The organism is Oceanobacillus sp. CF4.6, assembly GCF_051262635.1.
Lineage (GTDB): Bacteria > Bacillota > Bacilli > Bacillales > Amphibacillaceae > Oceanobacillus.
Window position 1 is genome coordinate 115,343 of the sequence record NZ_JBIMEX010000001.1, and the last position, 57,671, is coordinate 173,013.

Here is a 57,671-nt window from a genome sequence, read left to right on the forward strand (position 1 = left end):
TACGATTAATGATATATTCTTCGATTGTTTTTTCTGCCATCGTAATCCCATCGATTTCGATAGCTTCTATTTGTTCTTTAATTAAATCGATCAGACCATCGTCAGCTATATCCTGTAAATAACTGATGCAAACGTCAGTCTTTGAACGTTCTCCTACTTTCATCATTTCATTGCGCAGCCTTTCATCACGTAATCTTCTGCGCGTTAAAGCAGTATTTTCAATAATATTTTCAGTGAATCCATCTCTTGATCCTCGAATGACTTTTTCTGTATCGGGTTCTTCTGGGCTTCTCCCTGGATAGTTTCTGACATCAACGATTTGTGCATATTTTTCGCCATCGATAAAAACTCCGATTAAACCAGAAAGAATTTCATCTGCTGCTTCATCCATTGTTTTTACGGCCTTTACTTGCTGATGTACCAAACGGTTTTCGATTATTTCTGGCAGTTTTCGTGTATTGGTTTCTACATCGTTAATTTCAACAAGCTTTTTTAGCAATTCTTGTATTACAGAAGTATCACATAATCCGGTAACATAATAAATCTGAACTTTTTGCTTCAGAATAATTAGTTCACGGAAGCCAATATCAAACGAACTTCCCATTCCAAGTTTTTCTTCCATGTATGCTTGATTATCCTGTATACTGGCGGAGATGATGTGGTTACTTTTTGTTTTTGGCATTCTCTTACCCCCATCGTTTTACCTTACAAAATAAGTCCATTGAAATAAAGAACCGAAAATTTTCCCGAATACGATTGCCATTAATAAGAGTAATAAATAATTTTCCATACGGATTCTTCTGGATAAAATTGGAAATACATTCAGTACTTCAGTAAGAGCAGCTGCCAACATCCCATTGAAGATTCCATGCAATATTCCCCAGATCATTAATGCAAAAACAGGCTGCTGAAGAGAAACATCTGCAAAAGAAAAGTAAGTCCCAATCATAAGTCCCAGAATAACACTTGCACTATATACCTTTATAAGTGGTTCTGTCCTACTTAATTGAATCAACCTTGGAATGATACCCAATACAGTAATAAACGCAACAAACCCAGCCCCAACAGCAAGACCTCCGCTAAATCCAATGAGAACTTGAACGAGGTTAATCAGAAAAGTTTGTATCATTTCAGCTTGTTTTCATGTTGATTTAAGTAATTGTTAAGATCCTGCTGGTAATTGTATATTTCGACTTCTAATGGACTGGGTTCTTCATTAAATCTTCTATTGAACCAATGGTTGAAAAACAGCAGTGTTCCGATGCCTAAACCAAAGGAGTATGGTATTTGAATCCATAATGGAAATTCATTTTCTTGACCAGTGAGTATAAAATGCAGTTTTTGTTGTACCTCCTGCATACTGACATCGTAATGAAAATTCATAATCGTCATGGCTGTCCCAATGAAAAGCAATAACCAAACAAAAGCTGCAATCCAGACATTAACCGGCTTTTTTTTCTCCATGATTTGAATGATTGTCTGTTCGGGACCTAAAAGTTGGATATCTATACCCTGATTCAGAGCAGTTAAATGATCAATAATCAGGAAACTATCTATTATTACAATATTTTTATCCTTTTTTGTAATCCGATAAATTGAAGTTTCCATAAGTTTCTTTTTATAATCCGGTGCAGCAGAAATATATGCTATATCTTTAAGATACACTTGCCTCCGTGTACTTAATTCGATTCTCTTTTTCATGCGAAGATAAATAATTTCTGTCACTGAAAAAACTTCCTTTTCAATCAGACTGTTAATCGTAGTATTTGCCAGAAGGAGAAATTTTATCATTTAAAAGCAAAAAAAAATCATCACAACTGTGATGATTCATAATTTAGTGGTTTATTAGAAGGAAGAATAAAATATGGTCTAGGATGAGTCCATATTTTTCTTCATATCCTCTAATATTTTCTTTTCAAGACGGGAAACCTGTACTTGTGATATCCCCAATCTGTCAGCTACTTCTGTCTGCGTTTGATCTTTATAGTATCTTAAGTATACAATTAATCTCTCTCTTTCAGTTAAACTTCTAATCGCTTCCTGTAAAGTCAACTTATCAAACCATTTTGAATCCTGATCAGCGATCTGATCCAGTAATGTGATTGGGTCTCCATCATTTTCAAAAACCGTTTCATATATCGATTGTGGAGACTTTGCAGCTTCTTGAGCATGTACAACTTCTTCCGGTGATATTTCCAGTGCATTTGCTAATTCTGTAATAGTGGGGGATCTCCCGTAGTCTTTTGTTAGTTCATCCCTTTTCCTACGTATCTTATTTCCTGTTTCCTTCAAAGAACGACTGACTTTAACACTGCCATCATCCCTGATAAAACGTTGTATTTCTCCGATAATCATCGGTACAGCATATGTGGAAAAACGAACATCATAGGAAAGGTCAAATTTATCGATGGATTTAATTAAACCGATACTTCCAATCTGAAATAAATCGTCTGGATCATATCCTCGATTAATAAATCGTTGAACAACAGACCAAACGAGTCGAATATTCTTTTCTACTAAAATATCTCGTGCTTCTTTATCACCCTGCTGGCTTTTGAATATATAGTCCTTTACTTGTTCATCCGACAGCTGTTCCTTCTGACGAGTTTTTTTAACGTTTACTTTCATGGCAGCATCCTCAGTTATAAACTGTTTTCGTTTTGGAAAGCTGCTTTGTCATATAAACGGTAGTCCCCTTGTCAGGGGATGATATGACTTCAACAGAATCCATAAAATTTTCAATGATGGTAAATCCCATTCCTGATCTTTCCATTTCAGGTTTGGACGTGTATAAGGGTTGACGAGCTTCTGAGATATCGCTTATCCCGATACCGTGGTCTTTGATGGCTAACTCAATTTCGCCATCTTGCAGAATGCAGGTTATGAAAATTTTATGATTTGCTTCGTTGTTGTATCCATGAATGATAGCATTTGTCACTGCTTCAGAAACGACGGTTTTAATTTCTGTTAATTCATCCATCGTCGGATCAAGCTGTGTAATAAATGAAGCCACTGTTACTCTGGCGAAAGCTTCGTTTTCACTTACACTGGAAAACTCCAGAGACATTTCATTCTTCATGAAGCCACCCCCAAAGTCGCTAAGGCAAATTCCTCATTCTCCTCCAACCTGACTATTTTAAATAGACCAGACATTTCGAACAAACGTTTCACTGGCGGAGAGATTGAACATACAACCATCTCTCCTCCTAATTGAATGACTTCCTTATACCTTCCCAGAACGACGCCAAGCCCGGAGCTATCCATAAATGAAACGTCTTCCAAATTTAAAATAATATGTTTTACGGGATTGGAATAAAGCATATCTTTCCATTGATTTCGTAATGCCTCTGATTCGTGATGATCTAATTCACCGGAAAGTCTTACGATTAAGACATCCCCTTTTACATCGAACATTGAATGTAATCCCATGTATCTTCCTCCTCTATAAGAACTGTCATACATCTAATTCTTCATTTGGAGGTCAAAATCCTGCTATACAACAAAAGAAGTGGTTAATCGTTAAAATTAGAAGTAATCAGCGTATTTTCGCCATTTCTTGCATGGTTCTTTTTAATAAAGATAAATAGGAAGCCTTTTCCACATCTTCCTCAACCGTAAGTGGAACTTCTGACAGGATTTTTTCTCCATCTTTCACATAAAGTTTACCGACTTCTTCTCCTTTTTTAACTGGGAGATCCCAATCTTCCTCAAGCACAATCTCAGTGGTGATATCCTTTTCGGTTTCTCCTTTTTTATGGAGAGTACTCACTGATTGGTTGGATACAATGTCAATGCTTCGCTTCTTAGATTTTAAAAGTTGTACTTCTGTTATTTTTTCATCTTTATCAAACAACTTATTGGTTTCAAATTGGTTAAATGCGTAGTCCAGTAAACCGGATACCATTGCATTTCTTTCCTTAGGTGACTCCGCACCCATAACAACAGCTATAACTCGCATGTTATTTCTTTCTGCAGTAGCGGTCAGACAATATTTTGCTTCATTCGTATAGCCTGTTTTTAATCCATCGACATCCGGATAGAAACGGACAAGTTTATTCGTGTTTACGAGCCAAAACTCATTGTCCTGCCCTTTTCTTAAATAATCCTCATACACAGAAGTATATTCCGTTATGGTTTCATATTTTAATAATTCATTTGCAATAATAGCCATATCGTAGGCGGTACTGTAATGATCTTCAGCAGGCAGTCCAGTTGTATTCTGAAACTTCGTATTTTCTAAATTCAGTTCCTTTACTTTCTTATTCATTTCTTCTACAAAGGACTCTTCACTTCCAGAAATTGTTTCTGCAAGTGCGACGCTGGCGTCATTTCCGGAAGCTATTGCGACCCCTTTAAGGAGATCATTTACTGACATTTCTTCCCCAGCCTCCAAGAAAATTTGTGATCCACCCATAGATGCAGCGCGTTCACTTACTCGAATTATCTCTTCCTTGTTAAGCTTGCCTTCCTCCAACGCTTCCATGATTAGAAGTAAGGTCATTATTTTTGTCATGCTGGCTGGTGGAAGCTGCTCATGATCATTTTTGTTAAATAGTATTTCTCCGGTATCCTGTTCAAGTAAAATAGCTGATTTCGCATCTTCGGCAAGTTTCAATGCATTATTATTTTCCTCTGCAAACACAGAAAAAGGCACAGTAATAGCAATAGCGATCATTAACGTAAAGAATGTTATATACTTTTTCATAGTTATACCTCCAGCAATCAATATAATGTAAGGATTGCCTGATATTGGTATTTTAATACCCGGAAAAGAAAGAAAAAGAGAAAAAAAGCACACGTATGTGTGCTTGGCAGATAGGAAAGTATAAAACTTTCCTATCTGCATAAGTGCAACTAAGGCACTCGCCCAAAGGCTTGGGGAATGCCTTAGTTTTCTAAAAGTTTGGTTATTCTGTTATTGTGTCATAAATTAAGGACGGTGCGTTAACATTGCCTTGTGTGATAGTGATACTTTCGTATAGTTTTTCTTTCACTTCTTCCACCGTCTCCCGGTTGGAATGAATAGTCAGTAGTGCTTCCCCTTCTGTTACAGAATCACCAATCTTTTTATGAAGAACGATTCCAACACTTAAATCGATTTCGGAATCTTTTGTAGCTCTCCCAGCTCCAAGCATCATTCCAGCAGTACCAAGTTCATCTGCAATAATAGTAGACACTTTCCCGGAATTTTTTGCTAGTAATTCAATTTTGTAAGCTGCCTGGGGCAATCGTTCAGGATTGTCTGCTACACTGGCGTCGCCGCCTTGAGAATCCAAAAACTGTTTAAATTTATTGAAGGCCTTACCGTTTTTAAGATTTGCTTCTAATAATTCTCTTGCATCTTTTAGGCTCTCCGCTTTTTCAGCTACTACAACCATTTGACTTCCTAAGGTAAGGCAAAGCTCTGTCAAGTCATCAGGACCTTTACCTTGAAGTGTGTCAATGGCTTCTTTAACCTCTAGTGCATTACCAATCGCAAAACCTAATGGCTGACTCATATCTGAGATAACGGCCATCGTATTTCTTCCTACCCGATTTCCTATGGAAACCATCGCATGTGCCAATTCTTTTGCATCAGTAAGATTTTTCATAAACGCACCAGCACCTGTTTTGACATCAAGTACAATCCCATCAGCTCCAGATGCAATCTTTTTGCTCATTATTGAGCTGGCTATGAGTGGAATGGAGTTAACTGTAGCAGTAACATCTCTTAAACTGTAAAGTTTTTTATCAGCTGGGGTTAAATTTCCTGATTGTCCAATGACCGCAACTTTATTCTTATTTACAAGTTTGATGAATTCATCATTGGATATTTCCACATGGAAACCAGGGACAGATTCTAACTTATCAATCGTTCCTCCAGTATGACCAAGCCCCCTGCCACTCATTTTAGCTAAAGGAACACCAACCGATGCAACAAGTGGAGCGAGGATTAATGTTGTCGTATCACCTACACCACCAGTGGAGTGCTTGTCCACTTTGATTCCTTCGATAGCTGAAAGGTCAATCTGGTCACCCGATTCCACCATTGCAGTCGTCAGGTTAGCCCGTTCATCATCAGTCATGTCTTGAAAGAAAATTGCCATTAATAATGCACTGATTTGATAATCAGGTATTGCATCATCCGTATAGCCGTCAATAAAGAATTTAATTTCTTCTTTTGTTAATTCTTTGCCATTTCTTTTTTTCTCGATGATGTCATACATTCTCATTTAAATCACCTCATTTAAGTTATAAAGTAAGTTGTTAAGTTTATCGTAATGTGCTAATGATTTCCTTTACAAATTTCAGGAAGTTTTCCCGTACTCTCTCGGTAGTTTCAATTACTTCGTGATGTGTAAGAGGCTGGTCTAGTATTCCTGCAGCCATATTTGAAATACATGATATTCCCAGGACACGGATTCCTGCATGTCTACTTACAATAACTTCAGGAACCGTAGACATCCCAACTGCGTCACCGCCTAATAACCTTAGCATTCTTACTTCAGCAGGAGTTTCATAAGAAGGGCCTGTATTGCCTACATAAATGCCCTTTTGGACGGAAATACCAATCTTATCTGCACATTCCTCTGCATGTTGAATAAACTCTCTGTCATAGCTTTGGGACATATCCGAAAAACGCAATCCCAGTTCTTCATCATTTTTACCAATCAATGGATTATCTCCCATATTGTTAATATGATCGGTTATCAGCATTAAATCACCCGGGTTAAAGCTTTCATTTATGCCACCTGCTGCATTCGTAACGATAATGGATTCAATACCAAGATCTTTCATCATACGAATTGGAAACGTCACTTGCTCCATCGAATAGCCTTCATAATAATGAAAACGACCCTGCATTGCGATAACGTGTTGGCCTTCTAATGTTCCTATTACAAGCTGCCCTTTATGCCCAGATACCGTTGATTCTGGAAAATGTGGTATATCTGAATACGGAATAATAACCGGATTCTCAATCTCATCCCCTAGGACTCCAAGTCCTGAACCTAAGATTAGGCCAATGGATGGAGTTTCCTTCAGTTGTTCTTTTACATAATTGCTTGCTTCTGAAATTACGGATTGATTCATTTTATTTCTGTCCCCTCTATTTGATATCTTTCATAAAACTTTTTCCGTATTCAGGTAGTGCAATATTGAAATTATCAGCAATCGTTGCTCCAATATCTGCAAATGTGCTTCTTACTGGAATATCACTACCTTCCGTTACATTGACATGATGTATGATTAACGGTACGAATTCTCTCGTATGGTCTGTACCAGGATGAACTGGGTCGTTTCCATGGTCTGCTGTAATAATTAAGAGGTCATCCTCCTTTAATTTTTGCAGTACTTCAGGGAGTCTAACATCAAATTCCTGCAGTGCATTACCATAACCTATCGGATCTCTGCGGTGACCAAATTTCGCATCAAAATCAACAAGGTTCAAAAAACTGATACCAGTAAAATCATCATCCATTGATTGTGCAAGCTTTGTCATACCATCATTATTGTCGGTTGTACGAATAGCTTTTGTTACTCCTTCACCATCATAAATATCAGAAATCTTTCCAATTGCAATGACGTCATAATTATTATCTTCCAGTTCATTCATCACCGTTCTTCCAAATGGTTTTAGTGCATAATCGTGACGATTGGAAGTACGCTCGAATTCCCCGGGATTGCCAATAAATGGACGAGCAATGACACGACCTACCATGTACTTTTCATCTAGTGTAAGCGCTCTGGCAATTTCACAGATTCGGTACTGTTCTTCAATAGGTACAATTTCTTCATGTGCAGCAATTTGAAGCACAGAATCCGCAGATGTATAAATGATCAATGCTCCAGTTTTCATATGCTCTTCGCCGAGTTCGTCCAATATTTCAGTTCCAGAAGCAGGTTTATTTCCGATTATTTTTCTTCCAGTTCTGTCTTCTAGTTCATTTAGTAATTCATCTGGAAACCCGTCAGGAAAAGTGCGGAATGGTTGACTAATATTTAGCCCCATAATTTCCCAGTGGCCTGTCATTGTATCCTTGCCGTTCGATGCTTCCTGCATTTTTGTGTAAAAAGCTTTCGGATTGACCGCTTTTTCAATGCCTTTTATTTCTCTTATATTACTTAAACCAAGTTGTGCCATGTTTGGCATGTTTAACCCATTCATACGTTGTGCAATATGTCCTAATGTATCAGCACCGATATCATTGAATACATCTGCATCAGGTGCTTCTCCAATTCCTACTGAATCCATGACAACCAAAAATATACGTTTAAATTTTTTCATTTTAAATCATCTCCTGTAAGTATATTCCCGCATCACGTCATATATATGTTTTAATTTATGATGTAGGATGTCAGACGACTAATTCTAAATATAAAGCTAAGCTCTAGGATGATAAGTTTTATACATATCTTTCAGTCTCGTTTTGGTTACATGCGTATAGATTTGAGTCGTAGAGATATCTGCATGTCCTAGCATTTCTTGAACAACTCTTAAATCTGCTCCATTTTCCAGTAAATGTGTTGCAAATGAGTGTCTGAGTGTGTGCGGAGTAATCGTTTTATTGATTCCAGCATCTTGTACAAGGGATTTTAAAATCTTCCAAAAACCTTGCCTTGATAAAGGCCTTCCATGCTGATTAACAAACAATGCTGTTTCTTGTTTGTTATTCTTTATCAGCTTTTGCCTGGATGTCTCCAGATAATTTTCCGTTGCACTTTTTGCTACATCTCCTAAGGGGACGATTCTTTCCTTTGAGCCTTTCCCTAAGCACTGAACAAAACCCATTGTTAGATGAAGATCACTAACTTTTAATGTAATTAATTCCGTGACACGAAGACCGGTTGCATATAATAATTCCAGCATAGCTTTGTTACGGACCGCCAGTGCTGTGTTCTTCTGTATATCAAGTAAGCTTTCCACTTCCTTTTGTGATAGAACATCTGGAAGCTTTCTTTCTCTTTTTGGTGTTTCTATATGTAAGCTTGCATCATGCGTAACAATCTGTTCTCGAATAAGAAACTGGTGAAAAGTTCGAATTGCTGAAACATGTCTTGATATGGTAGACGAGGATTTACCTTCATCCTTTAAAATATAAAGAAAACCCATAATATCATTTCTTGATACCGCTTCCCACGCTTGTTTTTGTCCTGACTTTTCTATACATTCCATATAATGCTTTAAGTCACGTCCATAGGATTGAAGTGTATTATCCGATAATCCTCGCTCGATTTGCAGAAAGTGAAAAAAATCTTCAATTGCGTGTTTAAGCATAACATTTACTCTCCCCGCTGAAAAATGATAGGAATTCGATCAAATAGTCTACTTTGTGATTGGTTTACCTTTATCGCGGGTCCATTTGGAGGATCAAAACGATGAATCTGTTCATATTCACTGTGCAAGAGTTGTAATCCATAATAGAATAAGAAAGTGCATAACGTAAATATGATAAAAACTTTAAGTGTATCCCATATTAATCTCTTCATACGCTAGTCTCCCTAAAATTAGTCTTCTAATTTTAGGATATGCTTCGATAGAATCACAATATACTATTCAAATGTAACCTTTTTCACGGTTTTTGTAAATTAGAGAGCGTGAAAAAATATATTTACTTAACGGCAATGCATTTCAGCCGGCTCTTTAACGTACGAAAGCCTTTCTCCGATTGGAAAAAGGCTTTCGTTCATCTTTAAGTAAGCTTTTGATCTTAAGTTGCTTTCACGGTTGCTTCCTGGCATTGTTTACAGATTCCGTGAAAGGTTAAACGATGATCTTTCACTTCGAAACCCCAGTCATTCTGTACAATTTTTTCTACGTCTTCCAATAAATCATTTACTATCTCTTCAACGGAACCACATTCAATACATACAAGATGATGATGAAAATGTTTGGCCCCTTCTTTTCGAAGATCATAACGAGAGACTCCATCACCAAAATTAATTTTATCAAGAATTTTTAATTCAGAAAGCAATTCTAAAGTCCGATATACGGTAGCCAAACCAATTTCAGGAGATCTTTCTTTTACAAGTAGATAGACATCTTCTGCACTAAGGTGGTCTTCTTCTCTTTCCAATAAGACACGGACTGTCGCCTCTCGCTGAGGAGTTAGCTTATAGCTATGTGCATGCAGCTGCTTTTTTATATGTTCTATACGGTGTTCCATGGCAGGTCGCCTCCCTCATATCCCATCTTTATTATAGGCACCAAATACTTTCATGTCAAAGTATATTCTCACCTTTTAATAATAATAAGTATAAAACAATTATTATTATTAATAAAATGATTTAATGAGTTCTTCCATAGCTTTATTGGCAATATATGCTTCAATAAACGCTGCCACTAATGATAATATTAATAATAAGATAAAGATAATACAATATCTAATGAATGGCTGAAGTAATTGATGATTGTTTCTACGGGAAAAGAGTTTGTTAAGCAAGCCAAGCGAAAAGATCATTGATAATGAACCTGCCGTTATATAAACAGGGATAATAATTATATTCTGAGGAGCTATGGAAAGAGAAGCGAGAAACAGCCCTTCCAGCAGTCCAAGTTGATTTACAATAAAACCAACAGAAAAACCGATAACCATTCCCTTTACAAATAAGAGGATCCATACCAAAGGTAGTCCAATCACAGATAATCCTAATACAAATAATAAAATCAGGTATTTCGCATGAAAAATAAAACTTTGCCAAAAAATATCTTTCTTTTCTATGGATACTCCTTCGGTGATTTGGACAAAAAAGCGTTCCAGGTAGAAAAACAAATCTTGTTTCTGGATGAAATCCATACTGTTAACAATCACTGCTCCAAAAATAATACCGGTTAAAAACAAAATAATCATAAAAAGGTAGATCGTTGCATGCTGTTTAATGTGTTCCCATACCAGAAAAGTGTTTTTATACATTGGAATCCTCCCAACAAACGATAGTCGATAAGTAAGTGTTCAAAAAGGAGGATGAAAAGGACGAAGAAATGGATGCGACCTTTTCACCGGACTTCTTGAACAACCTCCATAATTAAAACTATGAGGATTCCGTAACAAAAATACCAATGAACTAAATTTAATAGATAATCAGGAAGGAGCAATACTCCCATACTTCCCTCCCCCACCTGCATTTATCTTTAGTTTTCCTTCGCGCATTTGAATAATAGAGTGTGCTAGTTTATCGGATACTGTTTCTACTAATTCTTCGATTGTTGCGTTGTGTATGACATTCATCTCTGTTCCAAATCTTTCAAGTAGTTTTTTATATGTTTTAGGTCCAAGAGTTGGAATATACTCTAATGGGACTTGATGCAGGTATGGTGGTCGATGCGTCATCGTATTTTCCCCTGTTTTTAACTCTTGAATACGATTGAAAACACCTTTTATAATTTTGTGTGACCCACATTTAGGACATTCCGTTACATCTGTAGCAAGTGAAGTCAGACAATTGTTGCAAACGGTTTTATGATATTTTCCTAGTTGTGGGTTCATACCAAAGTTTCGTATAATTCTTCTGTTGGCCACTTGATGTAAAGCCCAGTTAAACTCCTTGAATGAAGGTTCTTTCAAGGCGATTTCTTGGTATTCCCTTGCTATTTTGGCCAAAGAATGCGCGTCGGAATTTGTTACAAATGTAAAGTCATGTAATTCCTGTATTTGATCTGCCATGGAGGTATCAGAGCTTAACCCGAGTTCAATACCATCAATCAAGTCGGGATCAAAAACTTCAACTAAAGATTTCGTTACCCCTTTTCCATATAAACTTTTAAAAGGAGTAAAGACATGAGCCGGTATAAATAATCCATTAAGTTCTTTTACTTTATATTGTAGCTCTTTAGCTGTTCCGTAGTAACGTTGGGAGCTTAACGTTATATTTTTCATTCGCTCAGCCAACCATTCTGAAAAATGCTCCATAGCGGAAAGGGTTGGGAGATACAAGAGAACATGGATTGGACCCTTACAATGTTCATCATAGACTTCTATTTCTGAACCGAGAATCAACGTAACTTTTTCGAAGCGTATCCCACCGTCACTTAATTCAATGGCATCACCTTGACTGATCAATTGTTTTATTTCCTGCTGAACAGCCGGAGCATGACAGTCAATGACACTAATCAAGTCAATCCCTTTATTACGGCTAGATTCAAGAAGTATATTAGTTAATGTAAGGTTTTTTGAAGCTGTAATTTTCACAGGTTTATCGTAAATGTCCCTGCCAATATGAATATGCATATCAGCAAAATAGGTTTTACAATTTGATAAACTTTTATGATTTTCTATAAACCCTCTCTTTTCGGGGGTTATCGCTTTCTTATTCAAAGTCTTTCACCTCAATTAAAATATCATCATAATGGATCACAGATTATAAGAAAAAATGCCACAATATTATCATTGTGACATTGTATCTATTTTATACTGTTGTTTAAGATGAAAATCAAACATTACCTTTTATATCTTTATCTTTGCCAATCCCGGACCCAAAAGCATATTAATGCTTTACTTCCTCTTTTTGATTCGTTTTTATCTAACAGCACAACGGTTTGGTCCAATTTCCATTTCTCTTTGTTTTTCTTCTTCTGGATTAATTTTACCCATATTTGTTTCACGAATTTCTTGATAGGAATTTGGTTGCGGCGGCAGGTTTTCTGTAACTAGTTTACGGAACTCTTCGTCGCTTTCAATATTCAAACCATGGTTTTCAGAGTAAAGTGTTCCAAGTTCTTTAGCAACACTTCCATCATCATTTAACTCTTCAACAATCATAAAGTGGGCAGGCAATACAATCAGTTCTTCTGATAGTTCACGATAACGATTATAGAGTGTCTCTCTTAAATCATTTACCCAATCTTGTGCTAGTCCTGCAAGATCTGGTCTTCCAATCGAGTCAATGAAGAGAATATCACCTGTCATTAAATATTTTTCATCCACTACGAAAGATGTTGAACCAATGGTATGGCCAGGAGAATAGAAGGCATGAATGTTAATGGTAGTGTTTCCGATGGCAATATCTTCTCCATCTTCTAGAGCTTTATATTCAAAGACTACTTCTTCCGCATCTTTTGGCGGTAACCAGTATGTTGCTCCAGTTTTTTCAGAAATTGCTCTTCCACCGGAAATATGGTCCGCGTGTAAATGTGTATCAAATGCATGCTTAATGGTTACCCCTTTTTCATTCGCAAAATCTGTGAAAATTTCTGCCGTACGTGTTGCATCAATAACAGCTGCTTCTCCATTGGAGATAACCATGTAAGACAAACAACCTTTACCAAGACGGACAAATTGATATAATTCCCCGCCGTCGTTTAAATCGCCTACTTTAACTAGCTCCATATGTTCACTCCATGCTTTCATTCCACCTTTAAGGTAGAAGACTTCAAATCCAGCATCTGAAAGCATTTCCGATACCATGACAGATGATCCTTCTTTCGCACAAACAACTAAAATTTCTTTACCAGCAGGAAATTGATCTTTAATTTCTTCGACGCCATCTAAAAGTTCAAAATACGGTACATTCAAGTGTTTAATATTTTTTCCTTCAATTTTCCACTCGCCGAATTCCTGTTCATTACGAACATCCAATATAAAAAACTCTTCTTTATTAAAAATTTTCTTTGCAAGATCTTTTGAATCCATTGCTATATATGACAAAATAAATACCTCCACAATTTTAAAATTTGACTCTTTCGTACTTCTTAGCATCTCAATATACCTAATAGGGTATTGTTAGTAATAAAAAAATAAGCGTATATCTTACATTACGGAAACAGAGAATTAAAACCTCTCTATTTCCCCCAGTTACTCTCAGAGATGTTAAATACTTTTATCAATACATGTAATTAATCTATTTTCAATATCAGTTGCAAAGCCCTTTAATGATTCCTCATTTACCATTTCGATTAAAGCTGTTGGTTTTGGCAAGCCGATTTTGGTCTTATTGGTTTCTATATCCTGATATACAACAATCTTGCATGGCAGAAAATAGCCTACGAGTTGATTTTCAGTTAATACGTTATTCGCTTCTTTTGGATTACAAACTTCTAGTACTTTATACGGCTGTTCAAAATCAAATCCTTTATTCTGTAATGTTTCTTTAATATCAAATTGCCAAAGTACCCCGAATTGCTCTTCCTTTAAGCTTTCTTCAAGTGATTGAATTGCTTCATCCATTGATTTTTCCGTTTCAACTGTATAATGGAACATACACTTAGCTCCCTTCTTGATATAAAATTACATTTACAAATAAAATTATTTATCCAATTCACCATTCCAGTCGTTCATTCCGCCAATCATATCTTCCACCTTATATCCCAGTGCTTCTAATATACCGCATGCAGCTTTGCTGCGATTACCGGATCTGCATACAACGACATAGGTTTCATTTTTATTCAATTCATCTTTACGTAAGGCGATATGACCAAGCGGTATATGCTTAGCACCTGGAATTATTCCATCTTCTACTTCATTGTTTTCCTGCACATCAAGAATTAAAACATCTTCCCCATTTTGAAGTCGATGAGCAACTGTTTCTGGAGGTACTTGCTTTGCCATTCATAAACACCCTTTCTTATACCCAGGCACTCATGCCGCCTTTAACATTGGTTACTCTCTCAAATCCTTGTTTCTTCAGAATTCTAGAAGCCTTTGCACTTCGCATACCGCTTTGGCAGATGACGACAACCTCTTTATTTTTATCCAATTCGTTGGTACGTCCTGCTAAGCTGGATAACGGGATATTATTAAACTTCTTCTGATGATTCCCCTTATATTCACCAGGTGTTCTTACGTCTATAAATTGAACCTCTTTTTCTTTAAATTTATCTTTTGCTTCTTTTGTAGTTATATTCGAGATTCCCTTCACCGGGAGGAAAAACTTTACCACAAAGACTACAGCAATAATCACGATAATCCATTGTAAAATATCCATCTATCAAACTCCTATTCTCTCAATTATTCAATCATCCTAGAAAAAATCCAACCATATTTTGATGGCTGTTCCTAAAATAAGAACGGCAAGGATACCCTGCAATATTTTTGTGTTTATCTTTTGGCCGTATTTCGCGCCAAGAGGCGAAGCAATTAGACTTGCGATAATCATGATGACTGCAGGTACAAACAATACTTGACCGGTCATGAGTTTACCTGTAGTCGATCCAATGGAAGAGATAAATGTGATGGCAAGAGATGTAGCGATCGTCATTCTCGTTGGTATTTTTAATATAACCAACATAATCGGTACTAAAATAAATGCTCCTGCAGCTCCCACGATTCCTGCTCCAATCCCAACAATGAAAGCAAAGAAGGCAGCAATCCATCTATTAAAGGTAACTTGGTCCAAAGGGATGTCATCAATACCTTTTTTAGGGATGAACATCATCACTGCAGCAATTGTTGCTAGTATCCCGTAAACAAGATTAATTCCATCTTCAGACATGTCCTGGGAACCAAACCCTCCAATAAAACTACCTATCAGAATGGCAGCACCCATATAAATGATTAAGGTTTTGTTTAAATAGCCACTTTTCCGGTATGCCCATACACCACCAATCGTAGCAAATAATACTTGAATGGCACTGATACCCGACACCTCATGTGCCGTGAATGTAGATAGGCCAATCATCGCAGGAATATATAATAACATCGGATATTTGATGATTGATCCACCTATCCCAACCATTCCCGAGATGAAGGAACCAACAAAACCGATGAGAAATAGCGTTATGATAAATAAAATACTATATTCCATTTTTTAAATTCCCTCCACAATAAGAGGGGATCCAAAAATCGGATCCTCTTTTATACTATTTTCATTTAGTTATTAACCTTTTTTTATCCAAAATTTCAGTACGTCATCTTCTTCTGTACTTTTTACGATTTCATGTCCATCAGATTTTGCCCATGCTGTCAGGTCACTTTTAGCACCCTTATCTGTTGCATGGATTTCTAAAATTTCATCACTGTTGATCTGATCCATTGCTTTTTTTGTTTTCACGATTGGCATCGGACATGCCAATCCTTTTGCGTCCAATACTTTTACAGAATCCATAAGTTCTCCTCCTTCTACGTTTATTTTTAGAATGTTAGTGTAATATTAGCGTCCTTCGAAAATTCAATAAATGTTGCGGCTCCACCGACTTCAATACCATCGATAAATTGATCTTTATCCAGATTCATAACGTCCATTGTCATTTGACAACCAATCATTTTAACATCCATTTCCTGTGCAACCTGTACCAATTCCTCAATTGAAGGGACATTTGCTTGTTTGAATCCTTCTGCGAAATGTTCTTTTCCTTCTGGCAGTGCAAGATTTTTGTGTGCTTCCTTATGAATCAAATTTAATCCTTCAAATGTGAAGAAGATTCCTACTTCTGCGTCTGATGCTGCAGCTGCTGTTGCGATATTGAATACTTTATATGCGTCGAAGAGTCCTCCGTTTGATGCGATAATTGCTACTTTTGTGTTAGCCATAATAAATTTCCTCCTAGTATTTTTTAAGTTTTTTTAGTTATTTTTTTCTGTTGGTCCATTCCATTGAGACATACCTGGAACGACATTCTTTACATTTTTAAATCCTTTTTCTGTCAACTTTTGAGCTGCCAAGTCACTGCGACTGCCTGTACGACAGATGATAAATAGTTCTTTATCGCTCTCTAGTTCATTGATTCTGTCATCAAGTTCCCCTAGGGGTATATTTCGAGCATTGGCGATATGTCCAAATGCATATTCAGCTGGTTCACGTACATCCAAGACAGTCACATCTTCATTTGCTTCCATCTTTTGTTTCAGTTTTTCTAAATCAATTACCTGTTCAAATGTCTTTTCTTCTTTTAATTCTTGATCACTTGCCCGACGAATATAATGTTTCAATACATCGTCTTCTTCTACAGTTCCCAGATACTGATGACCGGTTCCTTCAGACCATGCTTTAATGTCTGCAGTAGATCCCTTATCGGTTGCTTGTACTTCCAATACATTTCCTGGATCAAGGTTTGTGATAGCTTTTTTCGTCTTAACGATTGGCATCGGACATGCCAAACCTTTTGCATCGAGTACTTCATTTGCAGTGATATTCATGTATATCCTCCTTTACTCTGTTTCGCCTTCCCAGCTCATCATTCCACCAGCCATATTGGTTACATCGTAGCCTTCCTCTTCCAAGAAAGCACATGCATTGTTGCTTCTCTCACCTGACCGGCAAACCATATAATAATGTTGTTCTTTATTCAGTTCAGGGTGCTTTTCTGGTATTTGTCCTAGTGGAATATGACGTGCAGAGGGAATTTTACCAGTTGCTATTTCCTCATCTTCACGAACATCAATAATATTTACGTTTTCCCCGTTAGTTATTTTTTTTCTAATTCTACTGCAGTAATTTCTTTCATTAAGATGCCCTCCGTTTATTAGTGTATATATCGTTACCCGTATAGGTATTAAAAGAAACAAAAAATAAAAGTAACAACAATTGCTATATTATACCCCGTTAGGTATTTTGTCAACTAAAAAAATAGTGAAAGCCACTATTGGATTTATCTACTTTTGACAAGTAAACTGACAGCCTCATTAATAACAGTTTCTGCACTTTCTCCATTCGCCTGTTCCTCACGTATGCACTGTTCTAAGTTCTTGCTGACAATTAATGCTGAAGTACGATCTAAAGCAGTTTTTGCTGCAGACAACTGTGTAACAACATCTTTACAATCTTTATCTTCGTCCATCATTTTTAGTACGCCTCTTATTTGTCCTTCAATCCGTTTCAGACGGTTTTTCATTTTGTCATCATATTTCATAACTAAATTTCTCCTTTGTTGTGATACTCATACAATATACCCCTATATGTATATTGTCAATCCCTAATTATTTAACGGAAAGTCAAGTTCAAGTTTGAATTGAGTGTATATGACCTTAACTCAATAAAAAAAGGAGCCGTAAAATATAAGCTCCTGTCAGAATTCTACTTCTTTACATTCTTAATACTAAGCACCCATAGCAAACGCACGACATTGTTGAGCACAATGTAAACAAATTTGACCGCATCTTTACGATAGTTCATAAGGGTGTTGTAAACAATGGTTACCACACCCTTCACAAGTCTGTATTGGGAGGAGCGATAAAAAAAGTAAAATGGCATTTCTCCATAAATTTCAGTGCGTGCATTCCCTACTACCAGGATGTTTTATCACTAGCGACTGTAATTTTATTAGCGGACCAACCTACAGAATAGGTGAAAAGAGACGTGATATTGATTCTTTACATTTATCCTTAACGGATCGTTGTATATACCTTTTCATCGTTAATTCGGAACTAACTTGACTATCTTCAATAAAAACTTTATGAAGTTGTTCAGCGACTTTTTTATCGTAAACGATTGCATTCGCTTCAAAATTCAGATTAAAACTGCGTATATCAATGTTTGTAGTTCCCACAGAAGCCACCTCTTGGTCGACTACGATTGTCTTCGCATGTAAAAATCCCTTCTCATACAATAATATTCTTACACCATATGTTAAAAGTTCACCTGTATATGCTTTATTAGCCCAATAAACGAAGGTATTATAATCTCTTTTTGGAATCATAATTCGAATATCAACCCCAGCTAGTGAAGTGATTTTACAAGCATCCATAAAACTCTTATCAGGTATAAAATAAGGTGTTTGTATATAAACGGTTCGCTTAGCAGACATGATGAGCATGATATACATATTTTTAAGATACTCTGTTTCCGAGTTAGGTCCACTCGTGATTATCTGAATAGGACTGTTCCCATTATGTTCTTCTGTTAAAAAAAGGAATTTCTCAGAATTACTTTTTTGCCCTTTCTTAGCTTGATACCAATCTAAAATAAATCTTTCTTGTATACCATTAACGGCCCCACCTATTATCCTACAATGACTGTCACGCCAATAACCGTATTTTTTGTCTAGCCCAAGATACTCATTTCCAACATTAAAGCCACCAATGTAAGCAACATTACCATCAATAATACTAATTTTCCTGTGATTTCGATGATTCACATGGAAATTGATTAACTTTAGAAATGAAGGAAAGAAAACTTCTACTTCTCCTCCATACAAAATTAGTTCATCAAAAAAAGCGGGGGACATCCCTCTAGAACCAATTGCATCATATAAGAGACGTACTTTTACTCCTTCTTGTGCCTTTTTTGTCAGTTCATCTAGAAGTTTAACTCCCAACGAATCCTGTTTAATAGTGTAATACTGTATGTTAATTTCCTTTCTAGCAGCTCTTATATCTTTAAATAGAGCATTAAATTTCTCCTGTCCATTATTTAAAATGACAATCTCATTGTCCATTGAGATCAATGCATTTGATGACTTTAAGTTCATCAAAAGTAATTTTGAATACTTTTTGAATAAATGGTTGTTATAAAGTTCACTATTCTGTAATAGTTTTATTTGTTCATTTACAGTTGATTGATGAAGATTATTTTTATTAGTGGAAGTTTTATAGATATTTTTATGTTTTAATTGCCGACCTAGAAATAGGTAAAAAATTAAACCTACAATTGGTATAAAAATAATAGCCATTATCCAAGCCCAAGTAGCACCAATTTCCCTTTTTTCAGTAAACAAAACAACCGCTGCAAAAATAAGGTTACTAATTATAACAAGAAGTACAATAACGTTTATTATTTCCGAATCAATAACATCCCTTCTATCTTTCTTCTTATAAAAATTAAGAATAAGTTTGGCATTTAATAAGCAACAAAAAAAAAGTTCATTATAAAAAATGAATTTTTTGAATGATTGTACTTTTTTGCATTTAAAACCTTCATCTTTAAAAAAGTCAAGGTAACCTTTTTCGTTTTGAATATAAGACCCGTTATCATAATTTTTCATATACCAATTACTAATTTTGTTATTTTCGAAGAAACATGGTTCAATTGCTACAATCATTCCTCCAGGTGTTAGTAATTCTCGAAATTGTTTCACATAATTTCTTAGTTTTTCAGAGGGAATATGATGTAGCACTGCAATGATTAAAATTACATCTATTGAATTTTTTTTACAAATATTATATCGTTTCGAAATACATCAAAATCATAGTCAGGATAAAGTTGTTGCGCAAAGTTTATTCTTTTCTCATCCGGATCGATTCCAAAATATTGTCCAGGTTTACAGAGCGTACAATTTGCTCCAGTACCTGATCCAAAATCAAGTACCTTCTTACCATAAAGGTTAAGATGTTTTTCAATTCTGTTATGAATGTAAATTTGATTAAACCATTTAGGTCGAATTAACTTATGATAAAAACTAGGCGAAAGTTCCAATTTTTATCCTCCATTTCTGTTTTGTTCTTTTCCAATTAGCAACTCCTCTGTCACTTTAGATAACAGGCCAAAAGCTAAATTAATAAATTGTAGCAAGGCCTATAAAGAGTTTTTGGAAGGAATACAAATAACCTTCCCGATTAGTTAATTTTGATACTACTTCAATTGTACAATTGCTCCCCAAGCCATTTTGTCAGGGAAAATAACGTGATTGAAAGTATAATTGACTTTAACAGTAATTCATTCTGGCATACAGATCATTGCTTTCTCGAAACTTATTGATACCTAACGAAATATAAAATCTAATTAGAAGGAAGTCAAAATACTAAAGGTGAACCAGATTACTAATACTTTGAATCCTGCTTCGCCTTCGTATGCTCAATAACATATTTTTTGCGGATATTTTCTCACTTCAGAAATCATAGGTTAGCGTTTTCGAAAAGTGATTTTTTTCTACTCCTTCAAATAGAAAGAAGCCACATTTTTCAGTTGAAAAATGCGGCTTCTTTAAAAATAGTTATTTGCTGTTGCTTCAATCATTCGATTGGTGAATCATTAAATGCAGTGAAGGTAGTATCATCAATATAAGAATTCATGATTACATTCTTCCTAAGGCATGCAGATAGAGTATTGCATAGTTCGTTTTTGCATCATGTATCCGTTCCTCAATGACATATTGTTTTGCCTCATCCAACGTCAATTCATGGACTTCAACAAACTCATCATCATCCCCCTGTGGAGGGTTATCCATTTTTACTAATTGATCCGTAATATACATATACATCAGCTCATCAGCGAATCCTGGTGAGGTATAGAATGAAGTGACGAATGATAAATCATTTGTTGTATATCCTGTCTCTTCTTCCAATTCGCGAACCCCAGCCGCAAGAGGATTTTCGTTGTTCTCCAGTTTGCCGGCAGGAATCTCAATCAAAGATCTTTCTAACGGTTTACGATATTGTTCTACAAGAATTATTTTATTATCTTTTGTTATCGGGATTACTGCTACAGCTCCAGGATGTTTAATAAGTTCTCTACTTGACGTTTTGCCATTTGGTAATGTGACTTCATCGACTTGCAGGTTAATCACTTTTCCATTAAAAATTTTTTCGCTTTTAATTGTTTTTTCTTCAAATTTCTTCATTTTACCACCCTTATTTGATTTATTTCTATTCTTATTTTAGCATAATGCGCTGACTTCTTTTGTACAAAAAGTTGTAATCCATACTAGCTGTACTTACAATAAAAGACAAGGATTAAAAAGGGAGTGTATATATTGAATAAAACCAAGTTGGGCAAATCTGACATTTTAATTTCGGAACTGACACTGGGCTGTATGTCTCTTGGTACAGAACAGTCAAAAGTTGACAGAATGATTGATTATGCTATCGATTCAGGAATTAACCATTTCGACACCGCAGATTTGTATGATTTCGGTGCAAATGAGGAAGTCATCGGAAAGGCAATGAAAGGTAAAAGAAATCAAATTATATTAACTACAAAGGTTGGAAATCATTTTAACCGTGCGACAAAGGACTGGTTCTGGGATCCGTCGAAAAAATATATTCTTGAAGCAGCAAAGGACAGTTTACGTAGATTGAATACGGATTATATCGATTTCTACATGCTTCATGGAGGAACACTGGAAGACCCAATTAGTGAAACTATTGAAGCATTTGAACAACTGAAAAAAGAGGGTCTGATTCGGGCTTATGGAATCTCCTCCATTCGACCTAATGTTATCCAGGAGTTTGTTAAGCATTCCTCGATTGATGGTGTCATGACGCAGTATAGTCTTTTAGACCGCCGACCTGAAGAAGAAGTGTTGGACTTATTGCGGTCCAATAATATCAGTGTACTAAGTCGTGGCCCACTTGCCAAAGGCATGCTGAGCAATCATGCTGAAAAACTTATTGACATGAAAGGGAAAGATGGTTACCTCGATTATTCGTATGAAGAACTGAAGTCCATTAACACAGAATTATCCGGATTAATACAGGATAACGAGTCCATGAATGAACTTGCTTTGAAATATGTCCAAAAACATCCTGCTGTTACCTCCGCTGTATTTGGCGCAAGTTCGTTGGAACAGATTCGTGAAAACACTGATTTTGATCATTCTAAGTTGCTGACAGATCAAACATATGAACAAATGAAACGAATAACACATGCTAATCAGTATGAAAAACATCGGCTAGAATAGCATTTTATATTAAATTTTATAAAAGGGATATAAATCGAAAAAAATTTCGTTTTATATCCCTTTTTATTATTTCATTTCGATTGTAAATATGAATACATCAAGCATCTTCGGTTTGCAACAGATTTTGAGAAGGGATAAATGGATTTAATATACCTTCTTTACTAGATAGTCTGAAAACCCCTTTATGGATACTCAGTTTCATTTCATCAGCAAAGAATACTGCTTGATCTGAATTGATTAATGTTACAAATTGTTCATTTTCCACAGGTGCGTAGGAGTTCTTTTTGTTTTTTGTAAACCTAACAGTAGGTATTCCGTTTACGCCGCATCCACAGTCTTCTATGTCATACCAGAAGAGGAGATAACTATTCTTGTCGTTCTGCAGTTTTTTCAGCTGTTCTTCAGCTTCGGGAGTTATTGTTAACTTCATAAAAAGATATTCTCTCCTTCATTAATTGTTCTGTCTCTAACTATAAATTCTATCCGATAAGTTGTCTAAACATTTGCATTCACTTTTTGCTGAATTGACTTTTAAGCAGCCTTTCCATGGATCGAGGGAATAATCTATAAAAAATACTACCAATCTCCATCCAAAAGGGCATGTTGATTTCTCTTTTGCTTGAGAAAAGACTTTGGACAACATTTTTAGCCACCAGGTCAGGGTCTAGCATATACCGTTCAACGTTTTTCTGATAAGAACCCCCTGGATCGGCAATCGAAAAGAAATTGGTACGGACTGGCCCCAGGTTAACAGCTGTTACAAATATATTATCCTTACTGATTTCCTGTCGCATGGTGTTTGTGAAGCCAAGTATTGCCTGTTTTGAAGCCCCATATGCAGCAGATTTAGGCGTAGATAATTTGGCAGCTTGAGATACTATATTTACAATATGTCCAGTATGATGTTTGCTAAAATGTGGAATGAGCAATTGGGATGTTTTCATAGATGCATATACATTAAGTGTAAACATTTGTGAAACGTCATTCCATTTCATATCTGATATGTAGTCAAAAACACCAATACCAGCATTATTAATTAAGCCATGAACTTGTTTGTGTTCCAGTAGAATATGATTGATGACTGAATCAATTTCATCTTGTTTTTGAAGGTCAATTTTATAAATGAAACTGTCAGCCCCAAACGCTTTCTTAAGATGAATTTGTGAATTAGTTAACTTGTCAATAGAGCGTGCCAACATAATTGGCTTTCCACCGTTTTTTGCAATGTGCCAGCAAATTCGTTCACCAATACCACTTGAAGCGCCAGTAACAATGAATTTTTTATTGCGGATTTTACTTTGCATAATAAACCATAATCCCATCGTGCATCGAATAATCAATAAGCCCCTCGTCCAATAAATAATCAAGTTGGCCAATTGTTTCAGACATGGTTAAATTCATCTGCTTCTCATACTGTCTAGGAAAAAGCTGTGTACAGATTTCATATGGAGTTGAATGATTCGATTTTAATAAATTGTATACTTTATTCGCTCGCTTTTCCTGGCTGAATAGTCGTTTGGTTATCACTTCATTTACATTGGAAAACTTTTCACCGTGACCTGGCAATACGGTTGTTATTTCCAACCACTGACATTTCTTTAGACTATTCCGGTACTGCAACATTGGCTTTGGCCTTTCGTCCCCTTGAATGACCGGAGATTCAATTATAGGATTCGGAGAAATATGTTTTATTAGATGGTCACCACTAATAAACAATCCATCGTTTTCTCTTAAAAAAGATAGATGTGTCTGTGCATGCCCTTTTGTTTCAATAACTTTCCATTCTGGATGTCCGGGTAACAGATCTCCTTCGCCAATCGTTCCTGTTAATGACCCCTCCCCGGCAAATCGAAACGTGTCTGTTAGCTCAGAACGAACATGGTGAAATTTTTCAGGAATTCCTGTTTGAAAGTAAAACAAATCGAAAAATTGTTCATTTTGTTGTTTAAATGATGGATCCCTCTTTAACCATACATCTACCTTTTCATGTGCAACGATCTGTTGTAGACGTGGGAATTCTTCGATCAATCCGATATGGTCCGGGTGATGATGCGTTAAAATAAGTTGTTCGATATCATTAAGTTTATAGCCCAGTTCTTTTAATTGAAATTCTAATGCTGATTTTGCCTGTTTCGTTTTGACACCAGCATCTACAAGAGTCAGCCTATCTCCTTTTATTAAGTAGACATGAACGTCACCTATTTCAAACGGTGTAGGTAGTGTCAGTTGACTGATTGTCTCTACGATATTCAATAAATATGCCCCCTACGATATGAATAGTCATTCATTTTATTTTAACGCTAATTTGGATAAAAGTACATTAATTACAATGTATGCTGAAAGAGATTAGAGCCGGTTGAAATTGACTTATCTCTAAAAATAAAACACAATTAGAAGGAAGAGGTGAAATCGATGACGAAAATCATTGCCCATCGTGGCTCCAGCAAGTATGCTCCCGAAAATACCATGCCAGCCTTTCAATTAGCATATGAGATGGGAGCGGAAGGTATTGAAACGGATGTACAATTGACCAGAGATAACATCCCTGTGCTGATCCATGACGAGCATGTGAAGCGAACAACAAATAGTATAGGCTATGTAATCGATTATAATTTTAATGATCTGAAACAACTCGATGCAGGTTCATGGTTTTCCAATAGTTTCGCAGGGATATCCATTATATCGCTTCAGGAATTTTTAGAATGGACAATCGATAAGCCTCTTGAATTAAATATTGAGCTGAAAAACAATAAAACAGATTATAAAAATATAGAAAACATCGTATATGAAATGGTAGACCACTATAATTTATTGGAGAGAACAACCCTTTCCACTTTCAATCCAAATAGTATTATGCGTCTGGAATCTCTAAATAAACATATAAGTAGTGCCTTACTTACATCCCGTAAGCGAAAGGATCTTGTTGGCTATGCAAAAGGGCTTGGGGCAAACGCAATTCATATAAAGTATCGATTATTGAATAAGTTTCTTGTTGAGCAATGCCATCAGGAAAAGATGGATTTGCGTGTATATACCGTCAATAAATTTTCTCACATTATGCGATGCTTATCTACTGGTTGTGACGGGTTAATTACAGATGTACCAAATAAAGCACTAAACTATCGAAATATATTATAATAGTGAAAATAGGAATGGATTTAAAATGGAGGATGAATATGGAATTAATATTTCTTGGTACTGGCGCTGGTGTTCCATCCAAAGAGCGTAATGTATCTTCTGTAGCATTAACTCTACTACAGGAATTAAATAATATTTGGTTGTTTGATTGCGGTGAAGCAACACAGCATCAAATTTTGAGGACTTCAATTAAACCTAGGAAAATAAACAAGATTTTTATTACTCATTTACACGGAGACCATATTTACGGTCTTCCAGGTTTATTAAGCAGCCGCTCTTTTCAGGCTGGTGATGAACTGCTAACTGTGTATGGACCAGAGGGCATAGAGGAATTTATTTTAACTAGCCTTCGAATAAGCGGGACCCATCTCACTTATCCCCTAAATATTGTAGAAGTAACAGAGGGAGAGATCCTGGATGAGGATAAATTTACAGTACATGCGAAACAACTTGATCACGCCATTCAAAGTTTTGGCTATCGGGTAGTAGAAAAGGATAAACCAGGAGAGCTTTTGGTCCATAAATTAAAGGAAATTGGTATTAAGCCTGGACCTATCTATCGTGAGATAAAAGAAAACGAAATGATTAATACGATTGATGGGATTCAGTTGTATCAGAAAGATTTAATCGGCCCAAGTAAAAAAGGCAGAGTAATTACAATACTTGGAGACACGAGAATGCAAAAAGAACACATTCCGTTCGTAAAAAATTCGGACGTATTAATACATGAGGCTACCTTTATGCATGATAAAGTTGATTTGGCAAGAGATTATTATCATTCAACGAATACACAGGCTGCTGCACTAGCAGCGGAGGGTGGTGTCAAACAGTTGATCTTAACGCATGTATCCTCCCGTTATCAACAGGAAGACGATCCTAGTATCTTGTCGGAAGCACGCGAAATATTCCAAGCTACATATCTTGCAAAAGACTTTTTTGAATTTAAAATAGATAACCATAACTAGAGGAGACGTTACGATGGAGTACACAGAAGCAGTTGTTGATAATCAGCGGTCATTCTTTATGAATGGTAATACCGTTGATTATGAATTCCGTAAAAATCAGTTACAAAAATTGAGGGATATGCTTAAAGATAATGAAGGTAAGATCTACCGAGCGTTAAAAAGAGATTTAAACAAATCGAGTCATGAAACGCTTACTACAGAGCTTGGAATGCTCTATTTAGAAATTGATCTGGCGTTAAAAAACTTAAGAGTATGGATGGAACCAGATAAAGTTCAATCCCCTATTACCCATAAGGGTTCAAAAAGTTACATTATGAAGGAACCGTTTGGTGTTGTTTTGGTAATTGCTCCTTGGAATTATCCGTTACAATTGGCCATTGCACCTGTCGTTGGTGCGATAGCTGCAGGGAACTGTGTCGTTATTAAACCATCTGAACATGCCAAAGCGACCTCAGCACTGATTTCAAGTATGATCAATCAGACGTTTGATAGCTCGTATATTACGGTGGTCGAGGGAGCTCAGGAAGCTAGTGAAGCATTGCTTAAACAGCGTTTTGACTATATCTTTTTTACAGGGAGTTCCCAAATAGGGAAAATGGTAATGCGTGCTGCTAGTGAATATTTAACCCCTGTTACACTTGAATTAGGTGGGAAAAGCCCGGTAATTGTGGATGAAGATGCAAATATTAATTTCGCTGCCAAGAGGATCGTATGGGGTAAATTTACCAATGCGGGACAAACCTGTGTGGCGCCAGATTATGTATATGTGCATGAAAAAGCGAAATTTAAACTCTTAAAAGCGATGAAAAAATATATTAAAACACTTTATGGTAGAGAACCTTTAAAAAATGTAGACTTTACTAGAATCATCAATGAGAAACACTTTGACCGCCTTGAAAAATTTCTTTCAGAAGGTTACGTGTTACATGGTGGAAATTCCAATCGTGAATCCCTGATGATCGAGCCAACCATTTTGGATAAAATAACCTGGGAAGATTCCATTATGAAAGATGAAATCTTTGGTCCAATTTTACCAGTCCTAACATTTACCAATATTGAAGACGCTCTTTTTAAAATTAAAAGGATGGAAAAGCCACTTGCTCTTTATTATTTTGGGGAGAATGAAAAAATGCAGCAGCAGGTGATGGAGTATGTATCATTTGGTGGTGGTTCCATAAATGACACCTTATATCATCTTGCCAATCCACATCTTCCATTTGGTGGAGTTGGGAATAGTGGTATAGGAGCCTATCATGGAAAGTATAGTTTTGATACTTTTTCTCACAAGAAAAGCATTATGAAACAGACTACTAAATTTGATATGCCTTTTCGCTATCCAGGTAATAAATTGGCGTCAAAGGTTGTTAAAAACGTAATGAAATAATAAATTCCTTGCATCTAAAACCCCGCTACTCAATAGGTGCGGGGTTTTAGCGTTTATAATCATCTAAGAAGTCTTTTTGAAAGCTTGTTCTTGGCTGATCGGAATCTTTATTCTCTGTATCTTTTAGTTGTTTAAAGGTATTTTTCCCGTATTTCTCTGAAAGTAAATCAATGGTTGAGTACAGATTTTCTTTTTTTGCCTCTTTTTCAAAAGTGAAAATGTCGAGCTGTTGACCAAGATTGCGTTTTTCTTCGACATCCTGAACAGTAATTCCCAGCAAACGAATTGGATTATTATTCCAATGTTTCTCAAGTAATTCCATTGCAATCAGAAGAATGTCTGACTTATTATCGATATAACTTTGTAGCTTTTTGCTTCTTGTAACTGTTTTTCGATCATGATAGCGAATCATGATTTGTACGCTCCGGCCTGCTGCTTCTTTTCGTTTCATTCTTCTTTCGACGTTGTCTGCCAGTTGATTCATCAATTTACTAAGTTCATCCCAGTCGGTTGTATCTGATGGAAGTGTTTGTGAGCTACCAATGCTTTTAAATTCATATACAGCATCCGGGTCTACTGGTCTCGTGTCGGTGCCGTTAGCCCTGCTTTTCAGTCTTTCCCCATTTATCCCGAGTAACTGTTTCAGCTCATAAACATCTTTATTAGCCAGATCTCCGATTGTTTGTATGTTAATGGAATTTAATTTTTCTGCTGTCTTCTCCCCCACCCCATACATTTCACCAACTTCCAATGGCCACAGAATTTTTGATATTTCTCTCTTTCTCAAAATCGTTATACCTAATGGCTTTTTCATATCCGATGCCATTTTAGCAAGGAATTTATTTGGCGCAATACCTATACTGCAAGGGATATCCAATTTGGCTAATATTTGTTGCTGAAGGTTTTGAGCGATTTCCAATGGGTTGCCGAGATATTCTGTCTCTGTAACATCCATATAACCTTCGTCTATGGAAACAGGTTGGACGTTAGGTGTAATGTCAGATAGCATCTTAAAAATCTCTTTGGAAGCCTGACGATAACGGTCAAAGTTAGGTCTCATAACGATTAGTTCAGGACAAAGCTTTCTAGCCTGCCAGATAGGCATCGTGGTTTTTACCCCTTTTGCCCTTGCTTCATAGCTGCTTGTCACAATAATGCCTTTACGTTCCTCAGGATTGCCTGCAATTGCCAATGGCTTACCTTTCAGTTTCGGATTATGGGCCATTTCAACAGATGCATAGAAGCAGTTCATATCTATATGAAAAATGACTCGACCTTTCTTCCGTTCTGAAATTCCCATTAAAAAACATCCTTTTTGATAATAATCCTTCATTACTCAACTTTTGCACCAAAGCTTAATGTCCTTTTCAATCTGCAAAAGTTGAATTAATTATAACATAATGAAAAAACCCCTTAAGCTTTAAGAACTTAAGGGGAAAAATTATTGTGCTGATACCTCTTGGATAATTGCAGTAACTAATTCAGTTACCTTAACAAGATCGTCAACAGCTATTTGTTCAGCTGTTGTATGAATGCCTTCATAACCAACGGCTAGATTGACGGTAGGAATACCAAGACCAGCAATAACATTGGCATCACTTCCCCCACCGCTTTTTAGAAGTTTACTTTCTCTTCCAATTGATTTGGCGGCTTTTCTTGCTACTTCAACTACTTGGTCTCCCGCTTTTTGCTTGTAGCCAGGATACATTATTTTAATCGTAACTTCAGCTGAACCACCGTACTCCTCTGCGGTTTTTTCATATGCCTCTTTCATCTTAGCTACTTGTTTTTCCATTTTTTCTGGTACAAGTGATCTTGCTTCAGCAAGTATTTCAACGTGGTCTACAACAATATTCGTTTGTTTCCCGCCTTCAAAACGACCAATGTTGGCTGTTGTATCTTCATCAATCCTTCCAAGCGGCATTTTAGAAATTGCTTTTGCAGCTAGTGTAATAGCAGAGATCCCTTTTTCGGGTTCTACTCCAGCATGTGCCGTTTTTCCTTTAATTACAGCAAATACTTTCGCTTGCGTAGGTGCCGCAACTATAATATCACCAACATCACCATTACTGTCCAGTGCATAACCATATTTTGCGTGAATAAGTTTGGCATCAAGTGCTTTTGCTCCAACTAAACCGGATTCTTCACCAACTGTAATTACAAATTGAATATCTCCATGCTGAATTTGGTTTTCTTTGATGATACGAATTGTCTCAAGCATGGAAGCCAGACCAGCTTTATCATCCGCTCCTAGTATAGTAGTTCCATCTGAAGTGATAACCCCATCTTTTATTGAAGGTTTTATCCCTTTGCCGGGTACGACGGTATCCATATGAGATGTAAAGTAAATTGGATCTGCTCCATCTACATTACCTGGAAGGGTACATATTAAGTTACCTGCACCATGTCCTGTCTTTTCCTTACTATTATCTTCGTATACGTCAAGACCCAAGTCTGAGAATTTCTTTTTGAGTACCTCAGCAATTTCAGTTTCAAACGTTGTTTCAGAGTCAATTTTTACGAGTTCCACAAATTCTTCAATTAATCTATCTTCATTTACTTTTATCATTTTAAAAACCTCCCAGTATATAGGCTACTATAAGTTTTATATTTTTTACAGTGGGATGTTTCCGTGCTTTTTAATAGGACGATCTTCCTGTTTATTACGTAGCATTTCGAGTGACTGGATTAATTTAAGCCTTGTTTCTCGAGGGTCAATAACATCGTCAACCATTCCAAGACCGGCAGCTACGTATGGATTAGCAAACTTTTCACGGTACGTATCGATTTTTTCCTGTCTTAATTGAGCAGGGTTTTCACTTTCAGCTATTTCTTTAGCATATATAATATTTGCAGCACCCTCTGGTCCCATTACAGCAATTTCAGCATTTGGCCATGCATACACAATGTCCGCTCCAATTGATTTACTGTTAAGTGCTACATAGGCACCGCCATAAGCTTTTCTTGTTATAACGGTTATTTTCGGTACAGTGGCTTCTGAATAAGCATAAAGTATCTTAGCACCGTGACGAATTATACCGGCATGTTCCTGCTTTACACCTGGAAAGAACCCAGTTACATCCTCAAATGTAATAATTGGAATATTAAATGAGTCACAGAACCGGATAAACCGTGCTGCTTTGTCACTAGAATCGATGTCCAAACCACCTGCTAAAAATTTGGGTTGATTACATACTAAGCCGATTGTCTCCCCCTTAATTCTAGCAAGGCCTACAACAATATTTTTGGCGAATTTACTCTGAATTTCAAGAAAACTATCTTGGTCAACCACCTGTTCAATTACTTTTTTCACATCATATGGTCTTAAGGCATTAAATGGCACCAAATCTGTTAATTCCGGACGTAATTCATCAGCTGGTTCATAGGGGACTTTTTTTGATTTTTCGTTATGATTTGCAGGAAGAAAATCAATCAATTGACGCACCGTATCCAATGCTCCTTCTTCAGAGCTTTTCTGAAAGTGTGCATTGCCACTTTTGGAATTATGTATATGTGCCCCACCAAGGTCTTCAGCTGAGATTTTTTCCCCTGTCACTGTTTCAATTACCTTTGGCCCCGTTATAAACATTTGGGAAGTTTTTTCCACCATAATAACAAAATCAGTAATGGCTGGGGAGTATACTGCTCCACCAGCACTGGGTCCCATAATGACAGAAATTTGAGGGATGACTCCGGAATAGATGGAATTTCGATAAAAGACATGCCCATAGCCATCTAAGGAAGATACACCTTCTTGAATCTTTGCTCCACCTGAGTCATTTAAGCCAATAAAAGGAAAACCGTTTTTGGCTGCCAAATCCATAACAGCCGCAATTTTTTTACCATGCATTTCTCCTAATGCACCACCATAAACGGTGAAGTCCTGGGCAAATAAATATACAGATTGTCCATTAATTTTTCCGTAACCAGTAACAACCCCTTCACCTTTCGCGCCATTATCCAAGCCGAAATCAGTTACCCTTGTTTCAATGAAAGGGTTTAATTCAACAAATGATCCTTCATCCAGCAAGTAGTCAATACGTTCCCTCGCTGTCATCTTGCCTTTGTCATGCTGTTTTTCGATACGCTCATCACCACCGCCAAGTTGGACCTGACGCCGTTTATCGTATAGCTCGTTAATTTTATCGAACATGTCCATCAATCGTCACTTCCTTTACGCTGGCATAATTCGAAAAGTACACCGTTTGCTGCCTTCGGATGAATAAATGCGATCTGGCTATTATGTGCCCCGTCTTTTGCTTCCTCATTAATTAACGTAATCCCCTGCTGTTTCAATTGCTGAAGTCTGGAATTGATGTTATCCACTTCTAATGCGATGTGATGGATACCTTCTCCTTTTTTATCAAGGAATTTCTTTAATGCAGAAGATTCATTAAGGGGCTCCAAAAGCTCCAGTCTGGATTCGCCAATTTTAATAAATGCAACTTTGACACCTTCAGATTCTACTTTTTCAACTGCCTCGAGTTCCAATCCGAGTGAATCGGTATAAAATGAAAGTGCTGCATCAATATTTTCCACAGCAATTCCAATGTGAGCAATTTTCTTAGGTGCTTCTACTAACTTTGCTTGTGGATCTATCATTTCCTGTACATAGGCAGCCAATACTTCGGTGGACGAACCACTTGTAAAGATTTTCTTAATTCCTTTATCCAGCAGGTATGGAATATCTTCACTGGGGATAACCCCCCCGCCTATTACCGGAATATCACTTGCACTACGGTTTTCAAGCTCCTCCAGAACTTTTGGAAACAATGTTCGATGGGCCCCGGATAATGAGGAAAGGCCAATAACATCCACATCCTCCTGTACCGCCGCCTGAGCAATTTGGGCAGGAGATTGACGTAACCCTGTATAGATGACTTCCATCCCATGGTCTCTGAGTGCCTGGGCAATTACCAAAGCACCGCGATCATGCCCGTCTAAACCTGGTTTTGCTACAAGTACACGTATTTTTTTCATTTTCTCTTTCCCCCTTATAGACCTGTGTATTCTCCAAATTCATCGCGCAACACATTACAAATCTCGCCAACGGATGCATAAGCTCTAACAGCATCCAAAATAGTAGGAATTAGATTGGAATCTGTATTTTTTGCATTTTCCTTCAATTCCGTTAATGCTTTATTAACAGCCTCCTGATCCCGCTTTTTACGAATGGTCTGTAATGATTCAATCTGGGATTTTTCCAGTTCTTCATCAACTTTCAATAAATCTGGATTTACTTCCTCATCCATCTTGAATTTATTCAACCCAACAATGACTTCCTCTTCTTTTTCAATATTTTTCTGTATTTCATATGCATTTTGATGAATTTCTCGCTGCATGAACCCTTCTTCAACAGCTTGTACGGCACCACCAATTTCTTTAATTTGATCAAGGTATTCATTTATTTTTTGTTCCATTTCGTCCGTTAGGGCTTCCACATAATAGGACCCCCCTAACGGATCAATTGAATCGGCGACACCACTTTCGTGTGCAATTATCTGTTGCGTCCTTAAGGCAATTCTCGCAGATTCTTCCGTCGGTAAAGAAAGCGCCTCATCACGTGAATTAGTATGAAGGCTTTGCGTTCCCCCCATGACTGCAGCCAATGCCTGTAATGTAACACGGACAATATTATTATCCGGTTGCTGTGCAGTTAGGGTAGATCCCCCGGTTTGGGTATGGAATCGTAATTTCCAGCTTTTTGGATCTTTTGCTTCATAATGTTCCTTCATAATTTTCGCCCAGATTCTTCTGGCAGCTCGAAATTTAGCTACTTCCTCAAAGAAATTGTTATGTGCATTAAAGAAGAAAGCAAGTCTTGGTGCAAAGGAATCGACTTCAAGTCCGGATTCAATTGCTGCATCGACATAAGCTATACCGTTAGCTATCGTGAAAGCTGCTTCCTGGACAGCGTTTGAGCCTGCTTCCCGAATATGATAACCGGATATGCTTATCGTATTGAATTTGGGTACCTTTTCTTGGCAAAATTCAAAGATGTTGGTAATTAATCGCATGGATGGCTTAGGTGGAAAGATGTATGTTCCTCTTGCAATATATTCTTTCAAGATATCATTCTGTATCGTTCCAGTCAGCTTTTCCAGTGGAACACCCTGCTTCTCTCCGACAGCAATATACATGCAGAGCAAGACAGCTGCAGGTGCATTAATTGTCATGGATGTACTAACTTTATCCAGTGGAATTTGATTTAGGAGTGTCTCCATATCTTGTAATGTATCGATAGCTACTCCAACTTTGCCAACTTCTCCTTCTGACATAATGTCATCGGAATCGTAACCAATTTGCGTTGGTAAATCAAAAGCCACGGATAAACCAGTCTGTCCTTGATCCAAGAGGTAACGGAAGCGTGTATTTGTTTCTTTGGCAGAGCCAAACCCTGCATATTGCCGCATTGTCCAAAATCGACTGCGATACATTGTTGGCTGTATACCGCGTGTATATGGATATTGTCCAGGATAGCTTAGTTCTTTTTGGTCATTTTCTTCATCGTATAATCGTTGCACTTCTATATCGGAGGAAGTTGTAAATGTTTCCTTCCTTTCGGGAAAGCGCTTTAATGTTCTTGTAACTGAATTTTCCCATTTGTTCTTTTTCTTGTCCATACATAATACCCCCCATTGCAGATTCTGAAATTTTTATTATTAATGCTATTTTCAATCTTTTTTTAATACTTGTCCAGAGTTAATTTTCGCGATAGAATGAATGATAAGTTATGTTAATAAAGGAGGATCTATTTTGGCTACGAATGTTACCCACAAATCTGCTCCGAGAAAACGTTCAAAACGCGAACGGAGAAATAAAATTATTGTATATATCATGATCATTGCGATGTTGTTATCCACGCTTACGGCTGGCTTAGCTTTCTTAATTTAAATCACCATAAATAAGCAAGTGTTTTTTGAATAAAGACTGGCCTTATACAAGTGCCAGTCTTTATTTCCTTTTTTGCTGTTTTTATCGTTCGATAGCTAATCTTCCCTTTTATTTCTCCATGTAAAAGTAGTAATATGTATAAAATGAGGCTGACAATTTTATAATGGCAGCCTCAGGTTTTGGATTATATGAAACTAATGTAATTCCGCAGTCTTACAGTTCTTTGCAATTTTCTTCAAAAACATGTTGCAATTTGCTTGTTACTTCCATTGCGCTATGTCCTTCAATATCGTGACGTTCCAGCATTGTAACTATTTTTCCATCTCTCATAAGCGCAAAAGATGGAGAAGAAGGTGGAAATCCTTCAAAATATTCCCGGGCTTTTTCTGTTGCTTCGCGGTCCTGGCCAGCAAAAACCGTTACCAGATGATCTGGTCGTTTATCATAATGAACGGAATTTGTTGCAGCTGGACGCGCTACACCACCTGCACAACCACATGTTGAGTTGACCATAACAAGTGTAGTACCTTCACGGGTTAGTGCAGTATCTACATCCTCAGGACTTCTAAGCTCTTCGTAACCTGCTTCTTTTATATCTTTGCGTGCAGCATCTACTACATCGTTCATAAACAAATTAAAATCCATATTATAACCATCCCTTTATATAATGTATTTATCTTTCTTACATTAGCTTACCAAGACCGGAGGGAATTTTCAATTTAAAATGTTTGAAAACTAGGAATTAGACGTGATTGAAATTTTTCAGTATAAATTTATCGTATTATCATTCATATTTTCTAGAATTTCCTTCAAACGGGAAAGAAATCTTCCGCAAACAAGCCCGTCAAGAATCCGATGGTCCAATGACAAGGATAAATTAACCATATCACGGGCTGCAAACATCTCGTCAATAATTACCGGACGCTTAACAATGGATTCCACTTGCAAAATTGCTGCTTGGGGATGGTTAATTACTCCCATGGAGGAGATGGAACCAAATGATCCTGTATTATTTACAGTAAAAGTCCCGCCCTGCATATCCTCAGATGTTAACTTTCCATTTCTTGCTTTCGTGGCCAGTTCATGGATATCGCGTGCGATCGCTTTAATTGTCTTTTCGTCAGCATTTTTAATAACTGGAACGAAAAGTTCATTTTCTTTAGCGACGGCAATGGATAGATTTATTGCTCTTTTTTGAATAATCTTGTCACCTGCCCACATGCTGTTTAGCTGAGGATATTCTTTTAGAGCCTGTGCAACTGCTTTTACAAAAAAGGCAAAATAAGTTAACCCATAACCTTCGTCGGTTTTAAAACTTTCTTTCACTGTGTTACGGTATTTAACAAGGTTTGTAACATCAACTTCCACCGTCATCCATGCATGTGGAATCTCCTGTTTAGACTTTACCATATTTTCTGCAATTACTTTTCTAATCCCTTTTACGGGGATCTCAATGTCACCTGTTTGAAGATCCTTTCCAGCTGTATTGTTTGATTCTCCGGAAGCCGACTGATCGTTGTCAGTATTGGTTTCTGATCGGATTTGAGAATCTTTCAACAGTTCATCGGAATAAATAATTTTTTCAAGGTCCTTTCTTGTAATTCTACCTCCCCGACCGGAACCTGTTACATCATTTAAATTAATAGCATTTTCCTGAGCCATCCGCAACACAGCAGGTGAATATCTCTTCTTCATCGATTCTTCTTCTGGCGCATTTTTTTCTTTATTTTCTGTTATAACCTCTTCTTTTTCCTGAGTGGTGGCGTCTTTGGTTTCTGCTCCCTCTGCTTCGATGTAACAAATTATATCACCAACGGCTACAGTATCTCCTTCGACAGCAGAAAGTTCCTTAATGACACCAGCAAAAGAAGACGGAACTTCTGCGTTTACTTTGTCTGTCATTACTTCGGCAATCGGATCATACTTATTTACATGATCACCTACTTTAATGAGCCAGGTACTTATTGTTCCTTCTGTCACACTCTCCCCTAATTGAGGCATTGTTATCTTTTCTCTGGACATACGTAAATCCCTCCTTAACTAACCATTAATATTCTGCTAAATCCCGCATTGCTTTTTCCACTTTGTCTGGATTCATCATGAAATATTTTTCCATTGGGGGTGCATAGGGCATCGATGGAATATCCGGACCAGCAAGTCTCTGGATAGGTGAATCCAAATCAAATAAACAATTCTCGGCGATGATTGCGGCTACTTCACCTATGATGCTGCCTTCTTTATTGTCTTCTGTAATTAGTAATACTTTTCCTGTCTTCTTTGCAGCTTCTATGATCGATTCCTGATCAAGTGGATAAACCGTACGTAAATCGAGGATATGAGCATCAATGCCATCCTCAGCCAGTTTTTCTGCTGCCTGTAATGCAAAATGCACACATAACCCATACGTGATGACGGTTATATCTTCTCCCTCTCTTTTTACATCTGCTTTTCCAATCGGAAGAACATAATCATCCGCAGGAACTTCCCCTTTTAGTAATCGATATGCGCGTTTATGTTCAAAGAAAAGGACTGGATCATTATCACGAATAGCAGCTTTAAGTAGTCCTTTTGCATCGTAAGGCGTTGATGGCATCACAATTTTTAATCCAGGCTGATTTGCAAATACAGCTTCCACGGATTGCGAATGGTAAAGGGCTCCGTGTACACCCCCGCCATAGGGTGCGCGTATCGTAATTGGTGCGCTCCAGTCATTATTCGAACGATATCTCATCTTAGCGGCTTCTGAAATAATTTGGTTTACTGCTGGCATGATGAAATCAGCAAACTGCATTTCTGCGACCGGACGGAGACCATACATTGCAGCGCCAATCCCAACGCCTGCTATTGCAGATTCAGCTAGTGGTGTATCCAGTACACGATCTTCTCCAAATTCATCATATAATCCGTCAGTGGCTCTGAATACACCACCTTTTTTACCGACGTCTTCTCCTAAGATAAATACCTTTTTATCGCGTTGCATTTCTTCCCTTAAAGCAGTTGTGATTGCTTGGATATAAGACATTACGGGCATAAAGATCCCCCTCCCTATTTTTCTTCGTAAACATATTTAAGTGCGTGTTCTGCCTCTGCATAAGGAGCATTTTCGGCCAAATCAGTCGCTTCATTTATAATAATCATTATTTCTTCGATTAGTTTCTTTTCTGCTCCTTCTGTTAAAATCTTGGCTTCTTTTAAGTAGTTTGCAAAAGTTATAATCGAATCTTCTTTACGAGCTTCATCCACTTCATTTTTTTCGCGATACGTAGAATCGTCATCATCACTCGAATGCGCTGTAAGTCGATAGGAAACAGCCTCTATCAAACTTGGTCCATCCCCCGCTGCAGCGCGCTTTCTCGCTTCTTTTACAGCTTGATATACTGCTAACGGATCATTCCCATCCACGGTAACCCCAGGCATACCATAACCTTGCGCCCTGTCCGCCACATTTTTACTGGCAACTTGTCTTTCATATGGAACAGAAATTGCATATTTGTTATTTTCGACCATCGTAATAACTGGTAATTTATGAACACCTGCAAAATTCAGCCCTTCATGAAAATCTCCCTGATTGGAGGAACCCTCACCTAATGTAACGAAAGAAACAAAATCTTTTCTCTCCATTTTGGCAGCAAGTGCAACTCCTACTGCGTGGGGTACTTGGGTTGTCACCGGTGATGAACCACTTAAAATTCTGTTTTTCTTTTGCCCAAAATGACCGGGCATTTGTCTCCCGCCTGAATTTGGGTCGTCTTCTTTCGCGAAAGCTGACAGCATTAATTCATTTGCAGTCATCCCAAAAGCGAGAACAATCCCCATATCTCTGTAGTATGGTGCTACGTAATCTTTATCTCGATCTAGTGCGAATGATGCACCGACTTGAGCTGCTTCTTGCCCTTGACAAGAAATGACGAATGGAATTTTTCCGGAACGATTTAAAAGCCACATTCTCTCATCAAGTTTTCTAGCCAAAAGCATTGTTCTAAACATTTCCAGTACTTGATCATCTGTTAAGCCCAGATCTCTATGTCGATTTGCCAGCATGAAAATATACCTCCTTATTTATCCATGAATTTGTTTTCCATCAACAGCCAATGCCGCTTCTCCAATAACTTCTGATAAAGTAGGATGCGGGTGTATGGATTGTGTAATTTCCCAAGGGGTTGCATCAAGTACTTTCGCAAGTCCAGCTTCTGAAATCATATCTGTAACATGGGGGCCAATCATGTGCACCCCTAATAAATCATTCGTATTTTTGTCAGCTATTATTTTTACAAAACCTTCTGATTCACCGTATACAAGTGCTTTACCAATAGCTTTAAAAGGGAATTTTCCAGTTTTTATATGATAACCTTTTTCAATAGCACCTTTTTCAGTTAGTCCTACACTTGCAGATTCTGGGCTCGAATATATACAAGAGGGAATATTATCATAGTTGAGAGGCTGCGGGTTCTGATCTGCCATATGTTCTACAGCTATGATGCCTTCATGAGAAGCAACATGTGCAAGCTGCATACCTCCAATAACATCACCAATCGCGTAAATATGTGTCTCTTTTGATTGAAAGTATTTATTTGTTTCAATATATCCGTTATGAAGTAGAATATCGGTATTTTCAATACCGATATTCGCTGTGTTTGCTTCTCTTCCTACCGATACAAGTATTTTTTCCGCTTTGAATGCTTGTTTTTCTGCATTCAGTTCTGCAGTAATGGATACACCATCATCTGTTGTGAGTGTATCGGGTAACACTTTGGCATTTTTTATAAAGTTTATATCTTTCTTCTTTAGAAGACGTTCCATCTCTTTGGCTATTTCTTCGTCTTCTGTTGGTAAAATTTGGTCAAGATATTCAAGTACCGTTACTTTTACACCAAAATCAGCAAGCATAGAGGCCCATTCAATTCCAATTACACCACCCCCAATTATAAGGATGGATTCTGGCAACTCTTCCATATGAAGTGCATCATCCGAACTCATAACAAAATGACCATCGATTTCAAGACCTGGCAGCGATTTCGGTCTGGATCCAGTTGCTATTAAGACATTCTTAGGTACAATCATTGTATTTTCTTCACCATTCTCGTATTCAATGGATATCGTACCTGGCATTGGAGAAAAAATACTAGGGCCTAATATTCGACCGAAGCCTTCGAAGACATCAATTTTCCCCTTTTTCATTAAGCCTTTTACACCTTGATGTAATCCATCAACTATAATCGCTTTTCTTTCCTGAACTTTAGTGAAATTTAATGTTGTATTATTTGTTTCAACTCCAAATTCCGCTGCATTTAACGTCTGCCTGAATACTTCAGCACTGCGAAGTAATGCTTTAGATGGGATGCAACCCTTGTGAAGGCAAGTTCCACCTAATTCTCCCTTTTCTACGATTGCCACTTGCAGTCCAAGCTGCGAGGCTCTGATTGCTGCGACATATCCACCGGTTCCTCCACCCAGTATTACTAAATCATACTCTTTGGTCATCGTTCCACTCCTCATTAGCAGAATAATATAAGTAATTCTCTTCGTTTCGAAGTACTCGTAAAGCCCCTTCGTTTAAGGCCATTAATTCATTTTCTCCCGGATATATGAATATATCTGCTATCCAATTCACCCTTCTTGTAATGATTTCAATTAATTTAGATTCGTAACTCAAGAATCCAGTAAATACGATAGCATCAACTTCTCCAGATAGAACGGTCCCCATGGATCCGATTTCTTTTGAAATTTGATACGCCATGGCGTCATAAACGTTTTTGGCATTCGTATCTCCGGATTTCATCATATTATCGACTTCATACAAACTGGATGTACCGAGGTATGCCATTACTCCGCCATTACCCACAACCTTTTTCAACATTTCCTCTTTTGTATACTTTTCAGAGAAACATAGACGTACCAAATCTCCAATTGGAAGGCTGCCGGAGCGCTCTGTGGTGAATGGGCCATCTCCATCAAGTCCATTATTGACATCGATTACCTTCCCTTTTTGATGGGCACCGATTGTGATGCCTTTGCCCATATGAACAATGATAAGATTGAGATCTTCATAGACGGTATGGAGATGAGCTGCTGCTTTTCTTCCTGCAGCTTTATGATTTAGCGCATGAAAGATACTTCTCCTCGATATGTCCGGAATACCGGAGAATCTTGCTATCTCTTCTAGTTCATCTACTACTACGGGATCAACGATATAGGCGTCTATATTCAGTCCGGAAGCAATCTCGTAAGCAATAACTCCACCGAGGTTGGATATATGTTCTCCAAAAGTTGCAGTTCTTAGGTCATATAACATTGCAGCATTTACTTTATATGTTCCGCCTTTTATGGGGCGTAGCAGACCACCCTTTCCACAAACCGCTGTTAACTTCGAAAGGTTGATTCCTTCATAATCCAACACATCTAGAATAGCTTGTTTTCTGTATTCGGATTGTTTCCTTATCCAATTGTCATTTCGTAATTGTTCTGGTTGATGAATAATTTCTTTCTCAAAAATACATCTTTCATCATCAAAGACGCCAACTTGAGTAGAATCGGACCCGGGGTTAATAACCAATATTCTATAGTCTGACTGCAACGTCTTAACCTCCGTCCGTTAATTTATTTCATGAAAATTATCTCTTGCTCAATATGTGTTGTTCATTAAGTAAAAACTGACTTCTCGAATTTCTTACAGATTGAATTCTCTCCTCTGCCATCCGATCTGCTGCAACATATGTTGGAATATTATCACGTTTAGAGATTTCGAATACGCGCTCTAAACTATCATAAATCATTTCCACCTTTTTCATTGCACGTTCTGAATGATAACCTACCAGCTCATCTGCAACATTAATGACTCCACCCGCATTAATTACATAATCTGGTGCATAAACAATTCCCTTTTCATGAATAATATCTCCATGATTTGTTGTTTGGAGTTGGTTATTAGCAGATCCAGCTATCACTTTAGCTTTCAGTATAGGTATTGTATGGTCATTTATGGTTGCGCCCAATGCACAGGGCGCATAGATATCACAGTCAACAGCATAGATATCATTCGGATCTACAGCTTTTGCACCAAAAGCATCAACCGCTCGCTTTACGGCATTTTTATTAATATCTGTAACAATTAATTCGGCACCTTCTTGGTGAAGATATTCGCAAAGCGCATAGGCAACGTTACCAACACCTTGCACAGCCACTTTCTTACCTGCTAGAGATTCATTACCAAAGGCTTCCTTCGTTGAAGCTTTTATTCCTTTATAAACCCCATAAGCTGTCATTGGCGATGGATTTCCGGATGCACCTGCATAAGAAGTAGTACCTGTAACAAAGTCTGTCTCCAAATGAATGAGATCCATATCCTGTTCTGTTGTCCCAACATCTTCTGCAGTAATATACCTACCATTTAAGCCTTGTATATAGCGTCCAAAAGCACGAAACATTTCCGGGTTTTTGTCTGTTCTCGGATTACCAATGATTACGGTTTTTCCTCCACCCAAATTTAGCCCAGCAGCAGCATTCTTATAGGTCATCCCCTTCGCTAAACGGAGTGCGTCTACAATAGCATCTTCCTCAGATTCATACGTCCACATTCTCGTGCCACCTAATGCAGGCCCAAGTGTGGTATCGTGTATTGCAATAATTGCTTTCAGTCCCGAATTCTTATCCTGACAAAATACCAATTGCTCGTAATCATAGTTCTCCAAGTGCGTAAAGATTTCCATATGGATTCCTCCTGTTTTAACTCGCTAGTATTATAATTAATTTAAAGTTGGGTGTCTAAATAATGCTCCATTAATATTAAAGCAAATATCGTGCCAATTACAAATTAGGTGATAAAGCTTCAAATCAGCAACTTAATGATGCAAAATATTCATTAGTGCAATTTATTGCATGCAATATTAATCGATATGATATTTTTCCATTTTGTAATACAAATTACGAATAGAAATATTTAACGTCTTAGCAGTCTTTGTTTTATTAAAATTATTTTGTTCGTATATGTTATAAATATAGTCTCTTTCAAATTCCTCCATCGCATGCTGCAACGAATTTTCTTCTTTCAGTTTAGAAAAGGAATCTGGCGGTCCTATTGCATGGCTTCGCAACTCCGGTATGTATTTTTTTGTAATAACTTCCTCATTCATATCCATGAAGATCATCGCACGACTAATCACGTTTTCAAGTTCTCGTACATTACCGGGCCAGTCATAATTCATTAAATTATCTAATGCTTCATCTGAAATTGCTCGTACATTTCTACCGTAATCCATATTTATTTTTGGGATGATATGTTGAATTAACTCGGGCAAGTCACTTCGTCTTTCTTTTACAGAAGGAATGAATATTGGTAACTTATTAAGTCGGTAATATAGATCCTCTCTGAATGTATGATTCATGATGGCTTTTTCAAGATTTACATTTGTTGCAGTAATTATACGTACGTCAATAGATATAGGTTTTGAAGCTCCCACCCTGACGATTTCATGTTCCTGCAATACCCGAAGTAGTTTAGCTTGCATATTCAGGGAGAGCTCTCCTACCTCATCTAAAAAAATACTACCATGATTTGCTTCTTCAAATAGACCTTTTTTTCCTCCACGCTTGGCTCCTGTAAAGGCCCCGTCTTCATAACCGAATAATTCACTCTCCAGTAATGACTCCACGATGGCGGCACAATTTACGCGGATAAATTTATTATGCTTTCGATCACTCTCATTATGGATGGCGTGAGCAAAAAGCTCTTTGCCAGTTCCAGATTCTCCCCTTAAAAGCACGGTTGCAGGTGTTTTTGCTCCAACTCTCGCTTGTTCAAGAGCTAATTTCATCTCGGAAGAACTACCAATAATATCATCAAATGTATATCTTGCTTCCAAATTCCGAATAATTTGGCGTGCTCGTTTTAATTCCTTTGTTAGTGACTGAATTTCTGTTACATCATGTAGTACGCCTACACTACCTTTTATGACTCCATGAACGATAACCGGAGCAACGTTTACAATAACTTCTTTTTCACTAGGCCCAACTTTCATCCGTACTCCGCGGACAGCTCTCCTTGTTTGAAGAACCTTCATGTGCATGCTTTCTCCCTCAGAGATATCAACGGTTGCCGGAAATCCAATAACATCTTTTTCCTTTAACCCTGTTATTCGGGTATATGCCGGATTAATCATTAGCCCATTCCCATTTTCATCTACAACGCTAATCGCCTCATCAGAAGATCTAATTATTGCTTCAAGCATTGTTTTAATTTCGTTTAAATCTGTATTCTCTTCTGCAAGCTTCACCACTTCTGTAATATCCTTAAATACAGCAAAGGCACCAACCAACTCACCGATTTCATTAATGATTGGTATTCTGGTGGAAACAACCTTTTTCCGGTTCTCCAATACCAGTTTTTGATTTACTTCTTTCCTCTGAGTCTGTAGTACATGTGGAAGCCTAGTCGTCTCAACTAGTTCTGTGATATTTCTACCTTGAAATTGTTTTCTTGTTTTATGAAGTATTCTTTCGGCACTTTTGTTTATAAATTGAATACGTTCTCTCTCGTCAATCACTATCATTCCGTCATGTATATGATTTAATAATAGCTCTTGACGATTGGTTTGGTGCTGTAATTCTTTAAGAAGCGATTCCTTCTCATTAAGCAATTCAGAAATAATGTAAGCTACGGAACCAGGGATAACAACTGTTTTCCTTGGCCTTTCTGATACAATATCTTTTAAAACGCGTTCATTGCCGGTTGCTTCAATAACGATATCAATATCCCTTTTCAGCCAGGCTTTCCAATCTGATCCGACGGGGATACCTGAAATGGTCGCTAACTTTAGTCCTTTAGCATTTTCATCAATATCAATAACTGCCGCAATTTCCATACGTTCGGTTTCCAGCAGAAGATTTAATAAGGCACTTCCCCCTTTGCCTGCTCCAACAATAAGTACTCGCTTCATCTCATATCATCCCACCTTGCAGTATTTTGCATGCTTTTATTTTATTTTACTTTAATATGCATTGATTAGCAAATAGTCTAACATTCCTATTTTATATAATTTTTGTTATACTTGATTCGATGTTTACTCATATAAAAATAAAATCATCAGAGAGGAAACTGGGCTGAAATGGTGAGATTTATTGCATTTCTTCTATTATTTATACCTGGAGCTCTAGCGGCCTTTGGAATTAAATTAATGCGAGATACTATTTTTGACGATTTTTATCCGATTTTCTTTTATGCAAGCATTCAATTTGTTTTCGGTCTGCTGCTCTTTATAGGAAGCATACTTTTTCTCGGTGGATTTATTGTTTACCGCGATAGAAAAAAAGCAAAAAAAACTGAAGGATAAACAGAACGTACACGATTAATTGAGGAAGATAAGTAATTAACTGTCTTTTTTTATAAATTTCAACGATTTATCTTATAAATATGATATATTAATAAAAAATCAAGTGTTTCAGGGGGATTAAGTAATGAAAGTAGCGAAATTTGGGGGAAGCTCGGTAGCAAATGCAGAACAGTTAACTAAAGTAGGAAATATCATCAGAAGCGATGACAACAGAAAGTTTATCGTGGTATCCGCTCCAGGAAAAAGATTTAGCGGTGATATTAAAATGACGGATATGTTGATTGCGCTTGGTACAGCCTACCATAATGGAGAGGCATATGAAGAAAATCTGTCATCTGTTAAAAATCGGTTTAGTGAAATTATCGAAGAACTGAAAATAGATTTATCCGTATTGGAAGAAATCGAACATAGTATAAAATCAGCTTTAAGTGTAGAAGGTCCATTAGAAAGTAGGATGGATGCTATCAAAGCAATTGGAGAAGATAGTTCAGCTAAGATACTGAGTGCTTATCTTACGGATCAAGGTCTACCTGCATTCTACATAAATCCTCAGGAAGCTGGGATTATTGTTAGTAACGAACCGGGAAATGCTCAAATACTACCTGAGAGTTTTGATAAAATTTATTCACTTCATGAAAAAGAAGGTATTCTGGTTATCCCTGGATTTTTTGGTTATTCCAAAGAAGGTAATTTGGTAACATTCTCAAGAGGTGGTTCTGATATTACTGGTTCTATTATTGCTGCTGGAGTAAAAGCAGAAATGTATGAGAATTTTACAGATGTTGATTCGGTGTATACCGTAAATCCAACTATTGTAATGAATCCTAAGGAAATCACTATCCTAACGTATAAAGAGATGCGTGAATTATCTTATGCGGGATTTTCAGTTTTCCATGACGAAGCATTAATTCCTGCTTTCAGAGAAAAAATTCCTGTCTGTATTAAAAATACGAACAATCCGGAAGCACCTGGCACGCTAATCGTTGCTGAAAAAGAAGCTAGCGAGAAATGTGTTGTTGGAATCGCAAGTGATACCGGTTTTTGCAGTTTATATGTTAGTAAATTTTTAATGAACCGTGAAATTGGTTTCGGTCGTAAACTTTTAAACATTTTTGAAGATGAAGGTATTTCTTTCGAACATGCACCTTCTGGTATTGATGACATGTCCGTCATTTTTAGAGACAACAAATTTACTGCAGAAAAAGAGAATAGTATAGTCAATCGCATTAAAGAGGAATTATATGTTGATACCGTGAGTATTCATAGAGATCTGGCAGTTATCATGGTTGTTGGTGAAGGTCTTGTTAATACGATAGGAGTTGCGGAAAAAGCGACTTCCGCATTTGCCAAAGCAAATGTGAATATCGAAATGATCAATCAGGGGTCATCTGAAGTATCCATGATGTTTGGTATTAATGCTTCTGATATTGAGAAGGCGATTCAATCACTCTATACATCCTTTTTTGAATAACTGCATAAAAAAGAAAAAATATTACTGTATACTTGCAGTAATATTTTTTCTTTTTATTCAACTTACTCGGTGTTCCAGTCGCAGACGATCTGCAACCATCGCAATAAATTCAGAATTTGTTGGTTTTGCTTTTGAAATATTAATTGTATAACCAAATAAGGCCGAAATAGAATCGATGTTACCTCTGCTCCATGCAACCTCGATGGCATGTCGGATGGCTCTTTCCACTCTTGAAGCTGTCGTATTGAATTTTTTGGCAATGTCTGGATAAAGGACCTTCGTAATGGAGCCAAGAAGTTCAATATCGTTGTAAACCATTGTAATCGCTTCCCTCAAATACATATAGCCTTTAATGTGAGCAGGAACTCCAATCTCGTGAATTATATTCGTGATATTAGCTTCTAAATTTTGTTTTTTCCTTTCCACCTTTGTTGATTTACTCCTATTAGGACTAAGCGAAGTATTTCCTTTAACTTGACGTACTTGATCCGCCAGATTTTCCATATCAAATGGTTTTAATATAAAATAAGAGGCACCAAGGTCCACAGCCTTTTTCATAACTTCTTCCTGGCCAAAGGCAGTTAGCATAATTACATTTGGCTTCTTTTTTCTTTCCATGGCTCTTAATGTATTTAAAACCGCCAATCCATCTATATGCGGCATAATGATATCCAAAATTAATACATCCGGCTCTTTTTGTTCAAGCATAGTAATGCAATCTCTGCCATTATAAGCAGTACCTATGACTTCAATATCATCCTGTTCCTCGAAATATTCACTCATTAACTGAATCAACTCTCGGTTGTCGTCGACTAAACATACTGAAATTTTATCCAAAATATTGTTCCTCCCTTTTACTGGTATCCTCTGTACTTATTCTACAAAAAATGTAAATATCCTCTTTTTTATTGGAAAACTTTAGTTTTATTTTGTATTTCTTTGATTTACTTTATTTTTCTGCCATTTTCGATAATGTTCGATATTTATATGACAAGTTTGTCGAAAAATATTTATAAGTATATTATAACAAATATTAAAAAAATTACCAATAAAAAAATGCTTGTAATGGAATTACCACTACAAGCTTTAATTATGCTGCATTCTTGTCTGGTTTTTTTGCTGCGATTCCTGCATCCTGTAACATCCATTCTATATGGACACCATAACCGGAAGTGGGATCATTTACAAATACATGTGTTACTGCACCGATAACTTTACCATCCTGAATAATTGGACTTCCACTCATTCCTTGCACAATTCCCCCGGTACTTTTCAGTAATCTAGGGTCTGTTATTTGAATAACCATGCCTTTGGTGGCAGGAAACTTTTGTGGGATACTGCTTACGATTTCTATATCAAATTCTTCAATATTTTCGTCTTCCACGACGGTTAGGATTTTTGCCGGGCCTTCCTTAACCTCATGTGAAAGTGCCACTGGTAAAGGTTTGTTAAACTTATCATTTTTTATTTTTCCTTTCAGCGTACCGAATATACCATAAGGTGTATTTTTAGTGATTGTACCAATTCTATCTTCATCAATCGAAAATTTAGCCTGTTTTTCGCCTGGTATCCCATTATTCCCTTTTTCAATCGACGTAACAGAGGAATTAACAATGGTTCCATTATTAATTTCAATCGGCTTTTTTGTATCCATATCTGAAATGATATGCCCTAATGCACCATACTTTTTCGATTCTGGCTCATAAAATGTCATCGTTCCAATTCCCGCAGCAGAGTCACGTATATATAAACCAATCTTATATTCATTTTCTTTTTCATCAAGGACTGGTATAAGAGATGTTTTTATTGTTTCTTCACCACGTTTGATCGTTAGGTCGATTTTATTATGACCTTGTCCCGCTTTTTCTACATAAGATTTGATATCGCCCATTTCCTTCACAGAATCTCCATTGATTTTTAATATCACATCACCAACATTTATTTTTGCTTCTTCACCGGGAGAGGACATTCCTTTATCTCCATTAACCAAATGATGACCAACTACCAGGACGCCTCGGGTGCTCAATTTAACACCGATGGATTGTCCACCTGGAATGACGTGAATATTACTTAAATCTGATCCGCTAACCTTTTTCATTGGAAAAGCAGATGTGGGTAAAGATTCATGACTTGTTATGGTGTTGATTTCACTTTTATCGATAATTGGAAGTCCGATCTCGGATTGATTTTGAAAAGTCATTGTCTCGCTAGGTGCTGCAAAGCTTACCTGTTCAATTCCAAATTGAAAAATGGAAAATACAGATAAAATAAAGAGAAGTACACTATATCGCAAAAACGTAACATTTTTCTGTTGTTTTTCTTTCAATCGAATCACTCTCCTCCTCCCAACCCACCACATATCTCTGGTTCTGTAAGCCTAATTTGACCTGAACAGGTACAAATTAAACTGGAGAAACTTATGATATATGTGTAACATTTCCTATTACATTTATTGCAAATTCCGTATAAGTGTGTCTCTATATGGGTATTTGAAAAAATAATTTGCTGAAATTGTTAAAAAAGGAAAATAAAAAAACCGGTTACTATATTTTCCGGTTTTTTAAGAATTTTATCCTTTTTTATTTGATTTAAATGTAGATGCAAGTCCAAGCATTTCTTTTGCGTGATCTTTTGCAGTTTCTGTCAATTTGGTTCCTGTAATCATTCTGCTTAATTCTTCAATTTGTTCCTTTTCGGTAAGTTCTTTAACGTTTGTGGAAGTTCGTTTATTTTTTTCATTTTTTTCAATGAACTTATGTGTATCTGCCATTGCAGCTACCTGTGGAAGATGTGTGATAACTAATACTTGTGAATCCTTCGAAATCTGGTAAATTTTTTCAGCAATCGATTGGGCTACTCTTCCGCTGACACCAGTGTCGACTTCATCAAATATAACACTCGTTACGCCTTGATGTTTGGAGAATATTTTCTTCAAGGCAAGCATGATTCTCGAAAGTTCCCCACCAGATGCAACTTTAGAAAGTTCTTTTAAAGGTTCACCTGTATTTGTAGAGATAAGAAAACGAATATGGTCAAACCCATTTCTATGAAGTGTTGGTTTTGCTTTCGTACTGTTTTCATCAAAAGCAATTGAAAATGCTGCTTTTTCTAAGTAAAGCCCTTTAAGTTCTTTATAAATATCCTTCGTTAATGAATCAGCTGCTTGTTTTCTAATATCATGGAGTTGTTTTGCTTCCAGTAAAGCATCTTTTTCAGTCTCTTCAATCTGTTCCAGCAATACAGTTAGATGAGAGTCTTTGTTCGTGATTTGCTCCAACTCTTCTTCGATCTTTGCCATGTATTCCATAATTTCATTTACGGTTGTTCCGTATTTCTTTTTTAAACGATTTATTTCATCGAGCCTGGATTCAATTTCATTTAAACGTTCTGGGTTAAATTGTAGACTGTCGATTTGATTTCTCAAGTCATATGTCAGTTCTTCAAGTGTAAAATAGTGATTAGACATCTCTTCAGCCTTATCGGCTATAAATGAATCATAATTGCTGTTATCCTGTAAAGCCAGTTGAGCTTGGTTCAGCCATTCGAGTCCTCTTTGCTCCCCGTATAACGCATTGTATGCATCCTGTAGTGCTGTATGAATGCGTTCAAAGTTAGCAAGCGCCTTTCTTTCATCCTCGAGTAGTTCATCTTCATTCGGGGAAAGATTTGCTTGCTCAAGCTCATTCATTTGAAATTCAAGTAGATCGACCCGATGAGCCATTTGCTGTTCGTTATCATTCAATTTCTGATATCTTTTTTTCAAGGTATCCAGCTTATTATAGAGTTGGGTATATTCGTCTTTTGCTTTTGTTATTTTTTTCGGTTCATACATATCCAGAAAATCGAGGTGACTATCATTATTCATCAATGATTGAGTCTCATGCTGACTGTGAATATCAATTAATGTTTTTCCGAATTCCCTCAAAATAGCAAGCGTCACTAATTTACTGTTTACTCTGCAAATGCTCTTACCTGAAGCAGTAATTGTACGCTGCAGAACAACTTGCTCATCCTGAATTTCAATCCCATACTGGTTCCCTGTAGCATAAATTGGATGTTTTTTATTATCGATACTAAACAAGCCTTCAATATCAGCTTTTTTAGCTTCATGTCTGACGTATTCGACAGAGCCTCTTCCACCAGCCAATAATTGAATGGCGTCAATAATAATTGATTTTCCTGCGCCGGTTTCTCCTGTTAATACTGTCAATCCCTCATTAAATGTAATCGATATTTCATCGATGATAGCAAAATCCCGAATCGATAATTCTGTAAGCACAGTTATTCATCACCCCAATCAAGAAAACTATTTCCAATTAAAACTAAAGCATACCAATAAATCGATTTTTGATTTCAGCAGCATGATCAGGTGTTCTGCAAATAATTAAGCACGTGTCATCTCCGCAAATCGTTCCCATAATTTCTTCCCAATCAAGATTATCAATGAGAGCGCCAACAGCTTGCGCATTTCCAGGTAACGTTTTCAATATGATAAAATGACTTGCATACTCAATTTTCACAAAGGCATCAACAATTAAACGCTTAAGCTTTTCAAGAGGATTAAAGCGCTGATCTGCAGGTAGGCTGTATTTATAGTGTCCTGCTATTGTAGGTACTTTAACAAGTTGAAGTTCTTTAATGTCCCTGGATACGGTTGCCTGGGTCACATTGTATCCAAGAGATTTTAGTCGATCGACAAGATCATCCTGCGTTTCAATTACATTTTCCGTTATTAATTCACGTATTTTAATATGGCGCTGAATTTTACTCATAATTGCCCCCCCTTATTTAGCATTCGGATATACAAAGCCTTGCCATTATTTTTTTGGTAAATATAATAATCGGTGCGCTTCTGCTACAGTTTTCTCGATATCGATAGGTTCTAGTTCATTTTTTACTTCTTTCTTCCATCCGAAATGTGCAAGAAATTCAATATTTCCTTCTCCTCCTGTTATTGGGGAATACGTGACATTAATAAGCGTGTACCCTTCTTTTTCCGCAAACGTAATAATTCTATTTAGAACATCCACATGTACTTGTCCGTCTCTGACAATACCTTTATTACCGACCTGTTCTCTCTTCGCCTCAAATTGTGGTTTAATCAAGGCTATGACATCACTGTTTTCTGACAAAAGTTGTTTTAGTACTGGGAATATCAATTTGAGTGAAATAAATGAGACATCAATGGAGGCTAAATCAGGAACACCTTGTTTTAACATATCAGGAGTAACGTGTCGGAAATTTGTTCGCTCCATAACTACAACCCGATTGTCATTTCTTAATTTCCAATCCAATTGATTGTATCCAACATCAATCGCATAACTAAGAAGGACACCATGTTGAAGGGCGCAATCTGTAAATCCACCTGTTGATGATCCGACATCTATAAAGATTCTATCCTTTGCAGGAATAGCAAAATATTTTAATGCTTTTTCTAGCTTTAACCCTCCACGCCCAACATAGGGGATTTCTTTTCCTTTTATGGTTAGTGGTGAATCTTCCTCTACCTTCATACCTGGCTTATCAAGTCTTACCTGTTTAGAAAAAACTAAGCCCGCCATAATAACACGCTTTGCTTTATCTACGTTTTCGATTAAATGTCTTTCGACCAATAATTCATCCAGTCGTTTTTTCCTCATATGAAATATCCTTTACTGAGAACTTTTTTTAGTGATCCCTGTTACTGAAGTAATCCGTTAAATCCATTAAATTTGACGTTTGTGCACCTGCATCTTGCAATGCTTGTTTAGCCTTCTCTACATATATCTCTTTTTGCTGAATAGCCCCGTTTAAACCTAATAGTTTCGGATAAGTGCTTTTTAGGTTCTCTTCATCACTGCCAACCGGTTTCCCTATCTTTTCCTGTTCGCCAGTTACATCCAAAATATCGTCCTGTACTTGAAATATCAACCCAAGGTAATATGCAAAATCAGTTAAATGAGATAGTTGTTTTTCCGTCGCTTTACCAACATACGCTCCGGTATAGATAGCAAATTTAAGTAGTTCTCCAGTCTTTAATGCGTGGATTTGCTCCATCTTTTCCAAAGAAACGGCTTTGTTTTCTGCTTCCATATCAAGAATCTGTCCGCCAACCATTCCTTTTGGACCACTGCAAACAGACAGTCGATGAATAATATTTACTTTTTCTCTGTCATTCAGTAATGGATCGTTTGCAATTAATGCAAAGCTATGTGTCAACAAAGCATCTCCGGCCAAGATTGCTGTAGCTTCATTGAAAACCTTATGATTGGTTAATTTCCCTCGACGATAATCATCATCATCCATTGCAGGTAAATCATCATGGATCAGAGAATAAGTATGAACCATTTCCAGTGCGACTGCTGATGAAAGCACTTTTTGAATGTTACTACCATATACTTCATAACTTGCAAGTAAAAGGACCGGACGAAGCCTTTTCCCGCCTGCCTCCAAAGAATAAAGCATGGAGTTCTTTAATTGAATTGGAATAGAAAGATCCTGTAGATAGTGTTTATATTCTTTTTCAATCTTTTCTTTATAGTTATTTATATAGTCCGAAAGATTCGTTTTCACGTTCATTCTTCCTCCTGTACATCAAAAGGTTCCAATTCACCTTGCTCATTCAAGATTTGTGTCATTTTTTCCTGTACATTTTTTAACTTATCTCCGCATATTTTAGATAGATTCATACCTTCCTGGTAATAATTGATTGCCTTTTCCAATGGTACATCACCCTCTTCAAGCTTCGAAACAATTGTTTCCAGTTTTTCCATTGCTTCCTCAAAGGATATAGCTTCATTTTTCATTGGTTGGTTCCTCCTCAATAGTTAAGACCTGACAACTAAGATTCCCATCGCTCAAATTAACGGTTATGGAGTCATTTTGTTTTACTTTCTTTACAGATTTTATTATTTTCCCATCTGATGTATAAGGTAAAGCGAAGCCGCGTTTCATTATTTCCAAAGGGTTTACTAACGTTAATTTATCCATATTATTGGCTAAATGAACGGACTTCTTTTCTAGAATTTGTGACATGGAATTATTTTGTTGTTTACGTGCCTTGTTCAAATTACTTTTAGCTTGTTCCAACTGTTTGGCAGGATGCTGAGAAGCAAGCCTTCTGAATAGATGCGTAAAAGCTGCTTCATTTTGTTTTCTATTTTGTACAAATCCCCGCTGTAGCTGTTCCATATAGCTGTCCAATTCCTGTTCTTTCTGTTTCAGTAATTGTTCAGGATAACGAAATGCATAAGATTGTAATAATCGTGTAAAATAGTTTTTACTGCTGACGATTTCTCTATTGATATCCCTTGTAAGTGTTTTTCTCATTACAGTGATGCGATCCGTCAATTCGGTTTGAGATGGAACTGCAAGCTCTGCAGCACCTGTAGGAGTGGGCGCACGAAGGTCAGCAGCGTAGTCGCTAATTGTAATATCCGTCTCATGGCCTACTGCTGAAATTATCGGAATTTTCGAATTGAAAATAGCTCTTGCCACGACTTCTTCATTAAAGCTCCATAGTTCCTCAATGGATCCGCCACCACGACCAACAATCAACGTATCGAAATTTCCCTTGCTATTTGCCGTATCGATTGCTTCCTGAATGGATACGGTTGCTTGTGGACCTTGCACAAGTACAGGGATAACGGTGATGGAGACGATGGGATATCTTCTTTTAATAGTTGTAATGATATCTCTTACTGCAGCTCCTGTAGGTGAAGTGATAACTCCGATATGTTCTGGAAATTCAGGTATCTGTTTTTTATGGATAGCGTCAAAGAGACCTTCCTTATGTAATTTTTCTTTTAATTGTTCAAAGGCTAAATACAATGCACCGATTCCATCGGGTTCCATTTGCTGAATATAAAGCTGGTACTGTCCATATGCTTCATATACACTAATTTCTCCTTTAATCAGTACATTCATGCCATTCTCCGGTCTGAATTTCATATTTCTATTATTGCCTGCAAACATAACGGACTGAATTTTAGACTGATCGTCCTTGATGGTCATATACATATGTCCACGACTATGATGCTTAAAATTAGAAATTTCACCACGCAGCCATAAATTTCTCAAATGGGGATCTGTATCCATTTTTCGCTTCATATACCTATTCAGTGCTGTAACGGTTAAGTATTTATCATTCAATTCCAGACAGTCCTTTTGCTGCTTTTATCGTATTTTTAAGAAGCATCGTAATTGTCATTGGTCCGACACCCTTTGGTACTGGAGTAATATAAGATGCTATTTCTTTTACACTTTCAAAATCAACATCACCTGTAAGTTTGCCATCAGGTTGGCGATTAATTCCTACATCTATCACAACAGCACCTTTTTTTACATACTCAGCTGTGATTGCATGTGCTTTTCCAATTGCAGCAATTAAAATATCCGCGTTTGCAGCTATTTCTTTCATATTCTTCGTTTTTGAATGACAATACGTTACAGTTGCATTTTCATTTAGAAGAAGTTGTCCAACCGGTTTACCAACAATATTACTCCGACCAATGACAACTGCATGCTTTCCTTCTATTTCAATATCTTTTGATTTCAGCATCGTTATGATTCCAAAAGGTGTGCATGGCAAGAAGGTATCCTCACCTGTCATCATTTTCCCAATATTACTTGGATGAAAACCATCAACATCTTTATCTGGATGAATCGCTTCAATTACTTGCTGTTCCCTGATTTGATCTGGAAGCGGAAGTTGAACGAGAATACCATGAACAGACTTATCATTATTCAGTTCGTTAATAAGTTGAAGCAATTCAGCTTCACTTGTTGAAGATGGTAATTCAATTAACGAGGAAGAAATCCCTGTGATCTCGGCAGCTTTTTCCTTTCCTTTAACGTAGGATTTGGATGCAGGATTATCCCCAACTAGTACGACGGTTAAGTGTGGTGTCAAACCTTTTTGCTTTAATCCCTCTACTTCTATTTTCATTTCCTGCTTCAATTCTGCAGATAATTCTTTTCCATTAATAATTTGTGCTGTCATAATCTAGCTTCCCCCTTATGCAATTATCTTTGATAGTACGCCATTGATGAACTTTCCTGATTTGTCATCACCATATGTATTTCCTAATTCGACTGCTTCGTTAATCGATACATTTTTAGGAACTTCTTCGATGAAATGTAATTCAAAAGTAGCAATTCTAAGAATCGTTCTTTCGACAGAAGCAATCCGGTTAATGGTCCAGTTTTCAAGATTGTCCGAAATGATCGAATCTATCTTTTCTCTATGCGCTGTAACACCTTCTACCAGCATTTTCAAAAACTCGTCGCTCTCTTCCGACTCCAGAAACGCTTCGATCGCCTGTTGTGGTTCATTATCATTTATATCCAGTTGGAAAAGTATTTGAAATGCTTTTTCTCTTGCTGTATGTCGCTTCATTGATCATTAAACTCCTTTTTATTACCAATAGTATACTCCTACAAATAATAACATGATTAACATGGCTTTGCTAGAAACTATCCATTGGATAAAATAAATGAATAAAGCACAGACCAAGGGTAAAATCTGGCCTGTGCAATAAAATTGCTTCACTCTTCAGCTTCAGCGTCTTCTTTTCCTTCCATGTGTATCCCGACGACATGGATATTTACTTCCTGCAATTTAATTGCTGTCATTGTTTCCAGCGTCAGTCTAATATTGGTTTGGAGCTCCTGTGCAATTTGTGGAATGGATACACCAAACTTTAAAATTACATACATATCAATGGCTACCCCGTCATCAGTAAGTTCTACTTTTACACCTTTACTATGAGCTTTTTTACCTAAACGCTCTGCTACACCAGAGGCGAAGTTACCTCTCATCGCATAAAGGCCTTCTATTTCTGTGGCAGAAATCCCAGCAATAACCTCTATAACTTCAGGAGCAATTTCCACTTTTCCTAACGCAGTGTTATCACTTACTTCTAATAAGGGTTGTTCACTCATGATATCACTCCTTCTAACATATGATTACATCTCTTTTTCGAGAATTGGATTCTCTTCCAAAAAATTTGTATTAAAGTCACCATCTAAAAATACTTCGTGATCCATAATTAAATGGTGGAACGGAATTGTTGTATGGACTCCTTCGATTACAAATTCATCCAATGCACGTTTCATCCGCTTTATTGCTTCTTCCCTAGTTGGAGCATACGTAATCAGTTTGGCAATCATTGAATCGTAATAAGGGGGTATTTTATAGCCTGAGTATGCTGCGGAATCAACTCTGACCCCAAATCCACCAGGTGGTAGATACATTTTAATCTCACCTGCAGAAGGCATAAAGTCTTTAAATGGATTTTCAGCATTAATTCTGCATTCAATCGCCCAACCATTAAATTCAATATCCTCCTGTTTAAAGGAGAGTGGATTTCCATTTGCAATTCGAATTTGTTCCTTGATTAAGTCCACTCCGGTCACCATCTCTGTAACTGTATGTTCAACTTGGATCCGGGTGTTCATTTCCATAAAATAGAATTCTTTACTGTTTCTGTCAAAAATAAATTCAATTGTGCCTGCACCTAGATAGTTTACAGCCTTGGCAGCATTAACTGATGCCTCGCCCATTCTTTCTCGTATATCAGCTGTTAAGGCCGGTGAAGGGGTTTCTTCTATAAGTTTCTGTAATCTTCGTTGTATGGTACAATCCCTTTCACCAAGATGTACGGTATTGCCAAATTGATCGGCCAGTACCTGGATTTCCACATGGCGAAAATCTTCTATGAATTTTTCAATGTAAACTCCCGGGTTGCCAAAAGCCGTTTCTGCTTCTTTCTGTGTAACCCGAATTCCTTTAATTAACTCTTCTTCGGACCTGGCAACACGGATCCCTTTACCGCCACCGCCTGCGGTAGCTTTAATGATAACCGGGTATCCTATTCCACTGGCAACTTCAATCGCCTGATCTTCATTTTTAATTATTCCTTCAGAGCCAGGAACAATTGGTACATTTGCTTTCTTCATTGTCTCTCTGGCAACATCTTTTATTCCCATTTTTTGAATTGCTTCAGGGGTTGGTCCAACAAAAATAATATTGCAAGCTTTGCAAATCTCC

The 57,671-nt window shown here is 37.1% G+C and carries 63 protein-coding genes (2 of these 63 running past the window's edge); 7 read left to right on the top strand and 56 right to left on the bottom strand.

What is annotated here, in order from left to right; genetic code table 11:
- From ACHABU_RS00655 to ACHABU_RS00790, 28 genes are all read right to left on the bottom strand, one after another.
- Positions 1 to 682, bottom strand: the 5' portion of a protein-coding gene (locus tag ACHABU_RS00655) for a spore germination protein (RefSeq protein ID WP_435761226.1). 794 nt of this gene lie to the left of the window's left edge; 682 of the gene's 1,476 nt are visible here — the first part of the coding sequence; it begins with the start codon at positions 680 to 682; its stop codon lies beyond the left edge, outside the window.
- Positions 683 to 700: 18 nt separating this feature from the next.
- Positions 701 to 1,129 carry a stage V sporulation protein AB gene (locus ACHABU_RS00660; RefSeq protein WP_435761228.1) on the bottom strand — a complete coding sequence of 143 codons (429 nt, stop codon included), beginning with the start codon at positions 1,127 to 1,129 and terminating at the stop codon, positions 701 to 703.
- Positions 1,126 to 1,725: a stage V sporulation protein AA gene (locus tag ACHABU_RS00665; protein WP_435761230.1), complete on the bottom strand. Its 600-nt coding sequence runs from the start codon at positions 1,723 to 1,725 to the stop codon at positions 1,126 to 1,128. The genes ACHABU_RS00660 and ACHABU_RS00665 overlap by 4 nt, the downstream gene beginning before the upstream one ends.
- A 144-nt stretch (positions 1,726 to 1,869) precedes the next feature.
- Entirely contained in the window at positions 1,870 to 2,628 is a 759-nt protein-coding gene (sigF, locus tag ACHABU_RS00670; protein WP_435761232.1) for an RNA polymerase sporulation sigma factor SigF, read from the bottom strand.
- Between the two features lie 10 nt (positions 2,629 to 2,638).
- On the bottom strand, positions 2,639 to 3,079 hold the full coding sequence (gene spoIIAB, locus ACHABU_RS00675; protein ID WP_435761234.1) for an anti-sigma F factor: 441 nt from the start codon (positions 3,077 to 3,079) through the stop codon (positions 2,639 to 2,641).
- Positions 3,076 to 3,429, bottom strand: coding sequence for an anti-sigma F factor antagonist (spoIIAA, locus tag ACHABU_RS00680; RefSeq protein WP_379495377.1), 354 nt, complete (start codon positions 3,427 to 3,429; stop codon positions 3,076 to 3,078). The genes spoIIAB and spoIIAA overlap by 4 nt, the downstream gene beginning before the upstream one ends.
- A gap of 106 nt (positions 3,430 to 3,535) precedes the next feature.
- Positions 3,536 to 4,705, bottom strand: coding sequence for a D-alanyl-D-alanine carboxypeptidase family protein (locus tag ACHABU_RS00685; protein ID WP_435761237.1), 1,170 nt, complete (start codon positions 4,703 to 4,705; stop codon positions 3,536 to 3,538).
- A 202-nt stretch (positions 4,706 to 4,907) separates the two neighbouring features.
- Positions 4,908 to 6,212 carry a pyrimidine-nucleoside phosphorylase gene (locus ACHABU_RS00690; RefSeq protein WP_435761239.1) on the bottom strand — a complete coding sequence of 435 codons (1,305 nt, stop codon included), beginning with the start codon at positions 6,210 to 6,212 and terminating at the stop codon, positions 4,908 to 4,910.
- Positions 6,213 to 6,252: 40 nt separating this feature from the next.
- Positions 6,253 to 7,071, bottom strand: a complete 819-nt coding sequence (locus ACHABU_RS00695) for a purine-nucleoside phosphorylase (protein WP_435761241.1) — start codon at positions 7,069 to 7,071, stop codon at positions 6,253 to 6,255.
- A gap of 16 nt (positions 7,072 to 7,087) precedes the next feature.
- Positions 7,088 to 8,266 (bottom strand): phosphopentomutase, encoded by a 1,179-nt coding sequence (deoB, locus tag ACHABU_RS00700; RefSeq protein ID WP_435761243.1) that lies wholly within the window; start codon positions 8,264 to 8,266, stop codon positions 7,088 to 7,090.
- Between the two features lie 96 nt (positions 8,267 to 8,362).
- Positions 8,363 to 9,256, bottom strand: a complete 894-nt coding sequence (gene xerD, locus ACHABU_RS00705) for a site-specific tyrosine recombinase XerD (RefSeq protein WP_435761245.1) — start codon at positions 9,254 to 9,256, stop codon at positions 8,363 to 8,365.
- Between the two features lie 5 nt (positions 9,257 to 9,261).
- Positions 9,262 to 9,468, bottom strand: coding sequence for a DUF4227 family protein (locus ACHABU_RS00710; protein ID WP_435761247.1), 207 nt, complete (start codon positions 9,466 to 9,468; stop codon positions 9,262 to 9,264).
- 221 nt (positions 9,469 to 9,689) lie between these two features.
- On the bottom strand, positions 9,690 to 10,145 hold the full coding sequence (locus tag ACHABU_RS00715; protein WP_435761249.1) for a Fur family transcriptional regulator: 456 nt from the start codon (positions 10,143 to 10,145) through the stop codon (positions 9,690 to 9,692).
- Positions 10,146 to 10,253: 108 nt separating this feature from the next.
- A complete protein-coding gene (spoIIM, locus tag ACHABU_RS00720; protein WP_435761251.1) occupies positions 10,254 to 10,892 on the bottom strand; it encodes a stage II sporulation protein M in 639 nt (212 codons plus the stop codon).
- Between the two features lie 168 nt (positions 10,893 to 11,060).
- A complete protein-coding gene (locus ACHABU_RS00725) occupies positions 11,061 to 12,206 on the bottom strand; it encodes an endonuclease Q family protein (RefSeq protein ID WP_435762324.1) in 1,146 nt (381 codons plus the stop codon).
- A gap of 288 nt (positions 12,207 to 12,494) precedes the next feature.
- A complete protein-coding gene (locus ACHABU_RS00730) occupies positions 12,495 to 13,607 on the bottom strand; it encodes an MBL fold metallo-hydrolase (protein WP_435762326.1) in 1,113 nt (370 codons plus the stop codon).
- 177 nt (positions 13,608 to 13,784) lie between these two features.
- Complete coding sequence (locus tag ACHABU_RS00735) at positions 13,785 to 14,174, bottom strand: DUF302 domain-containing protein (protein WP_435761253.1); 390 nt, start codon at positions 14,172 to 14,174, stop codon at positions 13,785 to 13,787.
- 45 nt (positions 14,175 to 14,219) lie between these two features.
- Positions 14,220 to 14,522: a rhodanese-like domain-containing protein gene (locus ACHABU_RS00740; RefSeq protein WP_435761255.1), complete on the bottom strand. Its 303-nt coding sequence runs from the start codon at positions 14,520 to 14,522 to the stop codon at positions 14,220 to 14,222.
- A gap of 16 nt (positions 14,523 to 14,538) precedes the next feature.
- Positions 14,539 to 14,898, bottom strand: coding sequence for a rhodanese-like domain-containing protein (locus ACHABU_RS00745; RefSeq protein WP_435761257.1), 360 nt, complete (start codon positions 14,896 to 14,898; stop codon positions 14,539 to 14,541).
- A 36-nt stretch (positions 14,899 to 14,934) separates the two neighbouring features.
- Complete coding sequence (locus ACHABU_RS00750) at positions 14,935 to 15,717, bottom strand: sulfite exporter TauE/SafE family protein (protein ID WP_435761259.1); 783 nt, start codon at positions 15,715 to 15,717, stop codon at positions 14,935 to 14,937.
- A 72-nt stretch (positions 15,718 to 15,789) separates the two neighbouring features.
- The gene (locus tag ACHABU_RS00755; protein ID WP_435761261.1) at positions 15,790 to 16,017 is read right to left on the bottom strand and encodes a sulfurtransferase TusA family protein; all 228 of its coding nucleotides are present in this window, start codon (positions 16,015 to 16,017) and stop codon (positions 15,790 to 15,792) included.
- A gap of 26 nt (positions 16,018 to 16,043) precedes the next feature.
- On the bottom strand, positions 16,044 to 16,442 hold the full coding sequence (locus ACHABU_RS00760) for a DsrE/DsrF/DrsH-like family protein (RefSeq protein WP_435761263.1): 399 nt from the start codon (positions 16,440 to 16,442) through the stop codon (positions 16,044 to 16,046).
- Positions 16,443 to 16,475: 33 nt separating this feature from the next.
- On the bottom strand, positions 16,476 to 17,048 hold the full coding sequence (locus tag ACHABU_RS00765) for a sulfurtransferase TusA family protein (protein WP_435761265.1): 573 nt from the start codon (positions 17,046 to 17,048) through the stop codon (positions 16,476 to 16,478).
- Positions 17,049 to 17,060: 12 nt separating this feature from the next.
- On the bottom strand, positions 17,061 to 17,417 hold the full coding sequence (locus ACHABU_RS00770; RefSeq protein ID WP_435761267.1) for a rhodanese-like domain-containing protein: 357 nt from the start codon (positions 17,415 to 17,417) through the stop codon (positions 17,061 to 17,063).
- A gap of 83 nt (positions 17,418 to 17,500) precedes the next feature.
- On the bottom strand, positions 17,501 to 17,761 hold the full coding sequence (locus ACHABU_RS00775; protein WP_435761269.1) for a metal-sensitive transcriptional regulator: 261 nt from the start codon (positions 17,759 to 17,761) through the stop codon (positions 17,501 to 17,503).
- A 423-nt stretch (positions 17,762 to 18,184) separates the two neighbouring features.
- Positions 18,185 to 19,888, bottom strand: a complete 1,704-nt coding sequence (cls, locus tag ACHABU_RS00780) for a cardiolipin synthase (RefSeq protein WP_435761271.1) — start codon at positions 19,886 to 19,888, stop codon at positions 18,185 to 18,187.
- Positions 19,889 to 19,983: 95 nt separating this feature from the next.
- Positions 19,984 to 20,262 (bottom strand): hypothetical protein, encoded by a 279-nt coding sequence (locus ACHABU_RS00785; RefSeq protein ID WP_435761273.1) that lies wholly within the window; start codon positions 20,260 to 20,262, stop codon positions 19,984 to 19,986.
- A gap of 598 nt (positions 20,263 to 20,860) precedes the next feature.
- Positions 20,861 to 21,406 (bottom strand): NUDIX hydrolase, encoded by a 546-nt coding sequence (locus tag ACHABU_RS00790; protein WP_435761275.1) that lies wholly within the window; start codon positions 21,404 to 21,406, stop codon positions 20,861 to 20,863.
- A 132-nt stretch (positions 21,407 to 21,538) separates the two neighbouring features.
- Here ACHABU_RS00790 and ACHABU_RS00795 point away from each other — a divergent pair, with 132 nt between their 5' ends.
- Positions 21,539 to 22,465: an aldo/keto reductase gene (locus ACHABU_RS00795; RefSeq protein ID WP_435761277.1), complete on the top strand. Its 927-nt coding sequence runs from the start codon at positions 21,539 to 21,541 to the stop codon at positions 22,463 to 22,465.
- Between the two features lie 97 nt (positions 22,466 to 22,562).
- On the opposite strand, the gene ACHABU_RS00800 is transcribed toward ACHABU_RS00795, so the two are convergent.
- From ACHABU_RS00800 to ACHABU_RS00810, 3 genes are all read right to left on the bottom strand, one after another.
- On the bottom strand, positions 22,563 to 22,895 hold the full coding sequence (locus ACHABU_RS00800; protein ID WP_435761279.1) for an iron-sulfur cluster biosynthesis family protein: 333 nt from the start codon (positions 22,893 to 22,895) through the stop codon (positions 22,563 to 22,565).
- Between the two features lie 79 nt (positions 22,896 to 22,974).
- A complete protein-coding gene (locus ACHABU_RS00805) occupies positions 22,975 to 23,769 on the bottom strand; it encodes an SDR family NAD(P)-dependent oxidoreductase (RefSeq protein WP_435761281.1) in 795 nt (264 codons plus the stop codon).
- Positions 23,759 to 24,718, bottom strand: a complete 960-nt coding sequence (locus ACHABU_RS00810) for an MBL fold metallo-hydrolase (protein WP_435761283.1) — start codon at positions 24,716 to 24,718, stop codon at positions 23,759 to 23,761. The genes ACHABU_RS00805 and ACHABU_RS00810 overlap by 11 nt, the downstream gene beginning before the upstream one ends.
- A gap of 159 nt (positions 24,719 to 24,877) precedes the next feature.
- Here ACHABU_RS00810 and ACHABU_RS00815 point away from each other — a divergent pair, with 159 nt between their 5' ends.
- The 3 genes from ACHABU_RS00815 to ACHABU_RS00825 are packed head-to-tail and all read left to right on the top strand — an operon-like array spanning position 24,878 to position 27,952.
- Positions 24,878 to 25,603: a glycerophosphodiester phosphodiesterase gene (locus ACHABU_RS00815; protein WP_435761285.1), complete on the top strand. Its 726-nt coding sequence runs from the start codon at positions 24,878 to 24,880 to the stop codon at positions 25,601 to 25,603.
- A 38-nt stretch (positions 25,604 to 25,641) separates the two neighbouring features.
- Positions 25,642 to 26,568, top strand: coding sequence for a ribonuclease Z (rnz, locus tag ACHABU_RS00820; RefSeq protein ID WP_435761287.1), 927 nt, complete (start codon positions 25,642 to 25,644; stop codon positions 26,566 to 26,568).
- Between the two features lie 13 nt (positions 26,569 to 26,581).
- Positions 26,582 to 27,952 (top strand): aldehyde dehydrogenase, encoded by a 1,371-nt coding sequence (locus tag ACHABU_RS00825; protein ID WP_435761289.1) that lies wholly within the window; start codon positions 26,582 to 26,584, stop codon positions 27,950 to 27,952.
- Between the two features lie 46 nt (positions 27,953 to 27,998).
- On the opposite strand, the gene ACHABU_RS00830 is transcribed toward ACHABU_RS00825, so the two are convergent.
- From ACHABU_RS00830 to ACHABU_RS00850, 5 genes are all read right to left on the bottom strand, one after another.
- The gene (locus ACHABU_RS00830; RefSeq protein ID WP_435761291.1) at positions 27,999 to 29,252 is read right to left on the bottom strand and encodes a DNA polymerase IV; all 1,254 of its coding nucleotides are present in this window, start codon (positions 29,250 to 29,252) and stop codon (positions 27,999 to 28,001) included.
- Positions 29,253 to 29,393: 141 nt separating this feature from the next.
- Positions 29,394 to 30,521 carry a M20/M25/M40 family metallo-hydrolase gene (locus ACHABU_RS00835; protein WP_435761293.1) on the bottom strand — a complete coding sequence of 376 codons (1,128 nt, stop codon included), beginning with the start codon at positions 30,519 to 30,521 and terminating at the stop codon, positions 29,394 to 29,396.
- A gap of 45 nt (positions 30,522 to 30,566) precedes the next feature.
- A complete protein-coding gene (locus tag ACHABU_RS00840; RefSeq protein ID WP_435761295.1) occupies positions 30,567 to 32,111 on the bottom strand; it encodes an acyl-CoA carboxylase subunit beta in 1,545 nt (514 codons plus the stop codon).
- Positions 32,111 to 32,932, bottom strand: a complete 822-nt coding sequence (mce, locus tag ACHABU_RS00845; protein ID WP_435761297.1) for a methylmalonyl-CoA epimerase — start codon at positions 32,930 to 32,932, stop codon at positions 32,111 to 32,113. Before mce ends, ACHABU_RS00840 begins: the two co-directional genes overlap by 1 nt.
- Positions 32,933 to 32,946: 14 nt before the next feature.
- Complete coding sequence (locus ACHABU_RS00850) at positions 32,947 to 34,575, bottom strand: acyl-CoA mutase large subunit family protein (protein WP_435761299.1); 1,629 nt, start codon at positions 34,573 to 34,575, stop codon at positions 32,947 to 32,949.
- 133 nt (positions 34,576 to 34,708) lie between these two features.
- On the opposite strand from ACHABU_RS00850, the gene prli42 reads away from it, so the two are divergent.
- Positions 34,709 to 34,846 carry a stressosome-associated protein Prli42 gene (gene prli42 / locus ACHABU_RS00855; protein ID WP_435761300.1) on the top strand — a complete coding sequence of 46 codons (138 nt, stop codon included), beginning with the start codon at positions 34,709 to 34,711 and terminating at the stop codon, positions 34,844 to 34,846.
- Positions 34,847 to 35,059: 213 nt separating this feature from the next.
- Here prli42 and ACHABU_RS00860 read toward each other — a convergent pair whose 3' ends face one another.
- The 8 genes from ACHABU_RS00860 to ACHABU_RS00895 all read right to left on the bottom strand — a co-directional run bounded on the left by ACHABU_RS00860 (position 35,060) and on the right by ACHABU_RS00895 (position 44,778).
- A complete protein-coding gene (locus tag ACHABU_RS00860; RefSeq protein WP_435761302.1) occupies positions 35,060 to 35,491 on the bottom strand; it encodes a BrxA/BrxB family bacilliredoxin in 432 nt (143 codons plus the stop codon).
- Between the two features lie 117 nt (positions 35,492 to 35,608).
- Entirely contained in the window at positions 35,609 to 36,868 is a 1,260-nt protein-coding gene (locus tag ACHABU_RS00865) for a dihydrolipoamide acetyltransferase family protein (protein WP_435761304.1), read from the bottom strand.
- Positions 36,869 to 36,893: 25 nt separating this feature from the next.
- Positions 36,894 to 37,877: an alpha-ketoacid dehydrogenase subunit beta gene (locus ACHABU_RS00870; protein ID WP_435761306.1), complete on the bottom strand. Its 984-nt coding sequence runs from the start codon at positions 37,875 to 37,877 to the stop codon at positions 36,894 to 36,896.
- A gap of 14 nt (positions 37,878 to 37,891) precedes the next feature.
- On the bottom strand, positions 37,892 to 38,887 hold the full coding sequence (locus tag ACHABU_RS00875; RefSeq protein ID WP_435761308.1) for a thiamine pyrophosphate-dependent dehydrogenase E1 component subunit alpha: 996 nt from the start codon (positions 38,885 to 38,887) through the stop codon (positions 37,892 to 37,894).
- 18 nt (positions 38,888 to 38,905) lie between these two features.
- Complete coding sequence (lpdA, locus tag ACHABU_RS00880) at positions 38,906 to 40,327, bottom strand: dihydrolipoyl dehydrogenase (RefSeq protein WP_435761310.1); 1,422 nt, start codon at positions 40,325 to 40,327, stop codon at positions 38,906 to 38,908.
- Positions 40,311 to 41,420, bottom strand: coding sequence for a butyrate kinase (gene buk, locus ACHABU_RS00885; RefSeq protein WP_435761312.1), 1,110 nt, complete (start codon positions 41,418 to 41,420; stop codon positions 40,311 to 40,313). The genes lpdA and buk overlap by 17 nt, the downstream gene beginning before the upstream one ends.
- A 37-nt stretch (positions 41,421 to 41,457) precedes the next feature.
- Positions 41,458 to 42,552: a Glu/Leu/Phe/Val family dehydrogenase gene (locus tag ACHABU_RS00890; RefSeq protein WP_435761314.1), complete on the bottom strand. Its 1,095-nt coding sequence runs from the start codon at positions 42,550 to 42,552 to the stop codon at positions 41,458 to 41,460.
- A gap of 177 nt (positions 42,553 to 42,729) precedes the next feature.
- Positions 42,730 to 44,778, bottom strand: coding sequence for a sigma 54-interacting transcriptional regulator (locus tag ACHABU_RS00895; RefSeq protein WP_435761316.1), 2,049 nt, complete (start codon positions 44,776 to 44,778; stop codon positions 42,730 to 42,732).
- Between the two features lie 168 nt (positions 44,779 to 44,946).
- Between ACHABU_RS00895 and ACHABU_RS00900 the strand changes: the two genes are divergently transcribed.
- Entirely contained in the window at positions 44,947 to 45,171 is a 225-nt protein-coding gene (locus tag ACHABU_RS00900) for a DUF2627 domain-containing protein (RefSeq protein ID WP_435761318.1), read from the top strand.
- A gap of 124 nt (positions 45,172 to 45,295) precedes the next feature.
- On the top strand, positions 45,296 to 46,642 hold the full coding sequence (locus tag ACHABU_RS00905) for an aspartate kinase (protein WP_435761320.1): 1,347 nt from the start codon (positions 45,296 to 45,298) through the stop codon (positions 46,640 to 46,642).
- Positions 46,643 to 46,699: 57 nt separating this feature from the next.
- Here ACHABU_RS00905 and spo0A read toward each other — a convergent pair whose 3' ends face one another.
- From spo0A to accC, 12 genes are all read right to left on the bottom strand, one after another.
- The gene (gene spo0A / locus ACHABU_RS00910; RefSeq protein WP_435761322.1) at positions 46,700 to 47,479 is read right to left on the bottom strand and encodes a sporulation transcription factor Spo0A; all 780 of its coding nucleotides are present in this window, start codon (positions 47,477 to 47,479) and stop codon (positions 46,700 to 46,702) included.
- A 253-nt stretch (positions 47,480 to 47,732) separates the two neighbouring features.
- Complete coding sequence (gene spoIVB / locus ACHABU_RS00915; RefSeq protein WP_435761324.1) at positions 47,733 to 49,001, bottom strand: SpoIVB peptidase; 1,269 nt, start codon at positions 48,999 to 49,001, stop codon at positions 47,733 to 47,735.
- A 210-nt stretch (positions 49,002 to 49,211) separates the two neighbouring features.
- Positions 49,212 to 50,921 carry a DNA repair protein RecN gene (gene recN, locus ACHABU_RS00920; RefSeq protein WP_435761326.1) on the bottom strand — a complete coding sequence of 570 codons (1,710 nt, stop codon included), beginning with the start codon at positions 50,919 to 50,921 and terminating at the stop codon, positions 49,212 to 49,214.
- Positions 50,922 to 50,964: 43 nt separating this feature from the next.
- On the bottom strand, positions 50,965 to 51,414 hold the full coding sequence (ahrC, locus tag ACHABU_RS00925; RefSeq protein ID WP_435761328.1) for a transcriptional regulator AhrC/ArgR: 450 nt from the start codon (positions 51,412 to 51,414) through the stop codon (positions 50,965 to 50,967).
- Positions 51,415 to 51,459: 45 nt separating this feature from the next.
- Entirely contained in the window at positions 51,460 to 52,281 is an 822-nt protein-coding gene (locus ACHABU_RS00930) for a TlyA family RNA methyltransferase (protein WP_435761330.1), read from the bottom strand.
- A gap of 28 nt (positions 52,282 to 52,309) precedes the next feature.
- On the bottom strand, positions 52,310 to 53,194 hold the full coding sequence (locus tag ACHABU_RS00935) for a polyprenyl synthetase family protein (RefSeq protein WP_435761332.1): 885 nt from the start codon (positions 53,192 to 53,194) through the stop codon (positions 52,310 to 52,312).
- A 2-nt stretch (positions 53,195 to 53,196) separates the two neighbouring features.
- Entirely contained in the window at positions 53,197 to 53,427 is a 231-nt protein-coding gene (locus ACHABU_RS00940) for an exodeoxyribonuclease VII small subunit (RefSeq protein WP_435761334.1), read from the bottom strand.
- Entirely contained in the window at positions 53,417 to 54,772 is a 1,356-nt protein-coding gene (gene xseA, locus ACHABU_RS00945) for an exodeoxyribonuclease VII large subunit (protein WP_435761336.1), read from the bottom strand. Before xseA ends, ACHABU_RS00940 begins: the two co-directional genes overlap by 11 nt.
- Complete coding sequence (gene folD / locus ACHABU_RS00950; protein WP_435761338.1) at positions 54,765 to 55,622, bottom strand: bifunctional methylenetetrahydrofolate dehydrogenase/methenyltetrahydrofolate cyclohydrolase FolD; 858 nt, start codon at positions 55,620 to 55,622, stop codon at positions 54,765 to 54,767. The genes xseA and folD overlap by 8 nt, the downstream gene beginning before the upstream one ends.
- Before the next feature lie 15 nt (positions 55,623 to 55,637).
- Positions 55,638 to 56,018 carry a transcription antitermination factor NusB gene (gene nusB / locus ACHABU_RS00955; protein ID WP_435761340.1) on the bottom strand — a complete coding sequence of 127 codons (381 nt, stop codon included), beginning with the start codon at positions 56,016 to 56,018 and terminating at the stop codon, positions 55,638 to 55,640.
- Positions 56,019 to 56,167: 149 nt separating this feature from the next.
- Positions 56,168 to 56,563 carry an Asp23/Gls24 family envelope stress response protein gene (locus ACHABU_RS00960; RefSeq protein ID WP_435761342.1) on the bottom strand — a complete coding sequence of 132 codons (396 nt, stop codon included), beginning with the start codon at positions 56,561 to 56,563 and terminating at the stop codon, positions 56,168 to 56,170.
- Between the two features lie 24 nt (positions 56,564 to 56,587).
- Positions 56,588 to 57,671, bottom strand: the 3' portion of a protein-coding gene (accC, locus tag ACHABU_RS00965) for an acetyl-CoA carboxylase biotin carboxylase subunit (protein ID WP_435761344.1). Its footprint extends 275 nt past the window's final position; the window shows 1,084 of its 1,359 coding nt (coding positions 276-1,359); its start codon lies beyond the right edge, outside the window; it ends in the stop codon at positions 56,588 to 56,590.

Coding starts and splice junctions, on each gene's coding strand:
- ACHABU_RS00660 (WP_435761228.1), bottom strand. CDS start 1,129: ATGATACAAACTTTTCTGATTAACCTCGTTCAAGTTCTCATTGGATTT.
- sigF (WP_435761232.1), bottom strand. CDS start 2,628: ATGAAAGTAAACGTTAAAAAAACTCGTCAGAAGGAACAGCTGTCGGAT.
- spoIIAB (WP_435761234.1), bottom strand. CDS start 3,079: ATGAAGAATGAAATGTCTCTGGAGTTTTCCAGTGTAAGTGAAAACGAA.
- spoIIAA (WP_379495377.1), bottom strand. CDS start 3,429: ATGGGATTACATTCAATGTTCGATGTAAAAGGGGATGTCTTAATCGTA.
- ACHABU_RS00685 (WP_435761237.1), bottom strand. CDS start 4,705: ATGAAAAAGTATATAACATTCTTTACGTTAATGATCGCTATTGCTATT.
- ACHABU_RS00690 (WP_435761239.1), bottom strand. CDS start 6,212: ATGAGAATGTATGACATCATCGAGAAAAAAAGAAATGGCAAAGAATTA.
- ACHABU_RS00695 (WP_435761241.1), bottom strand. CDS start 7,071: ATGAATCAATCCGTAATTTCAGAAGCAAGCAATTATGTAAAAGAACAA.
- deoB (WP_435761243.1), bottom strand. CDS start 8,266: ATGAAAAAATTTAAACGTATATTTTTGGTTGTCATGGATTCAGTAGGA.
- xerD (WP_435761245.1), bottom strand. CDS start 9,256: ATGCTTAAACACGCAATTGAAGATTTTTTTCACTTTCTGCAAATCGAG.
- ACHABU_RS00710 (WP_435761247.1), bottom strand. CDS start 9,468: ATGAAGAGATTAATATGGGATACACTTAAAGTTTTTATCATATTTACG.
- ACHABU_RS00715 (WP_435761249.1), bottom strand. CDS start 10,145: ATGGAACACCGTATAGAACATATAAAAAAGCAGCTGCATGCACATAGC.
- spoIIM (WP_435761251.1), bottom strand. CDS start 10,892: ATGTATAAAAACACTTTTCTGGTATGGGAACACATTAAACAGCATGCA.
- ACHABU_RS00725 (WP_435762324.1), bottom strand. CDS start 12,206: ATGCATATTCATATTGGCAGGGACATTTACGATAAACCTGTGAAAATT.
- ACHABU_RS00730 (WP_435762326.1), bottom strand. CDS start 13,607: ATGGATTCAAAAGATCTTGCAAAGAAAATTTTTAATAAAGAAGAGTTT.
- ACHABU_RS00735 (WP_435761253.1), bottom strand. CDS start 14,174: ATGTTCCATTATACAGTTGAAACGGAAAAATCAATGGATGAAGCAATT.
- ACHABU_RS00740 (WP_435761255.1), bottom strand. CDS start 14,522: ATGGCAAAGCAAGTACCTCCAGAAACAGTTGCTCATCGACTTCAAAAT.
- ACHABU_RS00745 (WP_435761257.1), bottom strand. CDS start 14,898: ATGGATATTTTACAATGGATTATCGTGATTATTGCTGTAGTCTTTGTG.
- ACHABU_RS00750 (WP_435761259.1), bottom strand. CDS start 15,717: ATGGAATATAGTATTTTATTTATCATAACGCTATTTCTCATCGGTTTT.
- ACHABU_RS00755 (WP_435761261.1), bottom strand. CDS start 16,017: ATGGATTCTGTAAAAGTATTGGACGCAAAAGGATTGGCATGTCCGATG.
- ACHABU_RS00760 (WP_435761263.1), bottom strand. CDS start 16,442: ATGGCTAACACAAAAGTAGCAATTATCGCATCAAACGGAGGACTCTTC.
- ACHABU_RS00765 (WP_435761265.1), bottom strand. CDS start 17,048: ATGAATATCACTGCAAATGAAGTACTCGATGCAAAAGGTTTGGCATGT.
- ACHABU_RS00775 (WP_435761269.1), bottom strand. CDS start 17,761: ATGAAATATGATGACAAAATGAAAAACCGTCTGAAACGGATTGAAGGA.
- cls (WP_435761271.1), bottom strand. CDS start 19,888: ATGATTGTAGCAATTGAACCATGTTTCTTCGAAAATAACAAAATTAGT.
- ACHABU_RS00790 (WP_435761275.1), bottom strand. CDS start 21,406: ATGAAGAAATTTGAAGAAAAAACAATTAAAAGCGAAAAAATTTTTAAT.
- ACHABU_RS00800 (WP_435761279.1), bottom strand. CDS start 22,895: ATGAAGTTAACAATAACTCCCGAAGCTGAAGAACAGCTGAAAAAACTG.
- ACHABU_RS00805 (WP_435761281.1), bottom strand. CDS start 23,769: ATGCAAAGTAAAATCCGCAATAAAAAATTCATTGTTACTGGCGCTTCA.
- ACHABU_RS00815 (WP_435761285.1), top strand. CDS start 24,878: ATGACGAAAATCATTGCCCATCGTGGCTCCAGCAAGTATGCTCCCGAA.
- rnz (WP_435761287.1), top strand. CDS start 25,642: ATGGAATTAATATTTCTTGGTACTGGCGCTGGTGTTCCATCCAAAGAG.
- ACHABU_RS00825 (WP_435761289.1), top strand. CDS start 26,582: ATGGAGTACACAGAAGCAGTTGTTGATAATCAGCGGTCATTCTTTATG.
- ACHABU_RS00830 (WP_435761291.1), bottom strand. CDS start 29,252: ATGGGAATTTCAGAACGGAAGAAAGGTCGAGTCATTTTTCATATAGAT.
- ACHABU_RS00835 (WP_435761293.1), bottom strand. CDS start 30,521: ATGATAAAAGTAAATGAAGATAGATTAATTGAAGAATTTGTGGAACTC.
- ACHABU_RS00840 (WP_435761295.1), bottom strand. CDS start 32,111: ATGGACATGTTCGATAAAATTAACGAGCTATACGATAAACGGCGTCAG.
- mce (WP_435761297.1), bottom strand. CDS start 32,932: ATGAAAAAAATACGTGTACTTGTAGCAAAACCAGGTTTAGACGGGCAT.
- ACHABU_RS00850 (WP_435761299.1), bottom strand. CDS start 34,575: ATGGACAAGAAAAAGAACAAATGGGAAAATTCAGTTACAAGAACATTA.
- ACHABU_RS00860 (WP_435761302.1), bottom strand. CDS start 35,491: ATGGATTTTAATTTGTTTATGAACGATGTAGTAGATGCTGCACGCAAA.
- ACHABU_RS00865 (WP_435761304.1), bottom strand. CDS start 36,868: ATGTCCAGAGAAAAGATAACAATGCCTCAATTAGGGGAGAGTGTGACA.
- ACHABU_RS00870 (WP_435761306.1), bottom strand. CDS start 37,877: ATGCCCGTAATGTCTTATATCCAAGCAATCACAACTGCTTTAAGGGAA.
- ACHABU_RS00875 (WP_435761308.1), bottom strand. CDS start 38,887: ATGCTGGCAAATCGACATAGAGATCTGGGCTTAACAGATGATCAAGTA.
- lpdA (WP_435761310.1), bottom strand. CDS start 40,327: ATGACCAAAGAGTATGATTTAGTAATACTGGGTGGAGGAACCGGTGGA.
- ACHABU_RS00890 (WP_435761314.1), bottom strand. CDS start 42,552: ATGGAAATCTTTACGCACTTGGAGAACTATGATTACGAGCAATTGGTA.
- ACHABU_RS00895 (WP_435761316.1), bottom strand. CDS start 44,778: ATGAAGCGAGTACTTATTGTTGGAGCAGGCAAAGGGGGAAGTGCCTTA.
- ACHABU_RS00900 (WP_435761318.1), top strand. CDS start 44,947: ATGGTGAGATTTATTGCATTTCTTCTATTATTTATACCTGGAGCTCTA.
- ACHABU_RS00905 (WP_435761320.1), top strand. CDS start 45,296: ATGAAAGTAGCGAAATTTGGGGGAAGCTCGGTAGCAAATGCAGAACAG.
- spoIVB (WP_435761324.1), bottom strand. CDS start 49,001: ATGTGGTGGGTTGGGAGGAGGAGAGTGATTCGATTGAAAGAAAAACAA.
- ahrC (WP_435761328.1), bottom strand. CDS start 51,414: ATGAGTAAAATTCAGCGCCATATTAAAATACGTGAATTAATAACGGAA.
- ACHABU_RS00930 (WP_435761330.1), bottom strand. CDS start 52,281: ATGAGGAAAAAACGACTGGATGAATTATTGGTCGAAAGACATTTAATC.
- ACHABU_RS00940 (WP_435761334.1), bottom strand. CDS start 53,427: ATGAAAAATGAAGCTATATCCTTTGAGGAAGCAATGGAAAAACTGGAA.
- folD (WP_435761338.1), bottom strand. CDS start 55,622: ATGACAGCACAAATTATTAATGGAAAAGAATTATCTGCAGAATTGAAG.
- nusB (WP_435761340.1), bottom strand. CDS start 56,018: ATGAAGCGACATACAGCAAGAGAAAAAGCATTTCAAATACTTTTCCAA.
- ACHABU_RS00960 (WP_435761342.1), bottom strand. CDS start 56,563: ATGAGTGAACAACCCTTATTAGAAGTAAGTGATAACACTGCGTTAGGA.